The following is a 57,671-nucleotide window of genomic DNA, read 5'->3' as shown; positions in this document are numbered from 1 at the left end:
TCTGCTTTCTTCAATGAATGGACTAGCCACTCATTACCATCTTTATCATATGTGGATAATTCATAATGTACCCCTCGGAATAATTGTGTATCCACTTTTACCACAAGTTTGCCTTTATCAATTGTTGTCATTTCTAAATCTTCTGGTCGAATGACAATATCTATTTTTTCATTTGGCTTCATCCCTTGGTCAACACATTCAAAAACATTGCCAGCAAATTCAACCTTGAAATCCTCAATCATCACGCCAGGTACAATATTGGATTCACCAATAAAATCAGCAACAAAGCGGTTAATCGGTTCATCATAAATATCCACTGGTGTACCTGATTGCTGAATTTGGCCTTCACTTAAGACAAAAATTTCATCACTCATGGCAAGTGCTTCTTCCTGATCATGTGTAACAAAGACAAATGTTTTGCCAAGACGTTGCTGTAATTCACGTAGCTCATATTGCATTTCTGTACGTAGCTTTAAGTCTAAAGCTGAAAGTGGCTCATCCAGTAAAATTACTTCAGGGTCATTGACAATGGCACGTGCAATCGCGACACGTTGTCGTTGTCCACCAGACATTTCAGATATTTCGCGGTTACCATACCCTGCCAAATTGACAAACTTTAAGGCTTCAGCTACACGCTCTTTTATGTCCTTTTCAGGAAGCTTTTTAATACGTAGGCCAAATGCGACATTTTCAAACACATTTAAATGAGGGAACAGCGCATAATCCTGAAAAACAGTATTAACTTGACGTTCATTGGCAGGAACTGCATTAATCTTTTTATCATGGAAAAATACATTTCCTGTTGTAGGTTCCGTAAATCCTGCAATAATTCGTAAAATGGTTGTTTTACCACAACCTGATGGACCAAGGAGTGTATAAAATTTCCCTTTTTCAAGCTCCAAATTGATATTTTTTAAAACGACGGTGCCGTCACTATATGACTTTGAAACATTTTCAAAGCGGATAATTGAATTGGTTGTCATGGATGCGCCTCCTTAAGCTATAAATAAGAATCTGTTGCGACAAGTAAAATTTTTGTTTCATCATCATGTGCATTAAAAATCTGATGATGGTCTGTCGCGTCATAATAAAGTGCGTTACCTTCACTTGCGATATACTGTTCATTCCCTAAAACGAGACGAATACGCCCTTTAACCACATAAATAAATGTTTCAGAAAGTGAAGGCTCAAACTGTTTGAACTCGCCATCTGCCGCAAAGGTTAAGAAAATGGGTTCCATCTCTTTTTCATTCGAAGTAGGAATCAGCCATTGAATTTCATATTTTTTTTCTTCATCTGTATAGGTAGATTGATCTTCCTCTGTATAAACAACCTTTTGTTCAGGTGATTCATCATCAAAAAAGTCTTTGGGTCTTGACCCTAATACTTCTAATATTGAAAATAATGTTTCAATTGAAGGTGAGTTTAGATCCCGTTCTAATTGGGAAATATAACCTTTGCTTAAATCTGTACGTTCTCCAAGTTCCTCTTGGGTAAGACCTTTTTTTAAACGAAGCGCTTTAATTTTTGCTCCTATTTGCATCTTTTCCCTCCTAAGAGAAGTTTAGCAATGATAAACTTTTGAAATATGAAGTTTACTTTAACGAAACTTTTAGTTTACTAAAACCATTACAATTATACATAATAATAAAAAATTTGCAATCGTTTTTCGTGAAAAAAATAGCTATAAAAAGTTGTGAAAAGGGGTATAAATGAAAATGAGAAAAATTTTGAATAGTGTAGAATATTATTGTCAAAGATAGCTTGTAGATAGACAGTAGCAATAATTCCAGTTATGGATTTGACGAATTTTTGTCAATCCATTTCAATCATCCAAACGGGCGGAGTTTACTTGTTTGAAAAACTGCGGTTACTCTGCTATCGTAGAAGACGAGTTCGCTAGTGCGAATGGAATATATAAACTACATATTTATTCGGAGGGATTTATTATGGCAGAACGCATGGTAGGTAAACAAGCACCTGACTTTACAATGGAAGCAGTACTTTCAGACAAATCATTTGGTAAAGTATCATTAGAAGATATTAAAGCACAAGATAAATGGACAGTTCTTTTCTTCTATCCAATGGACTTTACATTTGTATGTCCAACTGAAATCACTGCAATGAGCGATCGTTATGACGAGTTCGAAGACTTAGATGCAGAAGTAATCGGTGTTTCTACTGACACAATCCATACACACTTAGCATGGATTAACACAGACCGTACGCAAAATGGTCTTGGTGAATTAAAATACCCATTAGCTGCTGATACAAACCATCAAGTATCTAAAGAATATGGTGTATTAATTGAAGAAGAAGGTATCGCATTACGTGGTTTATTCATCATCAACCCAGAAGGCGAATTAAAATACCAAACAGTATTTGATAACAACATCGGCCGTGATGTTGATGAAACACTACGTGTACTTCAAGCACTACAAACTGGTGGTCTTTGCCCAGCTAACTGGCGTCCAGGCCAAGCAACTCTATAATTTAAATAGAGGATTATGCGAAAAATTAAAAGTCCCCACGACAAGCTTGTGGGGACTTTTAACTGAATTTTTGTTTTGGGAAAGAGTTTTTTTACCCCGTTATCTAAATATTTGAAGACAAACGATCTTTTAGAGGAGGATTTTTATGAAACTTCGTGAACAAATGCCTGAATTAGTTGGCGCAACGACTTGGTTAAATGGTGAAGTAACTAAAGCAGAATTAGTAGGCAAAAAACCAACATTAATCCACTTCTGGTCAGTAAGCTGTCATTTATGTAAAGAAGCAATGCCAGATGTGAACAATTTCCGCGATCAATATAAAGATGAATTAAACGTTGTAGCAGTACATATGCCACGTTCTGAGGCAGATACTGATTTAGATACAATTAAAGCAGTAGCAGCAGAGCATGATATTGTACAACCAATCTTTGTAGACAGTGAAATGAAGCTAACAGATGCTTTTGAAAACCAATATGTTCCAGCATATTTTGTGTTCGATAAAGATGGACAGCTGCGTCATATGCAAGCTGGTGGTAGTGGTATGAAAATGCTAGAAAAGCGTGTAAATCGCGTTTTAGATGAGATGCGTAACGCTGAATAATAACGATATGTTGAAGACGGGGATTGAGATCCTCGTCTTTTTTGTTGTCCACCATTGACGAATTGGCTCTTGTTTTGACAATACATATCGCAGAGAATAGGCTACAATGGTGGTATAGTAGTTTTCGGAGGGATTTTTATGATGAAAAAAGAGTTTGCAGTCATAGGGCTTGGACGTTTTGGAGGTAGTATTGTTCGTGAATTAATGAGTCAGGGCGCACAGGTAATGGCAATTGATCATTCTTCAGAGCGTGTAGATGAGTTTGCTTCCATTGCGACACAAGCTGTTATTGCAGATTCAACCGATGAATCGGTGTTGAATTCATTAGGTATTCGTAATTTTGAGCACGTGATTGTAGCAATTGGGGAAGATATACAAGCAAGTATATTAACAACAATCATTTTGAAGGAAATTGGTGTTGAGCAAATTACAGTAAAAGCTCAAAACGATTACCATGAAAAGGTTTTACGTAAAATTGGCGCAGATTTTGTCGTCCATCCAGAGCGAGATATGGGTATTCGTATTGCTAATAATATGTTGTCGAATACTGTTCTAGATTATTTAGAGCTATCAGATGAACACTCCATTATGGAATTAAAGGCTAATGATGCGATTGCTGGCTATTCCATTATGGATTTAGATATTCGCGCTAAATATGGCATCAACATTGTAGGAATTAAACGTGGGGCTGATATTATCGTATCTCCACAGGCTAGTGACAAGATTTTATTAGGAGATATTATGCTTGTTATAGGCGCTGATGTTGATATAAATCGCTTTGTTAAAAAGGCCTTGAACGGGTAAGGGCAAATGACGAAACGCAGATGGAGACTTGTTATATTCGCTGGTATTTTATTAGTCGGTGCTTTTATTATGCAAAACAGAGAAAAAAGTGAAGATGAAGCAATTTCTCTTGTTCTAGATCATGCCACAGAAATTGACCACATTGAATTATTCCAAGGAGATCAATCACTATTTCGTGCTACAGGCGATGAAGCACAAGACTTTATTGAGAAATATCCTTTAAGTCATGTAAGGAAGCTTTCCAAAAAGGAAAGAACTATTTTTGAAGAAAAGCCTGTATATCATATCGTTTATAAAATGAAGGGTAAGCCTCTTTATGAGGTAGAAATATTAAAAGTGGCTATTAGTTCTGAACTTGATGAAGAGTTACAGCAAATGGTTTTTCGTGTGGATGATGCACAATATTTGGTTTATTGGGCAAAAGAGAAAAAGGTACTCGAACAATCGACCAACACGCAACGATTACTTGAACAATACGGGCAATAATGCAGGTAGTGATACAGCAATTCATGCTGGTCACTACTTTTTTATACTATTTTTAAGAAAAAATTGGAAAAAAGATTTGATTTCATCGTGAGAGTTAGATTAAACTTTGACATAAAGAAGGGGGCTAGTTGTTATGAAAATCATGTCAACTAATTGTGTAATCGAACAATTACAACCAGAGCATTTTACAGATATACAAAAACTCTACTCTAATAAACAAGTTCGAACTTATCTCGGTGGTGTTCCATCAAACAGCTATATAGAAGCATCTTTTAAAGGCATGCTAGAAGCGCCATTCCCTAATACATATTTATATATCACCTTAAAGGAGACAGGTGAATTTATAGGTCTTGTCTCGATCGATGAATACCATGATAAGGAGTTATATGAGCTTTCCTATCAATTTTTACCTCAGTTTTGGGGGAGGGGGTTAGCTTTTGAAGTGCTAACGCAGGTAATTCAGGATGGTTTAAATTATCTGAATATAGAATCTATTGTGGCGGAAACACAAACAGCGAACAAGGCATCATGTCGCTTGCTCGAAAAATTAGGAATGAAGAATGTACAGGTGTTAGAAAGATTTGGGCAGGAACAAGCTGTCTATGAATTAAGTAAAAATAATGAACCGATAAGACAAATCATTGCCCTATCAGGTGGTGGGTTTTCTCAGCAGAACCCTTCATTTATCGATGAGTACATTTTACGACAAACTCAGAAAAATGAACGAGTTAAAATTTGTTTTATTCCCACAGCAAGTAATGATGCACAAGGGTATATCGAGAAGTTTTATGCAGCATTCCATCATTGTGATGCAACCCATATCTTGCAAAAAGATATGCGTGATAGAAGCATTCGAGAAAAATTATTAGCGCAGCATATTATCTATGTGGGTGGTGGGAATACAGGCTATCTTCTTGAAAAGTGGCGAGAATATGGTTTTGATGAATTGTTAAAGGAAGCTTATCAAAAAGGGATTATATTAGCTGGCATCAGTGCTGGGGCAATGTGCTGGTTTGAAAAATGCTATAGTGAAAATACATATGATGATTTTGAGGAATGGAATGGCTTAGGGCTATTATCAGGTACCTATTGTCCCCATTATAATGATCAAGAGAGAAGGAGGGCATTTGATCGCTGGATAAAAAATCATCCCACATTACAAGAATACGCACTCATAGATACTGAGACACTCCATTTTAGGAATGAAAAGTTAGTAGCTAAAATTCAAAGCTATTAGAAGGGAGGAAGAAAGTATGAGAATTCCAGCAAAACTAACACTGGGTGATGAGATTCGTGTTATTGCTCCAAGTAGAAGTGCCCAAGTTTTAAAAGTAGAGATGGTTGAACAAACGAAGATCATATTGGAAAGATTAGGGTTTCGCGTATCATTTGGTGCCCACATTTTTGAATGTGATTTGCAGCACTCTTCATCCATCATGCACCGTGTTGTGGATATACATGAAGCTTTTCGAGATCCACAAGTGAAGGCGATACTCACGGTGATTGGGGGATACAACTGTAATGAAGTTTTACCTTATTTAGATTATCAAATGATTGCTGAAAATCCGAAGATACTTTGTGGGTTTAGTGATATCACGGCCTTATCTACAGCTATTACTACAAAATGCGATTTTATCACTTATTCAGGGCCACATTTTTCTAGCTTTCGTATGGTGCAAGCACAAGAATATCAGCTTTCCTATTTTCAAAAATGTTTAATGGAGAAGAATCCATTTTCTCTAGTTGCGTCTAGCATTTGGAGTGATGATGCATGGTATATTGATCAGGAAAATCGTCATTTTGAGGCAGCCAGCTGGAAGGTCTATTCGGAAGGCGCAGTGAGTGGACAGCTTTATGGTGGTAATTTATGTACGTTAAATTTATTGCAAGGAACAGCTTACATGCCTGATTTATCGAATTGTATTTTATTTTTAGAGGATGATGAGCTTGTGAATCCTGCCATTTTTGCACGTGATCTCACGTCATTATTGCAAGCAACGACTACAATTAAAGGATTGGCAATAGGTCGATTTCAACGAGCTTCTGCGATGACAGAAGAACAATTACATTTTATTTTAGACAAGCATCCACTATTAAAAGCTATCCCTGTATTATATGATGTGGATTTTGGTCATACTCAGCCGATTTTTACATTCCCTATCGGTGGCAATGTCCATATAAATACAAAAGAATTGAGGATTCAGGTGACTATATTTTAGAAGGAGAACGTGTCCAACATGATCATACGAGAAGCAACCCGACATGACAGTGAACGAATTATAACTGTTATGACAAATGCAGAGGCATCAAATTTTATGTTATTTGGACCAGGTGAGAGCAATTTTGCACCTAAGCCATTTGGGGAGTATATAGACAAGCTATATCATAGTCACCACTCAGCTTTGTTCGTAGCTGAAATGGATGAGCAGGTTGTGGCGTACTTAATTGTACAAGGCAATGAGCCGAAAAGAATTGCTCACCGTGCTTATCTTGTCATAGGCATACATAGTGACTATAGAGGAAGAAAAATTGGAACGGCTTTATTTCAACACGTAGAAAATTGGGCAATGGAGAATGGTGTACATCGTCTAGAATTAACCGTCATGGAAAATAATGAGGCTGGTGTTGCTTTATATAAGAAAATGGGCTTTGATATCGAGGGAACGAAGCGGGCTTCGTTGTATGTAGATGGACAATATATTAATGAATACTATATGTCAAAACTATTGATTGGGAAAGGAACTAACGTATGACTTCAAAAGTAAACATCGGCATTTATTCACCGTCCTCCCCAGCAACGGTGACGGCTTTGGAACGATATGAACGTGCTAAAGCATTTCTCGAGAATAAAAATTTTCGAATCGTGACAGGTTCTCTAACTGGTAAATCCGATTATTATCGTTCAGGTTCGCCAAAAGAAAGAGCAGAAGAATTGAATGAGTTATTACGCAATCCAAATGTGGATATGATTATGTCTACAATAGGAGGCACCAATGCCAATAGCATGCTACCTTATATTGATTATGAGGCTTTTCATCAACATCCCAAAATGGTCGTAGGTTATTCGGATGCAACGGCCGTTCTACTGGCACTTTATGCAAAGACAGGTATTTCAACTTTTTATGGTCCAGCCCTCGTACCTTCCTTTGGTGAGTTTGAACCATTAGTAAATGATACCTTCAAATTTTTTGAGCATTATTTCTTTAAACCCCAAGCATTACCTTACGAAATTCCAATCCCTTCTTATTGGTCGGATGAACCTGTTAATTGGCTTGAGAAGACAGTGGATAAAAAACTCCAAAAGAATGAATGGTTAGCGATTCAGGGTGGGGTTGCTGAAGGAAGGTTAATTGGTGGGAATGCCAATGCCATGTATGGATTTATTGGTACGCCGTATTTCCCTAAAATTGTGGAAGGTGATATTTTATTAGTGGAGGACTGTTTAAAAAATGCTGCTGTTGTTGAAAAGAATTTTGCAATGCTAAAATTGCATGGTGTCTTTGACAAAGTTAGTGGGATTATTTTGGGGAAACATGAATGCTACGATGATTTAGGAACGGGTCGACAGCCATATGATATTCTACTTGAACAATTGGATGGAATAAAGATTCCTATATTAGCAGAGGTGGATATTTGTCATACACATCCTATGCATCCAATTGCGATAGGCAAACGAGTAAGGATAGATGCCACAGCTAAAAAGATATACTGTATAGAAAGATGGTTGTAATGATAAAGCCTTGCAAATCTTAGCAAGGCTTTATTTTCTAGAGGTTTCTATAATCTTCATCAGTTATAGCGTACATTTTTACATTTTGGTATTGTCCCTTAACAAACATACTTTTCCGTAATAGCCCTTCAAACTGCATACCTGACTTCTCCATAACCTTTTGGGATCCAATATTTTCTTCAAAACATCGTGCTTGGATACGTACTAAATCTAATTCATTAAAACCGAAGTCAATGAGTTTTTTCGTTGCTTCTGTTGTAAACCCCTTATTCCAAAAATCCTCAGAAAGCACATAGCCAATTTCCGCGTATTTATGGGTATCATTAATCGTGACAAAATCAATCGTTCCAATAATTGTGCCTGCATATTCAATACCCCATAACATCAGATTGCCTTGCTGATAACCGTCAAATATTAATGCCATAAAAGCCTTTGTGTCCTCTAAGCTAGTGTGTGCTTGCCATGTCACATAACGCGCCACATTTTCACTGGAAGAGTAGTGAAACATTGCTTCTAAATCCTTATGTGTAATAGGTCTTAATAGTAACCTTTCCGTTTTCATAATTGGTATGTTACTCATGATTTACCCCCTTTAACAAATAGTATATAAAAAAATCGACCTATAATAATGAATTAGGTCGACTTTTTTATTTATTCATTTTTGTAGCACGATAATTAAAAATTTCACCTTCACATTATGGATAGCGCTTATCTGTTGCTGAGGAATCCTTAGTTTTGGTTTTATGTTGTTCATCTTTTACTTTTTCATTCAATTCTTCGACAGGTATTGGATCTACTGTTTTCATGTCCTCGTGTTTATCAAAAATGCTTTCTTTATCTGTATCCAATACATCAGGGTTATTCGTATTACGTGTTTTCGCCTGTTTTTTATCATTCATTCACTATCACCTCTTACTATTAACTTTCACTTTTTTACTAGAGTGTAAACATTTTATTTTGAGTGATAGTGTAAGCTAAATGTTTGTTGTTAGCGCCAAACCATAAGTACATAGCTTTTACTTGAATGATAAAGAGTGTAGTGAAACAGAGATGGCTATCATTCCTACCATTTTTCTTAGGAAGAAATAGTGGTCTTTCCTTGCAGTGCACGTTCTTCCATAGCTATATCAAACTCTTTTTCAGATTTTGACACGACAACACAAGCTACACCATTACCAATTAAATTAGTTACAGCACGAGCCTCAGACATAAAGCGATCTACACCGATTAACAGCGCTATTCCTTCCACTGGTATCATTGGGAAGGCAGCCAAAGTTGCTGCTAATGTAATAAAACCTGAGCCTGTTACACCTGCTGCACCTTTAGAAGTAATCATTAAAATTCCGAGCAGTGTAATGATTTGAATCCAAGTTAGCTCCATTCCATATGCTTGTGCGATAAACAATGCAGCCATGGACAGGTAGATGGAAGTTCCATCTAGATTGAAGGAGTACCCAGTAGGAATGACTAAACCTACAACCTGCTTCGAGCAACCATAGTTCTCAAGCTTTCGCATCATAGATGGCAGAGCTGATTCAGAAGAGGAAGTCCCAATTACTAAGAAAATCTCATCTTTGATATAAGCGATAAATTTAAAGATGTTGAATCCAAAGAACTTTGCAATGGCACCTAAAATAAAGACAACAAATAAAAACATTGTTATATATACGGCAGCCATTAATAAACCTAGATTACCTAAAGATTTTAAACCAAAATTCCCAATTGTATAGGCCATTGCACCAAAAGCTCCGATTGGTGATATTTTCATAACCATACTTACAATCTTGAAGAATATCTCTGCTACTTGCTCAAAGAATGTGATGACTGGTTTTGCGGGTGCGCCTATTGAAGCAGCTGCTAAGCCAAATAAAACAGCAGAGAATAGGACTGGTAATAACTGACCTGTTGCCAATGCACCAACTACATTTTCTGGAATAATACTAGAAATGAAGGCACCCAAGCCCTGCTCAGATTCAGCTGCAGCAGTTGTATATTTTGAAATATCAGCATCAGATGCACCTGATGTATCCAAGCCTGTACCAGGACTTACGATTAAAGCAACAGCAATTCCGATTGCTAATGCAATTGTGGAAACTATTTCGAAGTAAAGCAATGCCTTTCCTCCGATTTTCCCGACCTTTTTCATATCTCCCATACTGCCGATTCCAATAACGACTGTTAGGAAAATTATAGGGGCAATTAACATTTTAATTAATTTGATGAATAGGTCTGCTAAGATTTTCAAGCTGGCACCGAACTCGGGAAAAATGGCTCCAACAATGATCCCAAGAATGATAGCCACTATAACCTGAACAGTCAAATTTTTCAGTAACTTCATTTTTTGCTACCTCTTTTCTAAATTTTCTCTTTGATATCGCTTTCACTAAAAGTATCATAGCGAATATTTCTTTAAAAAAGAGATTTAGAAAATAAGAAACATATCGTTCATTAAGTACATTTACTTACAATTACATATAAATATAGTAATATCAATAACTATTCCTGTTATGGTACGCTATAGTTCATTAATGATTGTTATAATACAAAAACATAGAGTGATAATTAAGTTCTTTTTAAATTATCAATTTATAATATTGTTCATTAAATTCAATATTTTCTGCTACTTATATAGACTAAAGGTGTTGTCAAAAGATTTTTTTGCAGATAATCTTAAAACTAAATATGTGTGCCAGTGATTATGAGAATGCAAATTTGAAAGGAAGGAATTTTTTAATGATGAAAATGCCTGTGAACGGCAAAATACTGTTAGTGACATTTTTAATCATTGCACTCTCCTTTTTACTAGGTGGTATTTTCTTACTCGGTAACCTATTATCTGAACAGGAAAGAGATTTTGGACAGCGGGCAATGCTTGTGGCAAGAACTGTATCAAATGTACCAGAGCTTAGTGTACATTTGGAAAATGACAATATAAAAGAATCTGCAAAAAGTATTAATAAAATTGTAGATGGCATTAGAGTGATTCATAAGGCCGAGTATATTGTTGTAATGAATATGGAACGTATTAAACTATCACACCCAGTAAGTAAAGAAATAGGAAAACGCAGTGAGTCGCAGGATTTAAACGCCGCATTTAGTGAACATTATTATGTATCAAAGGCACGTGGAGAATCAGGTGTTATGATAAGGGCTTTCGTGCCAATTATTAATGATAAAAGGGAACAAGTGGGCATTGTAGTCGTTGGCTATTCCTTACCAGATTTTATGGAAATGTTACAAAGTTATGAGCGAGAAATTATGATAACTATTATTATATCGCTGATTTTCAGTATTTTCGGTGCCTATACACTTGGACGACATATAAAAAAACAAATGTTTGGGCTTGAACCTCATGAAATTGCAAAAATGTATGTGGAAAGAACAGAGACCTTTAATGCCATGCATGAGGGAATAATAGCGGTCGATAAGGAAATGAATATCACCATTTTTAATGAAAAAGCGGCCGAAATTTTAGGGGTTACTAGGAAAATAGAGGACTGTATTGGACAAAAGATTTATGACGTTTTGCCTGATACCCGTCTGCCTGAAATTGTTGAAACAGCAACACCTGTTTATGATCAAGAGCTTTACATTAATCATCATAGTATCTTAAGTAATCGTGTACCTATTATTGTGAATGGAGAGCTAGTTGGTGCAGTTGCTATGTTTAAGGATTTAACAGCTGTGAAAAAGCTTGCGGAGGAAGTAACAGGTGTAAAGGCCTTTGTTCAAGCATTACGTGTACAAACCCATGAGCATAAAAATAAGATTCATACGATTGCGGGACTACTGCAATTGGGGCATACAAAGCAAGCACTTGAATATGTTACTGTTACTACTGAAAATGAAGCCTCATTGACGAAGTTTTTAAATGAACGCTTTCATAATGAAAATATTTCAGGTTTGTTATTAAGTAAAGTAAGCTATGGAAAAGAATTGGGCATTGAGGTTGAAATTGATCGGAAAAGTCATTTTAAACGCTTTCCACCTCTATTAGATCATCATGATTTTGTTGTGTTGTTTGGCAATTTAATTGAAAATGCTTTTGAGGCTTTAAATGTCCTTTCGAAGGAAGAAAAATATGTTGCCATCTCTGTAGACGAGCATGATGGCGTCTTAGCGATTGCAGTTACCGATAATGGAATTGGCATGACCAAAGAGGTGCAGGAGCGTATGTTTGAAAATGGATTTTCGTCCAAGGCTAGTGAAAATCGAGGCATTGGCTTGCATTTAGTCTATGAAATTGTAAGAAAAGGCAATGGAGATATTGAAATAACAAGTGAATTTATGAAAGGAACAAGTTTCTTAATTTTATTTGAGTTAGGAGAAGTATAAATGGATGTAATAAATGTCTTATTGATTGAAGATGATCCAATGGTACGAGAAGTGAACAGACAATTTATTGAACAAATCAAAGGTTTTTCATTAGTTGGCTATGCTAGCAATGGAATTGAGGGAATTCAAAAAATTAAACAATTAACCCCAGAGCTTGTCTTTATGGACATTTTTATGCCAGAGCAGGATGGCATTATTACGTTAGGGAAAATCCGAGAAGAGCATATTCATGTTGATGTTATTGCTGTAACAGCTGCGAATGATATGCCCACAGTGCAGCGAATTTTACACTTAGGTGTCTATGATTATATTATGAAGCCTTTTACGTTTGAGCGGATTGAGCAGACTTTAAAAAATTATCAAAGCTATAGAAGGAAAATAAGTGGCATGCAAGATTTAACTCAGCATGATGTCGATCATTTAATGCAACAGCGTCTTCCTGAACAAATTATAGTAGAAACAACAGGAATGGATGCCATTCTTATGGAAGAACTCCCAAAAGGGTTTAATCGAGCTACCTTAGATAAGGTACTTGCATATATAAAAAAAAGTGGCGAGGCAGTATCAGCGGAGGAGGTATCAGCATATATAGGTACAGCACGTGTTACAGCTAGACGCTATCTAGACTTTTTAGAAAAGCAGAAACTATTAAAAGTAGATATACAATATGGAAACGTAGGACGTCCTATTCATCGTTATTATATTTAATGATTAGTTACCTAAAATTTTTAGCCGAAATAGTAAATTTTAGGAGGCGTTCTAAAAGCTTTATTTACGAGAATGCAAGAAGCTCCATATCCCGATACATAAGAGGCATTAGGTAAATTTGAATATCATGGAGTAGAAAGAAGCCTCCTTATTAAGGTATGCTTTAAAATGATTATTTTTATTGAATATGGACATTTTTATTTCTCTAATATATAAGGGAAATGAAAATGTCTTTTTGGGGTGATGGGATAGGAGTAGGAAGGTGAGGAAAATTGTTCAAATTGTTTGTTGATTAGTATGAATAGTAGTACTTTACTTTGACAATACATATAGCAAAGATATATTACAATATGGAAATAGTCAGTTACCTAAAAAATAAACTGATTTAGGTAATAGAAGTATTAAGTTAGCTCATGGGAAGTAGGTTAGGCATATGTTTAACGTCCGAAAAGAGACATTATTGAAATTTTTAAAGATTCTATTTCCAATATTACTTTTGGTGGTAGCTATTTATGAAATCCAACAGTCAGTGAGTGGAATAGATGTTCATTTACTAAAAGAAGAAGTGAACGAGCTTCAGCTATGGGAACTTTTATTGATTTTCCTAATCACCTTTTTCGCGATTACACCAATGATTTTTTATGATGTTATTTTAGCAAATATATTAGGTATCAACATCAATAAACGTAATTTGCTCAATCATTCATTTATCGTAAATACTTTTTCAAACCTTATTGGCTTTGGAGGGTTAGTTGGTATATTCTTACGTGATTATTTTTATTCCAAATATAAAGACGATAAGGAAGGTATGATAAGAAATATTGCTTCGGTCACCCTGTTCTATTTAACAGGGATTTCTTTGTTAACGTGGATTATGTATATATTCTTTTGGGATTTCCCGTTGCTAAAAGAAGAACGATGGTTATCGATTGCAGTTGTTCTTGTCAGCCTATATGTACCAGCTTTTTGGGCGATGTATATGATTCGATATAAAAAGGAAAGCTCTTTAAAACCAAAAATATCACTTCAATTGATGGTTACTTCAATAGCTGAGTGGCTTGCTGTATTTTTCGTAATCTGGGCTTTAACGCTTATTTTAAAGATTCCAATAGAATTATCCACATTAATTCCTATATTTTTAATTGCTTCTAGTGCAGGAATAGTCAGTATGATACCTGGCGGAGTTGGCTCCTTTGATCTCGTTTTTTTGTGGGGAACACAAAGTATAGGAATTGCTGATGAAAAAGTGTTGTTTCTATTAATTCTGTACCGTGTTGGCTATTTTGTTTTACCATTTTTTGTTTCCGCTCTCTTATTTATTAAAGAATATTGGATGCGGTGGAATCAATCATGGGATGACTTACCAAATATTATTTTTCAGAAACTAAGCCATATGCTATTAACAATATTGGTGTTTATTTCTGGCATTATTTTATTACTATCTGCAGCAATGCCAGGGGTGCTAAGTCGTCTAAAAATTGCTCAGGAATTTTTATCCTCACCAATCATGAATGTCTCACACCAAATGACGGTAGCGGCAGGCTTTATCCTCCTAGGGTTATGTAGGGGGATAAAATACAAAGTAAAAAGGGCATATCAGCTCGCTATAGTAGTGCTAAGTAGTTCGGCGATATTTTCTATTTTTAAAGGCCTTGATTATGAAGAAGCTATTTTTTTGGTAATAGTCACAGTGTTATTAATGGTTTCCAAAAAGCAGTTTTATCGAGAAAGTTATGTTTTGACATGGGGAATTGTCATACTTGACCTTGCTATAGTAACAGTTATTACAGCTATGTATGTGGTAATTGGTTATGTCAATTTACCTTCTGCCAAAATTCATTTTCCTAGTGCCTTACAGGAATTTATTATAACCGATTATCAAGACCTTTTTTATAGTGCTATTATCGGTATTCTTATCGCCATTGTTATTTTTTATATAGGTTATTTTATACGTACACCTAAGAAAATGGTAAAACTTTTATCCAATGAGCATGAGGAAGCCATTAAAAATCATTTGACGACCTATAAAGGAACAGAGTATTCACATCTGATTTTTTTGCATGATAAATTTGTACATTGGAATGAAAAAGGAACTGTTTTATTCTCTTATCAAATTTATGCAGATAAGATTATCGTTCTTGGAGATCCAGTTGGAAATGAATCCGATTTTTTATCTGCTATCCAAGAATTTTTGGAATTGGCAGATAGGCATGGTTATACACCTGTCTTTTATGAGATTAACAATAAAATTTTCTCTGCATTACACGAATATGGATATAGTTTCTTTAAGCTTGGTGAGGAAGCCTTTGTAGATTTAGAGAAATTTACATTCACAGGTAAAGAAATGAAGGGGAGTCGAGCGATAAAAAATAAGTTTGAAAGAGAAAATTATATAGTGGAAATACTGAGTCCTCCGTATTCTCAGGAAGTCATGAAGGAATTGAAAGAGGTATCAACAAAATGGTTGCAGGGAAGGGCGGAGAAAGGTTTTTCGCTTGGTTTTTTTGATGAACACTATTTAAGCACTTCCAATATTGCTGTTTTACGTGGCACGCAAGGAACGTTCGGCTTTGCTAGTATTATGCCTATGTATGATCAAGGAGAAAGGATTTCAGTAGATCTGATACGTTTTAAGCCAGGCTCACCATCTGGAACAATGGATTTCATTTTCTTATCACTATTTGAATGGGCAAAATCAGAAGGCTATCGTGTCTTTAATATGGGGATGTCGCCTTTATCCAATGTCGGACAGTCTAGGTATTCCTTTTTAAGTGAAAAAATAGCTGCACAAATCTTTCTACATGGACAGCATTTCTATCATTTTAAAGGATTAAAAAACTTCAAATTAAAATATGCAGATTTTTGGGTACCAAAGTACGTAGCGTATCGGAAAAAATCTTCATTACCGTTCACAATGGCACAGATCACGTTGTTAATCGGGCAAAAGAGGAAAAAGTAAGTCATGTAAACTTTATAATTTTTTAGCGCGGTATTGAAGCAAGTAAAGCACAAAAGAATTATTCTATAGAAATGGATAGAGACGAAAAAGCCCTGCATAAAGCAGGGCTTTTTAGCGTCTAAAATATAAAAGCTAAGTTTTAATTATTTTTATCAACAGCAATCATCTCTTATACGAAGTCTTCACTTTTTTCTAGCGTTTCAACATCCATAGGCTCAGCAGTAGGTTTACCAGCTTTTAATAAGACTTTACTGCCCAGAAGGAAAAATCCTTGGATGAAGAGTAATAATCCTGTACAGATGAGTAGCCACTCAATAGCAATAATATCAGCTATTGGCCCAAAAATTAGCATACCTAAAGGCATCATAGAGGTAGATATCATACTAAGAATGCCAAATACTCTTCCCATATAGTCACTTTCCACTTTTTCTTGTAATAACACCGTTGCAGGTGTATTAAAGATTGGCATGGCTATGCCAGTAATGGCCATGATTCCGAGATACAGCCAAAAAATAGGAATGACGCCGAGAGCCATTGTACAAAGACCAAATAATAAAGCCGATAATGTCATCGTATGCACTTTATTTTTAAAGCCACCCCATGTTGCGATTGCGATACCACCGATTAACATCCCAATGGCAAAGGCCATTTCGATGGCAGTCAAACGCCATACATCATTGCCAAAAGTTCGTGTAACTTGTAAAGGCGTTAAAAAGGCAGCAGGTGCAGCAAGCAGCATGAAAAAGGCAAAGAACAAGAATAATTGTTTCAAGAAAGCATGCTCTTTAATATAGATGAAGCCTTGTTTCATATCACTAAAATAGCCTGTTGTTTGTGGCTGATTAGCTTTTGCATGTGCCGGGATATGCAGAAATAATAAGAAGATAGCAATGGCAATAGCCGCTGTTGTCACATCAATAAAGAAAATGGATTCAATAGAAGCCATTGTTAATAATGCACCACTTGCCATAGGTGCAAGAATCATGATGAAAGCTTGAATACTGCTATTTGCACCATTGACCTTCATTAAATGCTCTTCAGGCACAAATTGTGGCAAAATTGCGCCTACTGCTGGTGTTTGAATACCTGCACCAACTGCACGTACGGCTGATATAACAAATAGTAGCCAGAGCTCATCATAGCCGATTAAAAATAAAATAGCTAAAATTAGGGTAGATAAGGCAATCATTCCATCTGCTAAAATAATAAGCCATTTACGGTTATAGCGATCTGCCCACACACCAGCAATAGGTGCTAAAAAGAAGGTTGGTAAAAAGCCGCAAATGATCGAGATGGTCATCATGCTGCCTGATTGTGTTGTAAGTGTGATGTACCATGTAATGGCATATTGCACAAGAGCAGAGCCAAAAAGTGAAATCGTTTGACTACTTAAAAAAAGTATTGTATTCCGTTTCCATTGTTCCAATTTCGTCATCCCTTTCTAACAGAAGTGCCTGTGTGGAAAGTAAAAGACAACACAAAAAAAGAGGGGAGTAGAAGTCCCCTCTTTTCCAGTATTCCTAAAACAGACTAGACCTAATTCCATTTCCCTTGCACAGCAGGCAAAGTGTACACATATTTAATTAGTAAGGTGAAATCGTAGTCTAATTGAAGCTGTCATTTGGAATACCCTCCGTTCTATATAAGTTGTGTTGATTGTAGCATAAAGTTCATCTATGCGTAAAGAATGAATTAAGCAAAAATTAGGTTGAATTTAAAAATATGGAAATTGTAAAATCAATCTAAAGGAAAAGTACTATTCATCTTATCGCCTTGACAGTAGTTTTTTAGGGTTAGTATTCATATTTTGAAACTAACGTGAACGTTTGTTAGACGTGAAACTTATTATCTACTTGCATTGATCGCGATAAAGTTGCTTCAGAGACGTGCATATAGCGAGTACTTGTCATATACTAAAATAGAAAAATAGCAAATGGAGGAAATATGAGAAAGAAAAATAGTAAATGGAAGATCTTAACTTTAGTCGCAATGATTTTTGTGTTATGCCTATCGACAATCCCTACAAAGCCTGCCATGGCAAGCACGACACAGCCAAAAAGGGAGATGAGGGCTGTCTGGATTTCAACCGTTCTTAATCTTGATATGAAAGCAGGTATGACGAAGGAGCAGTACACGGCTTGGACACGCCAAACTTTGGATCAACTAAAAGCCAATAAATTCAATACGGTTATTTATCAAGTAAGACCAACAAATGATACAATGTATGTCTCTGATCTAGCGCCATGGTCATCTTACATAACAGGCAAAAAGCAAGGCACGAATCCAGGCTACGATCCTCTTGCGATCATGATAGAGGAAAGTCATAAACGGGGTATGGAGCTGCATGCATGGATGAATCCTTATCGTGTAACAATGTCTGGACAAAAACTGACAGACCTTGCTGCTGATAATGTGGCTAGAACACATCCAAACTGGGTTATCAAATACGGTAAGCAATATTATTTAAATCCTGGTTTACCAGAAGTACAAGACTATTTAGTTGAAGTAGTAAGAGAGATAGTAGCCAATTATGATATTGACGCAGTGCATATGGATGATTATTTTTATCCATATAAAATTGCTAATGAAGTTTTTCCAGATCAAGCAACTTTTAAAAATTATGGTGCTTCCTTTAAAAAGGTGGAGGATTGGCGACGAGATAATGTCAACCGTCTTGTAGAAAATCTTTACACGGCCATTAAAGACACAAAGCCATATGTTCAATTTGGTATTTCACCATTTGGTGTATGGCGCAATAAATCGCTAGATAAAACAGGAAGCGATACAAGGGCTGGTGTTAATAATTACGATGATTTATATGCAGACGTCAGAACATGGATTCAAAATGGCACAATTGATTACATTACACCACAAATTTATTGGTCAAGAACATTATCTGTTGCGAAATATGGAACGCTGCTAGATTGGTGGAGCCATGAAGTGCAAACCTACGCAACAACACACCCTGTGCATCTATACATTGGGCTTGCTGATTACAAAGTTGGTAATGATAGTGATGCAGCATGGAAAAATAAAATGGAGCTACCAAGTCAAATACTAGCGAATCGTTCGGAAAAGGTAGCGGCTGAGGGGCAAATACATTTCTCCTTAAGAAGCTTTCAAAACAATAAACTAGGCTATGCAACGATTGTTAGTCAACAATTATATAATTACACAGCACTGACACCAGAAACAATTTGGGATGATGACACAGTGCCGAACGTGCCGACTTTTGTGCAAGTGACAAAGGAAGCGGCAGGTCGCAAGATAGAGATTATAGACGAAAATGAAAGACAACCACGCAAGTATGTCATTTATCGTTTTTCAGGAAACAAAGAAGGCTCTTATGATGACCCTCGAAATATAGTGGATGTTGTTTATAATATGGATGGCCTCACTAAATTTGTGGACAAGTCAGCTCTTGCTAAGCATAGCTATACATATGGCATTAAGGCCGTATCAAATACAGGTGTGGAAAGCAAGGAAGTTTTTGTAGTAATAGAAAATCAATAAAAAGCTTAGAAAACAAAACAACCACTCATGCAAAGATTGCATGAGTGGTTGTTTTGTTATTAATTTTCTTCAATATCTTTACGGTTTTTCTTTAACATTTTAGATAGCATTTCATAAACAATTGGTACAACAACGAGTGTTAATAGGGTAGAAGATAATAAACCGCCAATTACAGTAATAGCTAAGTCTTTTGAAATTAATCCACTACCGCCAGTACCAAGTGCCATTGGTATCATAGCACCAATTGTAGCGATGGCTGTCATCAGGATAGGACGTAAACGTGTTGCTCCTGCTTCAAGGATCGCCTCACGCATGGCAAGACCATCATGTTCCATATGAATGATACGGTCAACTAATACGATGGCATTTGTTACGACGATACCAATCAACATCAATAGACCCATCATGACAGATACAGAAATAGTTTGCCCTGTAACGAATAAACCAATGAATGCACCAATTACTGCGAATGGTAGTGAGAAAAGAATAGCGAATGGAGCTAAACCTTCTCCGAATGTTACCACTAGAATGAAGTAAACAATGGCAATGGCTGCTAACATCGCAATACCAAGCTTAGTGAATGTTTCTTGCATATCTGCAGCAACACCAGCAACACCAAGTGTTACACCTTTTTGTAAATCTAATTTATCAATTTTTTTATCAGCAACAGTAGTGGCTTTTGAAATATCGTCACCGATAATCGTACCAGATACTGTTGCGAAATATTCACCTTTTGAACGAGATAATGAGTTAAGTGTTGTACCTTCCTCAACATCTACTAGTTCTCCGATAGTCATTGTTGTACCCAATGCTGTTTTAATTTCAGTGGCTAAGACATCATCAAGTGAAGTCGCAGCTGCTTTAGCATCGCGTTGAACGATAACATCGATATCTTTACCATCGTTTTTCACGGTAGTTAATACTTCTTGTGATGTATTTGAATTTAATGCCATCACGATTTGGGCTGTTGTTAGCCCGTATTGAAGGACATTTTTTTGTTCAACTTTTAGCACATGCTCAACATATGGATCTTCATTATCAGATTTAATATCTTCTAAGCCATCCACTTCTTTTAGAGCGCCCTCTACTTGTTTCACAGCATCTCGCAGTTTATCTAAATCATCACTATACAGTGTATAGCTGACTTCGTTTGATGACATCGACATAGAAGTGAAGTTTTGAGACTTCCATTCTCCTGATTGCCCGATGTTAAATACATAGTCTTCAACCTCTTCACGAGCTTTAGGGAAGTCTTCCATATCCGGATCAAAGATAAGGTACATTAATGCACCGCCAGCACCTCCACCCATCATCATTGCTGATGGATCGACATTCTTCGCATCTGTAATGGAAACTTGTAAAATATCAACATCTTTACGTTTCATTAATTCTTTTTCTACTTTTTCAACATTAGCTGCCGTTTCGTCAGCCAGCTCTCCCGTTGCAGGCGTATACGTTAAGTACATTACTTTTTCTTCTTGTGAGCCCATAAAACTAAAACCAATAAGTGGTGTTAATGCAAGAGAACCAACAAGTAAAAGAATCGCAAGGACAGATGTAATAATTTTGTGATTTAATACTTTTTCTAAGACACCTTTGTACCATGTAGCAAGTTTACCAACTTCTTTATGTTGGCTTTCAGTCTTCTCACCGTATAACTTTTTACGGAATAAGAAGTGAGATAAAGCAGGTACAATTGTGATTGCAACTAATAATGATGCACCTAATGCAAATGTCATTGTAAGGGCAAATGGCATGAATAATTCGCCTACCATACCACCTACGAAAATAAGAGGAGCGAATACAGCGACCGTTACCAATGTTGAAGAAAGAATTGGTTTGAACATTTCAATTGTTGCTTCACGAATTAGGGCACGACCTGTAAGTTTTTCTTGTTTTAAGTGAATTCGTCGGTAAATATTTTCTACAACTACGATTGAGTCATCGATAACACGACCGATTGCGACGGTAATCGCGCCGAGGGTCATGATGTTTAATGTGATATCCATCCAGTTTAATAGGAGTAATGCCATGAAGATAGAAACTGGGATAGAAATAATTGAGATAATCGTTGATTTGAAATCACGTAAGAATAGTAAAATGATTAATACGGCAATTGCGCCACCAAAGACTGCTTTTTCGATCATTGTAAATACAGAATCTTCAATTGGGGCACCTTGGTCAAGAGAGATCTCTACGTTTAAGCCGTCTAATCGTTTTTCCTCATCCTTCATAAGGTCTTTTACGGCATTAACAACTGTCACCGTATTAGCATCTTGGCCTTTTACGATTTGAATAGCAATGGCATCTTGACCATTTGTACGTGAAACAGATTGCACTTTACCTTCTACTTCAATTTTTGCAATATCACCTAGACGAACGAAAGGTGAAGGATTTGTAGCTGAAGGTGTAACTGGAATTAATAAGTCTTTTAGTTCATCCACTGATTTTACCTTACCGTCTACTGAAACTGCTTGTTCCCCGACAGTAAATTGATATAAACCAAGTGACAGTGACATATCACTTGCCTGAATCATTTGTTTAACAGTATCCTCTGTTAAACCAAGTGCTGCCATTTTTTCTTCATCATATTTAAACGATACTTGTTCAATATGCTGACCTGTGATGGTAGCGGATGCCACACCATCAATTTTTTCGATTTTAGGCAGTAAAACATCTTCAACTGTTGAAGTTAAATCAACAATATCTTCCTTAGAGCTACTTACAGATAAAGCGACTACAGGCATCATGTTCATGCTGATTGCCATAATAGTAGGCTCTTGAGCACCTTCAGGTAGTTTAAGATTATCTAAAGCTGCTTCTAATTGTCGTTTTTTCTCATCCATATCAATTCCATAGTCGTATTCCACTTGAACTTGTGCTACGTTGGAAGAGGATGTTGAGTAAACAGCCTTCACATCTTCTAAACTTTCTATGGATTTTTCGAACGGAATGGACAGATCATTCATGACTTGTTCAGGCGTTGCGCCAGGATATACACCCATGACAATTAAATACGGAATCGAAATATCGGGTATCGATTCCATTTTCATCCTTGTACCCGAATAAATACCAGAGACAGTGATGATAATTGTTAATAACCACACTGCCAATTTGTTCTTTAATACGAAATTAACTAAACCTTTCACCTTCACACCTACCCTTTATTGACTATCTAAATTCAATTATTTATACTAATGACTAATCGGTCATTTGTCAACGAAATGCATTAGGAGAGAGTTAAAAATATGTTAAAAAAGCAATTAATTATGGAGAAAGCGTTAGAACTATTTTCTGAACAGGGTTTTGAAGCTACGTCAGTACAACAAATTACAGAACGCTGTGGGATTTCTAAAGGTGCATTTTATTTATCCTTCAAAACCAAAGATGAGCTTGTTATATCTATGGTTGATTACTATTTACAGCAGTTTATCACAGATGTTGACCAAGTAGTCAGAGGAGCGTATAACAAAGAAACTGTTTTGGTTGAATTTTATAAAAGTATTTTTCAAGCATTCAAAGACCATTCTGCATCCGCACGTGTATTCTTTAATGAAAAGGTCTTTTTAACAAAAAAAGAGCTCTTTCATAAAATAACAGCGTATGAAGCAGAAATGTCGAAATCAATTCTCTATATGCTGGAGCAGCTTTATCAGGATCAATTACAAGAAACGAAATATGATGTAATGTATTGCATAAAAGGATTTATGAAGAGCTATGCTGAGCTTTTTATTTTTTCAGATATGCCACTTGATTTAGAGCAATTAGCTAAATCTTTAGCAGAAAAAACAGATATTATTGCCCATCATACAACCATTCCATTTATTACAGCAGATCTTGTGCCGTTTATTGCAAAGCCGTGTGAGCAAGACGTGTCAAAAGATGCTTTACTACAATTATTGGAGCAAAATATAAATCATACTGAGGATTCTATAGAAAAAGAATCCATTGAGTTGTTAAAGCAAGAAATAGAAAATCCTACTTATGGCAAAGCAATCATTAAAGGGCTAATTGAAAATCTACGTTTAGACCCAGCGTATCATTGGATTGCATATGTAACTGCAAAATACTTTAATATTTGAACCCTAGAATAGAATTGTTCACATTTGGCGGTGAACAATTCTATTATTTTATGGTTTTATCTATGAATGGGGGCATAGATTGCAAGGCCTCTAAAGCACTTGCGAAGGGTTCTTGAATCCATAATAAGCGCTCAAGAAAATCTTGGACTTCGATAGGTAATTTTAATTCCTGCTGCCAAGCTTTCTCTTTTTTCTTACTTGGCTTGTAGTCTGAGTATAGTAAAAATAATAAAAAATGGCCGACAAAATAAAGGTCACTAATATGATTTTCAGCACGTTTTGGATTTTCGATCGTAGAGATATCGATTTGCTTTTGATAAGTGGTAGCTAGACCAAAGTCAATAATATGCAATTGTTGACCCACTAACAATATATTCGGAATACGTAAATCGCGATGTACAATACCATAATTGTGTAACTGTACAATTTGTTCTAATAGCTGCTTTGTAATAGCAAGGGATTGAGCGATTGTAAATTTGGCACCATTCTGAAAAATAAGCTGCTCAAAAGTTTGCCCATTGACATAATCCATGATAAAAAATGGGCTGTTTGAAATTGTTCCTACTGAATGGATGGTAGGAACATAGGGTAGTGAAAGTTGCTGGAGTATGTGAATTTCTTGTTGAAATTTGTGAATGGTTTTCTGGTGATGACGATGTTTGGGTCGCAAGCATTTTAAAACAAATAGACTTGCTGAAGAGCAATCTTCAATTAAATACGTACGACCATATGAGCCATAGCCAAGAAATTTTTTAAAAGAAAAATTGGGATGTTCGGCTATGTAAAGTTCAACAGCCTGGTCAAAACTTTTTTCGGAAAGTCGTTTCCACCACATTAGCTACTAAAAAAACTCATAGAGCTGAAAAAACTGCGTGAGCTTTTACGAGAGCTGCGCTTATAATGCTTGTGACCATAATAATTATGTCGTTTTGAATATCTACTACGGCTACTTGAGGAAGAATAATGGCGTTTGGATTTACTATTGAATAAGGAATGAAGAATTTTATCTAGCATAAAAACGCTCCTTTTTGATGTTGTTATTACTATATACGCAAAAATAAAAAGGAGGTTTCAAAAATAAAAAAGAAACTATGTAAATTTTACATAGTTTCTTTTTACGAGGTTAAACCTCCATAATAATCGGTAAGATCATTGGTCGACGTTTTGTTTTTTCGAATAGATAAGGTCCCAAAACGTCTGTAATTTCATTTTTCAATTCTGTCCATTGAGGAGTTTTGCTTTGAATTGTTTCATTCAGATGACGGTTTAGCATTTTTTGTGCCTCATTGATCATCGTACCTGATTCACGCATATAGACAAATCCACGTGAGATAATGTCAGGACCAGAAACAATTTTTTGGTTTTCCATATCAACACTTACAACTACAATTACAAGACCTTCTTCAGAAAGAATACGACGATCGCGTAACACGATATTACCGATATCGCCAATACCATTGCCATCAATGTAAACATCTCCTGAAGGAATACGGCCAGCTACATGTGCTTCATTGGCACTTAGTGCTAGAACATCACCATTTTCCATAACAAATGTATTGTCTAGTGGGACATCGCAATCTTCAGCTAGATGTGTATGCATTTTTAACATACGGAATTCACCATGGATAGGCATAAAGAACTTAGGCTTCATTAAGCGAAGCATCAGTTTTTGTTCTTCTTGAGATCCGTGACCGGATGTATGAATATTGTTTAATGCGCCATGAATGACTTCTGCACCTGCACGGAACAATAAATTAATGATTTTATTAACACTCACGGTATTGCCTGGTACAGGCGAAGAAGAAAAGATAACTGTATCGCCAGGCTGTATTTGAATCTGACGGTGTGTCCCATTGGCAATACGTGATAAGGCAGCCATTGGTTCACCTTGAGAGCCTGTACATAAAATCATAACTTCGTTTGCAGGAAGTCGATTAATGCTTTGAGCATCAATAAATGTATCCTTTGGAGCAGTAATGTAACCTAGCTCACGACCAATCGTAATAGCATTGTCCATTGAGCGACCAAAGACAGCAATCTTTCTTCCATATTTCACGGCTGCGTCTGTGGCTTGCTGTAAACGGTGAATATTTGATGCAAAGGTAGCAAAAATAATACGGCTATCCACCTTACGGAAAATCTCATCAATACTTTTTCCAACTGTGCGCTCTGACATTGTGAAATTAGGCTTTTCAGCGTTAGTACTATCAGATAGTAAGCAAAGCACGCCATCACGTCCAATTTCAGCCATCTTTGTTAGGTTGGCTGGTTCACCCACTGGTGTAAAGTCAAATTTAAAGTCACCTGTGTGAACAATATTACCAGGTGGTGTTTTAACAACAATTCCATAAGCATCAGGAATACTATGTGTTGTTCTAAAGAAGCTAACAGATGTTTTTCTGAATTTAATAACATCCTCTTCCTTAATTTCAATGAGTTTTGTTGTACGTAGCAAGCCATGTTCTTCTAATTTATTACGTAATAAGCCAAGTGCGAGCTTACCGCCATAGACAGGAATATTTACTTGACGTAAAAGGTATGGAATACCCCCAATATGATCCTCATGTCCATGGGTAATAAACAGTCCTTTGATTTTATCGACATTACGTACTAAGTACGTGTAATCAGGAATAACATAGTCAATGCCGAGTAAGTCGTCTTCTGGAAATTTAATACCGGCGTCAATTAAGATAATTTCATCTTGAAATTGAACGCCATAAGTGTTTTTGCCGATTTCGCCCAGTCCGCCGAGCGCGAAAACAGCTGCTTGGTCATTTTTAACAAACTTCATGTTTGTTAAATTTCCTCCAAGACGAAGTTCGGGCTTGCTTGTTCGTACTCTAAGTAGTTACCCTCAAGCAGTTGAATGAACTCGATGTTGTAGTTTCGGTCTTTTAGCTTTTCACGTACTTCACGTTCTGAAGTAGCTTCTAGGTATAGACTTTTAGTATTTTCGCGAACTGGAATCTCATTTGCATTTTCTTGATAATAAACTTTGTAAATCATAGTTTGCTCTCCTTTAATTGCGTACAATTTTCTTGCACCTTTGACTACTACCACACACGTGCTACAAGAAAACAACGAATTTCTTTTATTGAAGAAATGTACGTTTGTAATACTTGTATCTCAATACTTCAGATGTGCACTATGTTATAAAATTGTATAGGAAGTAGTGAGACAGTGGTTGCGTATAGCCAAATAAATGCATTTCCTTTATATTATCACGCACTTCCTCTAAAATAAAGAAAAGCCCTTCAAATAATGAAGGGCAAATGTTAGGCAATTGATTTTTTTCCGAGTACGCCACGAAGTTGCTTCAACAATTTCCGTTTGAGTTTCTTAAGCATGGCACATCACTCCTTAGGATCATTATAATTAAAATTATTATCTATGTAAAGTAATTTAGCTTGAAAGGATAATATTTATGGAAAGGGTTAATAGAATGAACAAAATTTTATTTTTTGATGTCGATGGTACTCTTTATAACAGTGAAAAAAAGTTACCTTCATCTGCAAAAGAGGCACTTTTGACAGCACGACGTAATGGTTATGAATTGGCGATTGCTACTGGTCGAGCACCATTTATGATCGAGTCATTACTAGAAGAATTAGAGATTGATACCTATGTTACCTTCAATGGTCAATATGTTGTCTATAAAGGTGAGGTTATCTATACAAATGGGATTGCGAAAGATGAACTAACTAAAATTATTGCCTTTGGTGAGGCGCGTAACGAACCTGTAGTGTTTTTAGATGATAAACGGATGATTGCCTCAGTTGGCGATCATCGTATGGTAGCTGAAAGCTTAGATACTCTTAAATATCCGTATCCAGAATTAGACTCATCTTATTATATGCAGAACAATGTATATCAAACACTTATTTTTATGGAAGAAAAAGATGAACCTTTATATAATGAAACCTTCCCAAATGTTCAATTTGTACGTTGGCATCGTTATTCTTGCGATATTTTGCCAAAAGGAGGTTCGAAGGCTGCTGGTATTGAAAAGGTGCTTGAAAAAATGGGCATCACTTTACAAGATGCCTTTGCTTTTGGCGATGGCATAAATGATATCGAAATGCTACAGGCAGTTGGGACAAGTGTTGCTATGGGGAATGGCCATGATCGAGTGAAGGCAGTCGCTCATCATATTGCAGACCATGTAGACGAGGATGGGCTCTCGAAAATAATGCGTAAGCTATCTATTATATAAAAATGAAAAACAACTAGTTGGAAATTTCCAACTAGTTGTTTTTTGATTAATGGTCTATGCCGTATTGACGGTTTTTATTTGAACACCTTTTTCTGAAAAATGTTGAATCGTCTTTTTGGATAGTGCGTCATCTGTGATAATGACATCCACGTCATTCACTGGACAAACTTGAATCGCTACATCTTTATTAAATTTTGAGGAATCTGTAGCTACGTAGACTTTTTGAGAGATGGAAATAATTTGCTTTCTAGTGATTGCTTCATCCAAGCTAAAATCGGATATGCCTTTTTCAATTGAAACCCCACTAGCGCAAATAAAAGCTTTATTGATATTAAGATGCTCGAAGCGAAATAAAAATTCATTCGAGGTCACTGATTTTTCAGAATGACGTACTTTACCCCCAAGCAATATAACCTCAATGTTAGAGCCTATTAAATCAAATGCTACAGGTAGAGAATTTGTCACCACTGTTAGTTTTTCCTTGTCCAATAAAAAGGGTGTCATTTGATAGGTAGTTGTTCCACTATCAATGAAAATACATTCCCCATCTTGAACGAGCGAAGCACATGCTTTGGCAATGGCAATTTTCTCTGTTAACTGTTCGTGAAGTCGCTGATCAATTAGTCCTTCTACTGGCTCAATATATTTAACGCCCCCATAAAATTTTTCAATTTTTTTGTCTTGCATCAACTGTTGTACATCGCGACGGATCGTTTCCATCGAAACGTTAAACTCTTTTGTGAGTGTTACTAATTTTACTACCTTATGTTGACGTATAAACTGCAAAATTAGTTGTTGCCTTTCTATCATGTACATTTCATCACCTCTACTAGATATTTACTCAAAATGATCATAACTTTGTCAATAGTTGGTCAGAATTTACTCAACATTTACACAAATAAGCATTTTCCTTTACAAATGGTCTCTATACTGAAGCTAAGAACTGAGTGAGGTGACCAATTTGTTAGAGCTAAAAAATATCTCAAAAAGCTATAAAAATAAAAAAGTTTTAGTAGATATCAACGTAACCATTGAATCAGGTGAGATTATTTCTTTGCTAGGGCCGAGTGGCTGCGGTAAAACTACTTTGCTTAATATCATTTTAGGACTTGTAGATCCAACTGCTGGTCAGCTTGTCTACAATGGACAAGATATTTCCAAGCAATCAATGCAAGAAAGAGGATTTAATATAGTGTTTCAGGATTTTGCGTTATTTCCTCATTTAAATGCATACGACAATATCATTTATGGATTAAAAAATAAAAACGTGAAAATGTCCAAAGAGGAGATACAAGAATACATTGATTTTTTAGAGCTAACTCCCCATTTGCAAAAGAATATTCATGAATTGTCTGGTGGGCAAAAACAACGCGTTTCCATTGCAAGAACACTCGTGATGCAACCTAAAATTCTATTATTAGACGAACCACTAAGTGCACTAGATGGCGTTATAAAGGAATCTATAAAGGAACGTATTAAATCCATCGCCAGTGAATTTAATTTGACGACGATTATCGTGACACATGATCCAGAAGAAGCCCTTACCTTGTCTGATAAAGTCATCATTATTAATGAAGGTACAGTTGCTCAATTTGGCACACCTCATGAAATTGTAACAGCGCCAAAAAATCAATTTGTAGAGGACTTTATCTTAAGGCAGCTTCATATTAAGCGACATAACATCTATCAATTGTTTGGAGAAACCTATGCTTAAAACGAATAAAGTAATGAAATTAATTTTTCTACCGATTCTACTATTTTTTCTATTCTTTTTAATTGTGCCATTGCTTTATATGCTTTGGCAGTCATTCAAAATAGGTAATGTCGTGACCACTCAAAATTATATAGAAGCTTTACGGAATATGGAAATTCGTGAAGCTTTTACGAATAGTTTTAAAGTTTCTTTTGTTGCATCAGTGATTACAACCATTTTAGCCTTTTGGTTGGCCTATGCTGTTCATTTTACTACGATGCATCGCCATACAAAAAAACTAGTTCAAATTGGAATTACGTTGCCGATGCTACTGCCAACCATCACCTATGGCTTTGTATTGATATATACATTTGGTAATCAAGGAATTCTAACAAAATTAGTAGGGCAGCCTCTTTTTACAATCTATGGGTATAACGGCTTGGTGATCGGTTACGTCTTATACACATTACCAGTTGCTTTTATATTAATGCAAAATTCCATGCAATATATCGATAAACGTTTTTTACTTGTTTCAATATTAATGCATGATCAGCCCATGCGTCGTTTTTATCATACCGTATATCGTCCTATGCTTGGGACAATTGGCGGGGCATTTATTTTAACATTTGTTTTAAGCTTCACAGACTTTGGAATCCCTGCATCGGTTGGTGGAAATTACAGGGTGATAGCTACTGAGCTCTACCAAGCCATGTTAGGTTCCATTGTACATTTTGAACGTGGAGCAGTCATTTCTGTGTTAATGCTAGTACCTGCTGTATTAGGTGTTGTCATGCTAACGATTTTAGAGCGCTTCAATTTTCAATATAAACAGGTTGGGCAAAGTGAACTTGTAAAGCATCGTTTACGAGATGCGCTATTTACAATTTATTCAATTCTCTGTGTAACAGCTGTATGTATTATTTTTTCAACCATGTTTATTGTGCCTTTTACCAAAGGCTATCCGTACGATTTCAGCTTTACATTAGAGCACGTTCAAAATGTACTTGCAGAAAAAGATTTAACGAAGGTTTATATCAATTCTCTCATTGTAGCGGTTCTAACAGCCATATTCGGTGTGGGCATAACATTTATGTCGGCGCTTCTTAATACAAGGACACCATTAAAGGGAAGAAAAAGCTTAGATGTAACTTCTATGATGACAAATACAGTTCCAGGAATGGTGCTTGGATTATCCTACTTATTTTTCTTTAATGGAAGTTCTTTAAAGGGTACTTTTCTTATCATTATCGCATGTAATATAGTCCATTTTTTTACGACACCTTATTTAATGGCGAAAAATTCGTTGCAAAAAATGGATCCTACGTGGGAAGTGACAGCTGAGTTGTTAAAGGATTCGTGGTTAAAAACCGTGATACGAATTATTTTACCGAATATTAGGCCAACAATTTATCAAATGTTTAGCTACTATTTTTTAAATGCGATGGTTACGGTCAGCGGTGTTATTTTTCTTGTCAGCACAAAGACAATGCTTGTATCGACAAGGATAAAAGAGCTACAGCATTTCGCAAAGTACACCGATATTTTTGTTTTATCGATATTCATTTTATGTACAAACCTCATTGTGAAATTAGGTTGTGATTATATAGCAGCACATAAAGAAAAAACGGAGGAGATTATAAAATGAAGAAGTCAACAGGCATGATGTTAGGGACAGTAAGTGCAGCAGCAGTCGTTTTAGCTGCATGTGGAGGGGTAGCAGCAGATTCCAAAGAGCAAGTCATCATTTATTCAAATGCTGATGATGAAGCTATTGAAGTGATGGAAACTACATTGGATGACAAGGGCTATAAAGGTAAGTATTTAATCCAGTCGTATGGTACTTCTGAGTTAGGTGGCAAAATGATGGCGGAAGGGACAGATATTGAAGCAGATGTTGTGTCAATGGCTTCTTATTTTATAGAAAGTGCACAAACCTCAAAATCCATGTTTGTGGATATTTCTTCAGACTTAAAGCCTCTTGATGGGAGTGTTACGTATGCATTACCGATTTTAGGCAATGTAGGCTCTATCTTTATTAATACAGAGATATTACAACAAAAGGGGCTATCTATCCCGAAATCCATTAAAGATTTGACAGACCCTGCTTATAAGGATTTAGTGTCATTCCCAAACATTATGGACTCCTCAACAGGGTGGCTTCTCGTACAAGCTATTATAAAGGAATATGGTGAAAAGGAAGGGAAAAAAGTTTTAGCAGAGCTAATTAAAAATGCAGGACCACATATTGAGAGTTCAGGCTCTGGCCCTATTAAAAAGGTGAAAACAGGAGAGGTTGCTGCTGGCTTTGGTTTACGTATCCAAGCTATTGATGCCAAAAACGAAGGGTTGCCGATTGATTATATTGACCCGACAGAAGGAAACTTCACTTTAACAGAATCTGTAGCTGTTGTAGATAAAGAAGGTGAGGAAGTATTAGCGAAAGAAATTGCAAAGGTAATTGCCACAGAGGCTCGTGATGGTCTTCTAGAGCAATATCCTGTAGCCCTATATGAAGGAGAACAAGTAAAGGACGAGCACGTTCCTGCCTATTTGAAAAAATGGGATACAACCTTAACCGTGGATTTACTAGAAAAACACCAAGCCTTCTTTAAAGAAGCACAGAGATAAGGAGTTATAGCAGATGAGTAACTATAAATTATTGACGCCAGGTCCATTGACAACAACTGAAGCGGTGAAACGAGAAATGTTAAAAGATCGTTGTACATGGGATGACGATTATAAAAATGTGACACAAGTGATTCGAAAGCAACTCTTAAAATTAGCAAAAGTTGATGAAGCTGATTACACTACAGTACTAATGCAAGGAAGTGGAAGCTTTGTAGTGGAGTCTGTACTAACAACTGTAATTGGTGAAAATGATAAGATGCTGATACTAACAAATGGTGCTTATGGTGAAAGAATTGTTGAAATGGCCAAAGCCTTAAAGTTACAGCATGTTGTTTATAGTGTTCCTTATGATGAACAGCCATCCTTGTTAGAAGTTCAAGCCTTCCTTGAAAGAGATAGAAGTATTACTCATGTAGCTATCGTACATTGTGAGACGACTACTGGTATTTTAAATCCTATTAAAGAAATTGGAGAAGTTGTTCATTCGTTCAACAAAACGTTTATTGTGGATGCCATGAGTAGCTTTGGAGGCGTACCAATGGATTTATCAAGCTTGCACATTGATTTTTGTATTAGTAGTGCCAATAAATGTATTCAGGGTGTCCCAGGCTTTGGTTTTGTTATCGCGAATACAATAGCGCTCGAAAAATGCAAGGGACAAGCTCGAAGCGTTGCATTAGATTTGTATAGTCAGTGGGAAGTAATGAAGCAAGATGGGAAATGGCGTTTCACATCGCCTACTCATGTAGTGGCAGCTTTTGCGAAGGCACTTGAAGAGTTAAATGAAGAAGGCGGAATTCATGCCCGCTACAAACGCTATGCGTATAATAATCAACTACTTCGCTCTCGCTTGTCAGTGCTGGGATTTAAAGCGTATATTTCGGAGGAGCTTCAATCACCAATTATTACAACATTTTTATTCCCGTATAGAGAGTTTTCTTTTGAGCATTTTTATCGGGAAATAAAAAAGGCAGGTTTCGTTATCTATCCAGGTAAGCTGACGGATATCGATACATTCCGTATTGGCAATATTGGTGATATTCATGAGGAAGATATGCTTGCATTGTGTGAAATCATTGAAAATTATATGGTGGTGAAAAACAATGAAAATTGAGACGGTTATTTTGGACTGGGCAGGCACAGCAGTTGACTTTGGTTGTTTTGCCCCTGTTAATGTTTTTTTAACAATTTTTGAAGAAGCTGGTGTGACAGTTACACTGGAAGAGGCTCGTAAACCAATGGGGATGCTGAAAATTGATCATATCCGCACCATGCTAGAAATGCCAAGAATTAAAGCAGAATGGCATCGTGTACATGGACAATCCTTTACTGAAAAGGATGTACATGTATTGTATAATCATTTTGAAACAAAATTAATGGAGTCTTTGGCGACCTATACAGATCCTATCCAGCACGTGAAAACAACAGTACAGCAATTAAGAGATGCAGGTATTCGAATAGGCTCTACAACTGGCTATACAGATGCAATGATGGAAGTAGTGACAAAACATGCAGCTGACAAGGGCTATCAACCTGATTTTCTTGTAACACCAACACAGGTTGGTGATAAAGGGCGACCATATCCATATATGATTTTTAGAAATATGGAGGCATTAGGTTCGCAAGCGACGAAGCAAGTTCTGAAGGTTGGCGATACAACATCAGATATAAAGGAAGCCTTGAATGCAGGTGTTTGGGCTGTTGGCGTTATTATTGGAAGCTCAGAAATGGGACTATCCGAAGAAGAATTCAATGCCCTATCTTCAGAAGAACAGCATCAAATCATAGCGAAAACAAAATGTGTTTTTGAAGAATCTGGCGCTCATTATACAATTGAAACAATGGCGGAGTTGCCAGCATTAATTGAAACGATCAATGCTCGGTTAAATGTGGATAGACAATTAGAATATAAATAAAAATTAACCTCGGCAGAAGTAATAAACTGCCGAGGTTGTTTTTAGTCGCGCTCATATGGGATTGAATCTGGTATTTCCGCAAATGGATTCTTTTCATTAATACGGTCATAAAACATAATGCCATTTAGATGATCTAATTCATGCTGAAAGGCGATAGCTGGCAAGCCCTTAAGGCGCATTTTTTTCTCTTCACCATCAATTGTTTTAAATTTTACTGTGATGCGTGCATGGCGAGGTACATACCCAGGAATATTACGGTCAACAGAAAGACATCCTTCTCCTGCTGATAGGTATGTGTTTTCAACAGAATGGCTAACGATCTTTGGATTTATGGCTACAAAGCTTAATTGTTCACCAGCCTCATCTTTTAAATGAAGGGCAAACATGCGCTGTAAGCTATTTACCTGATTGGCAGCCAAACCTATGCCACTACGCAAATTATATTTTTCTGCCATTTCAGGATCTTGGCTGTTGATTAAATATTGAAGCATATCCTCAGCAAGCTTTTTTGTTTCTTCAGTTAAAGGGAATTTAACTTCCTCTGCTTTTGTGCGTAAAGTCGGATGACCTTCGCGGATAATATCATCCATTAAAATCATAATAGTAATCTTCCTTTCAACTTTGTAGTGCTTACTAATAAGTATACATCACGTTTTCGTACAATCACATGAAAAAAGTCCTTATTTGAATATACTCAAAAAATTTTTCTAATGCTATTAGATTTTCGAGAATGGGGTATTCTACTAGGGGAAAACCTGTTGGAAAACGTAAGAGTTGTATGGTATGAGTAAGGTGTTGTAATACAGAATTTGAATATTAGTAATACAGTATAGGACAGCGGTGTTTGATTGTTATTCTAGAAAAAATCTTTGTATATAGCAGTAATAGATGATTGACCGACAGTATTTTATTCAGTATACTGAGTGTCAAGAATAAGTTGTACTAGTTAAAAAGGTGATTTATTTTAATACAGCTGAAAGGGAGATGTGACAAATGAGCAAGAAAAACAATAATATTTTTGATGCTAAACAAACGCTAACTGAAATCGAAGATAAGTTTGAAATGTTTCAAATTTTGAATGAAGAAGGCGAAATTATAAATAAAGAGGCAGATCCTAAATTATCAGATGAGGAACTAGTTGAGTTAATGACACGTATGGTTTACACACGTATTTTAGATCAACGTTCAATCTCATTAAATCGTCAAGGACGTTTAGGCTTCTATGCACCAACTGCGGGTCAAGAAGCTTCACAACTTGCTTCTCACTTTGCATTAGAACAAGAAGATTGGATTTTACCAGGTTACCGTGATGTGCCACAAATTGTATGGCATGGCTTACCTCTTGAAAAAGCATTTTTATTCTCACGTGGGCACTTCATGGGGAATCAGGTTCCTGAAGGTGTAAACGTTTTAGCTCCACAAATTATTATCGGTGCACAATATATTCAAGCTGCTGGGGTAGCACTTGGTATTAAAAAACGCGGGAAAAAAGCTGTTGCAGTAACTTATACAGGTGACGGTGGTTCTTCTCAGGGAGACTTCTATGAAGGCATTAACTTTGCAGGTGCATTTAAATCTCCAGCAATCTTCATTGTACAAAATAACCAATATGCAATCTCAACACCTCGTGAATTGCAAACAGCTGCTAAAACAATTGCACAAAAAGGTGTAGCAGCAGGCTTACCAAGTATTTTAGTAGATGGAATGGATGCGCTTGCAGTTTATGTAGCAACTCGCGATGCTCGTGAGCGCGCGGTTAATGGTGAAGGTCCAACATTAATTGAAACAATGTGTTACCGCTATGGTCCTCATACAATGGCTGGGGATGACCCAACTCGTTACCGTACTTCTGATACAGATAATGAATGGGCTCAAAAAGATCCTCTAGTTCGCTTCCGTAAATACCTAGAAGCAAAAGGGATATGGGATGAGAAAAAAGAAGAAGCAGTAATTGAGCGAGCGAAAGAAGAAATTAAAGAAGCAATCAAAAAAGCAGATGCTGCTCCAAAACAAAAAGTAACAGAGTTAATGGAAAATATGTATAAAGGCGAAATGCCTTCTAATCTAAACGAACAGTATGAAATCTATAAAGAGAAGGAGTCGAAATAACCTATGGCACAAATGACGATGATTCAAGCAATTACAGATGCACTTCGCACAGAATTAAAGAATGATGAAAACGTTCTTGTATTCGGGGAAGATGTAGGTGTCAACGGTGGGGTATTCCGCGCGACAGAAGGCCTACAAAAAGAATTTGGGGTTGACCGCGTATTTGATACACCATTAGCAGAATCAGGTATTGGTGGCTTAGCAGTTGGCCTTTCTCTTCAAGGATTCCGTCCAGTTCCTGAAATTCAATTCTTCGGTTTCGTTTATGAAGTTATGGATTCAATCAGTGGCCAGCTAGCACGTATGAGCTACCGTAGTGGTGGCGTGTACAATGCTCCAGTAACAATCCGTTCACCGTTTGGTGGTGGTGTGCACACACCTGAAATGCACTCAGATAGCTTAGAAAGCTTAATGACAGCACAACCAGGATTAACTGTTGTTGTACCATCAACACCATATGATGCAAAAGGTTTACTTATTTCTTCTATTCGTAATGACAACCCAGTTATTTTCTTAGAGCATTTAAAACTATACCGTTCATTCCGTGAAGAAGTACCTGAGGAAGCATACGAAATCCCACTAGGAAAAGCAGATGTAAAACGTGAAGGTACTGATTTAACAATTGTTGCTTACGGTTTAATGGTTCATGAAAGCTTAAAGGCTGCAGAAGAACTTGAAAAAGAAGGACATTCTGTAGAAGTAATTGACTTACGTACAATTCAACCAATCGATGTGGAAACAATTATCGCATCAGTTGAAAAAACAGGTCGTGCAATCGTTGTCCAAGAAGCTCAAAAACAAGCAGGTATCGCTGCGAACGTAGTAGCAGAAATTACAGAGCGAGCAATTTTAAGCTTAGAGGCTCCTGTTCTTCGTGTGGCTGCACCAGATACTGTGTACCCATTCCCACAAGCTGAAGGTGTTTGGTTACCAAACTACAAAGATGTAATGGAAACAGCGAAAAAAGTTTTAACATTCTAATAAAGCTTCTAAACTTGAACAACAGTAAATAGAAAGGATGGGTACACATGGCATTTGAATTCAGATTACCGGATATTGGCGAGGGTATTCACGAAGGCGAGATTGTGAAATGGTTCGTTAAAGCTGGAGATACAGTAAAAGAAGACGATATTCTTTGTGAAGTACAAAATGATAAAGCAGTAGTAGAAATCCCTTCACCAGTTGAAGGAACAGTAGAGGAAGTTTTAGTAGGAGAAGGGACAGTTGCCGTAGTTGGCGATGTTTTAATCCGATTAGACGCACCTGGCTATGAAGACTTAAAGCTAAAAGGTGACGATCATGCCGAAGCGAAAACAGAGGCACAAGTTCAAGCAACTGCTGAATCTGGTCAGAACGTAGAAAAAGCTCCTGCTAAAGAGGAAAAGGCACCAGAAAAAGCCCCTGAAAAAGCGCCAGAAAAAGTGGAGACAGTAGTTGATGAAACAAAACGTGTGATCGCGATGCCTTCTGTACGTAAATTTGCACGTGATAACGATGTAAATATTCGTGAAGTAAAGGGTACAGGCAAAAACGGTCGAATCCTTAAAGAAGATATTGAAAACTTCTTAGAAGGTGGCGGCACTGTAGAGGCTGAAACTGCAAATATCGAAACATCAGAAGAAACAGTTCAACAAGAAACGTCTACACCAGCAGCTCCAGTAGTTCTTGAGGGGGATTTCCCAGAAACTCGTGAAAAAATGTCAGGTATTCGAAAAGCGATTGCTAAAGCAATGGTACACTCGAAACAAACGGCTCCTCATGTTACACTAATGGATGAAGTCGATGTAACAGCTCTTGTAGCACATCGTAAAAAATTCAAAGATATCGCTGCCGAAAAAGGTGTTAAATTAACATACTTACCATATGTAGTGAAAGCACTTATTTCAACTTTACGCGAGTTCCCAGAATTTAATCGCTCTTTAGATGATGCAACACAAGAAATTATCCAAAAGCATTACTATAACATTGGTATTGCAGCAGATACTGAAAGAGGCTTACTAGTACCAGTTATTAAGCATGCAGATCGTAAATCTGTATTTGCAGTGTCTAATGAAATTAATGAATTAGCGACAAAAGCCCGTGAAGGAAAGCTAGCACCACATGAAATGAAAGGTGCATCCATGTCCATTACGAATATTGGTTCTGCAGGAGGACAATGGTTTACACCAGTTATTAACCATCCTGAAGTAGCAATTCTAGGTATTGGTCGAATTTCAGAAAAACCTGTAATAAAAAATGGTGAAATTGTAGCCGCACCTGTGTTAGCATTATCATTGAGCTTTGATCATCGTATGATCGATGGAGCCACTGCGCAAAATGCTTTAAATCACTTAAAGCGTTTGTTAAGTGAGCCAGAATTATTATTAATGGAGGCGTAACAAAAATGGTAGTAGGAGATTTCCCAATCGAAACAGATACTCTTGTCATTGGTTCAGGTCCTGGAGGATATGTAGCAGCAATTCGTGCAGCTCAAACTGGCCAAAAAGTAACAATCGTTGAAAAAAATGTACTTGGTGGAGTGTGCTTAAACGTAGGTTGTATCCCATCAAAAGCATTAATTTCAGTAGGTCACCGTTTTGAGCAAGCTAAACATTCAGATGACATGGGAATCATCGCTTCTGATGTGAAATTAGACTTCTCAAAAGCACAAGCATTTAAAGACAGCGTTGTTAAGAAATTAACTGGCGGTGTTGAAGGCTTACTTAAAGGTAACAAAGTTGAAATTGTACAAGGTGAAGCTTATTTCGTTGACGCTCATTCAGTGCGTATCATCAATGGTGAATCTGCTCAAACTTACACATTTAACAATGTCATTATTGCAACAGGTTCTCGTCCAGTTGAAATTCCAACATTCAAATTCACTGATCGCGTATTAAATTCTACTGGTGCACTTTCTTTACAAGAAGTACCTGGTAAATTAGTTGTTATCGGTGGCGGTTATATTGGTACTGAGCTAGGATCAGCTTATGCAAACCTTGGCTCTCAAGTAACAATTATCGAAGGCGGAAAAGATATTTTAGCTGGCTTCGAAAAACAAATGACACAAATCGTGAAAAAAGGCCTTAAAAAGAAAGGCGTTGAAATTGAAGTTAACGCATCTGCAAAAGGCGTAGAAGAAACTGAAAACGGCGTAGTAGTAACTTATGAAGTTGGCGGAGAAGAGAAAAAAGTTGAAGCTGATTACGTGTTAGTTACTGTAGGACGTCGTCCAAATACAGATGAAATGGGACTTGCTGAAATCGGAGTTGAATTCGGTGAACGTGGTCTAATCAATGTTGACAAACAATGTCGTACAAATATTCCAAACATCTATGCAATCGGTGATATCGTAGCTGGTCCACAACTTGCACATAAAGCATCTTACGAAGGTAAAGTTGCTGCTGAAGCAATTGCGGGTGAAAAATCAGTAGTTGATTATCTTGCTGTTCCAGCGGTATGTTTCACAGATCCAGAAATGGCGACAGTTGGTTACAACGAAGAACAAGCAAAAGCTGAAGGCATCGAATATACTGCAGCGAAATTCCCATTCGCAGCAAATGGTCGTGCTCTTGCATTAAACCAATCAGAAGGTTTCGTGAAACTTGTTGCTCGTAAAGAGGATGGCTTATTAATTGGTGCTCAAATCGTAGGTGCTGGTGCATCTGATATGATCGCTGAAATGGGCTTAGCGATTGAAGGCGGCATGACTGCTGAGGATATCGCATTAACAATTCACGCTCACCCAACATTAGGTGAAATTACAATGGAAACTGCTGAAGTATTACTTGGCAACCCAATCCACATTGTAGCTAAAAAATAATTTGAATAAAAGAGTGTAGATAAAGCGGGGTCATTCGCTTATCTACACTCTTTTTTAGCCAATATTTTATTTTATATGAACAATTAAATTTTTATATAATCCTTTTCCCCTAACAGGCTTTAATGACAATGATAAGTAGCTTCTCACAGAAAATATTCCGTCATTATAGCTTTCAAATCGTATTTCTATCATTTACAAGCTCCTTTGATTATTCTGAATAGTCGATAAATGCTATAATGATAGCATTGTAGAAAGTAAGGGAGGATTTATTAATGGAGCTTAATTTAACGGGGAAAGTAGCAATTATAACAGGGTCAAGTAAAGGAATTGGCTATTATACAGCCATGCAGCTTGTTAAAGAGGGTGCACAGGTTGTACTTTGCGCTCGTGGTGAAAAACAACTGCAAGTGGCTGCTGGATGCATAAAAAATGAAACAGGCGTAGATGTTTTAATTGTTCCAACTGATATTACAAAAGAAAAAGATTGTAAGTATCTAATCGAGCGTACCGTCGAACATTATGGACGTGTTGATATTCTTATTAATAATGCAGGTACAGCTTCAGCGAATCCCTTCGAATCGGTGAGTAGTGAGCTGTGGCAGGCAGATTTAGATTTAAAGGTATTTGGAGCTATTCATTGTTCAAAATATGCTGCTCCATATATGCGAAAGGCTGGGGGCGGTGCCATCGTTAATGTGACTGCCGTGATGGCTAAAACGCCACCTGCAAGCTCACTTCCAACTACTGTAAGCCGTGCTGCGGGGCTTGCCTTGACAAAAGCGATGAGCAAGGATTTAGGGAAGGACAATATTCGTGTAAATTCTGTATGTATAGGACTTATTCGTAGTGATCAAATCGAAAAGAAATGGAAAAAGGAAGAACCTAATTTATCGTGGGAAGAATATTCTCGTAAAGTGGGGCAAGCAATTCCGCTTGGTCGTGTAGGTGATACGCAAGAAGCAGCAAATGTTATCACTTTCCTAGTATCTGATGCAGCGAGCTATGTTACAGGAACAGCTGTTAATATTGATGGTGGCTCTGGTCACGCATTATAGACTAGTAAAAATCCACTATACTAATAGAAGTATAGTGGATTTTTAAGAATATTTATCCTTCTTCATTAATAACCACATTTTTACCACGTATTTTCATAATCAGTGGTATAAGTAACCAGGAAATGGCAATCACTAAAAATAGTAATGATAAAGGCTTTGTTATAAAAATAGAAAAGTCTCCATTCGAAATGGTTAATGCACGGCGCATATTATTTTCAATCATCGGCCCTAGTACTAAAGCAAGTACTAATGGAGCTACTGGATAATCATATTTAGCAAATAGATAACCAAGTACCCCACAAGCTACTAATAAAAATAAATCAAACGTGGCAAATTGTACAGCATAAACGCCAAAAATTGAAATGGCAATAATAATAGGCAATAAATATTTTTTAGGTGTTTCGATGATTTTGGCAAAAATGCGGACTAAAGGCATATTCAATGCTAGTAACATTAAATTTCCAATGAACATACTGGCAATTAATCCCCAAGCAACTTGAGGATGCTCATCAAATAATAATGGACCTGGCTGAATATTATACATAATAAGTGCACCCATTAAAATTGCAGTAGTACCTGAGCCAGGAATTCCTAAAGTTAGTAATGGGATCATTGCACCGCCTGATGCAGCATTGTTCGCTGATTCTGGCCCAGCTACACCCGCAATATGACCTTTTCCGAATTGCTCGGGTGTTTTACTGAATTTTTTCTCGGTAATATAAGAAAAGAATGAGGCAAGTGTTGCGCCTGCGCCGGGTAATACGCCGATGAAAAAGCCTAATAAGGAGCCGCGAGCAATAGGAACAGCACTATCCTTTAAATCTTGCTTTGTTGGGAATACACGATTAATTTTGGCTAATTGACCATCCTCTTCTTCTTTTTCAAGAATGGTTTTAAATACTTCGCCTAATGCAAATAAACCAACAGCGATGGTTAAAAATTCAATGCCAGAGAACAACATTGGCTGACCAAATGTAAAACGTTCGATACCTGATACGGCATCAATACCAACTGTCCCAAGCATAAGCCCTAAAACAGTCATAATTAAAGCTTTGGTAATAGAACGTCCTGCTAGGCCACTAACTGCTGCAAGTCCTAATAACATCAAAGAAAAGTATTCTGCGGGTCCAAATTTAAGTGCTAATTTTGACAATGGATTAGCCAATAATATCAGACCTAGTAGTGCTACAACACCCGCACAAAATGAGCCAATGGCCGCGATCGAAAGAGCACTTCCTGCACGGCCTTGTTTAGCCATTTGATAGCCATCCAATGTTGTCACAACTGATGACGATTCACCAGGCGTGTTTAATAGAATGGAGGTTGTTGATCCACCATACATGGCCCCGTAGTATACTCCTGCAAGTAAAATAATTGAGCTTGTAGCGGCAGCCTCAGTAGGTAGTCCAGCTGTAATGGTTGCTGTAACGGGTATTAATAATGCAACTCCACTCATTGGACCTATACCTGGAAGTACACCAACTGCTGTACCAATTATGACACCCACAAGAGCGAATAAAAGGTTTTGCCATTGAAGGGCAACTGCAAATCCATCAGCTAAAAATTGCAATGTCGACATATATTCACTCCTGTACTAGAAAATTGGGAAACTAGGCAATGATCCACCTAGTAAACTTGTAAATAAATAATAGATGCCTAGTGAAAATCCAGCTGCAATAATAATTGAATAAATAAGTTTAGTACGTTCCATTGTTTGGAAACTGATACACAAAAATAAAAATGTTGTTATCATATAGCCAATTTTTTCAAGGAAAAATACATACGCAAGAGCGCTACCTAAAATAATTAAGAACTTTTTGAGTTCTGTTGAAGATATTTTAGAAGAAGTAGTTGGTCCTCCTGTGACTCGCTCTCTCACAGCTTTTTTCCATGATTCATAAAATAATTGAAGACTTAATAAACCTAAAATAATACCTAAACCTAATGGAAAAATTTTGGGCCCAACTGTAGATCCATAAGCACTATCAGAAATCTGAGTTGCTTGAAAAATAAACAAAATGCTAAGTGTTAAGAGGATAATGCTAAATGTTTTATCAAATGTATAGCTCAACCGTTTTACACCTCCATTGAAAATAGAATAAAGTCACACAAGTAGTTCTATATTTAATGGAAATACTTGTGTCTTTTTTAAAAAACGACTCGTTATTTTTGCATACCAAGAGCTGTTAGTAGTTCAATGATTATTTTATTTTGATTGTCTAGATAAGCTGTAAAATCTTGTGCATTACGATATTCTGCTTGCCAACCATTACGGGTCACCTCAGCTTGCCATTCTTTTGATTCAGACATTGCATGTAATTTTTCAGACCAATAGGCAATCGCATCTTTACTCATATTTTTTGGACCAAAGATACCACGCCAAATTGTAAATTCCTCATCAATACCAGCCTCTTTAAATGTAGGAACTTCTGCTAGCTCACCTTCTAAGCGTTCAGAGGAACTGACAGCTAATACACGAACATCTCCGGATTTAACATAAGTAGCAATTGTGGAGGCATCTGTTGCAATAACATCAGCATTGCCACCTAATAATGCTGTAACCGCCTCACCACCACCATCATAAGAAACATATTTAATTGTTTTTAAGTCAATTCCCACTTTATAAGCCGGAATAATTCCTACTAGGTGATCCATCGAGCCCGGTGCAGAACCACCTGCTAATGTGACATCTTTTGGTGAAGTTTTCATAGCATTTAATACATCTTCAAGCGTTTGGAAAGGAGAATCCTTTTTAACAACGATCGCGCCATAGTCCCGTGTTAATTGAGCTAAAGGTGTAGTATCCTTATAGCCAAATTTACTATTTCCTTCAGCCTTTTCATGATTTATAAGGATTGGTGGTGATTTAACCATTAACATATAATCATTATTGGCGTCCTTTGTAGCAAATGTTGCCATGAAGGCAGCACCACCACCACCTGGCTTGTTCTCAACTTGAATGGCCTTATCAATTAACCCTGTGTCACTCATTGTTTTTGCCACTGCACGAGCTGTTAAATCCCAGCCACCACCAGCACCTGATGGAGCAACAATGGTAATATTACTTTTCGGATAATCATTGGCATTCTTTCCCTCTGTTTTTTCTCCAGTTGATGCTGAACAGCCAACTAAACTAGTAAATAATAAGCCTGCTGCCATTATTTTAGAAATGTTCCTCCACATAAAAATCCCCCTTAAAAATAAAATGGTAGCGCTATCAATTTAGCGCTACCCATACTATAACTTACTTCTTAATTTTAGGAATATTGTGATAATAATGTGAATTAACAGCATTTTGTTCATAAAGTTTATGTGGAAATAAAGTATCGTCGCTCAGGACGCCCAACTGTGCCATAAGTCAGTTCGGTATAGACCTGCTTTTGTGTAACTAAAAATTCTAAATAACGACGAGCGGTGGAACGGCTGACACCGATATTCTTTCCCAATAGCTCAGCTGTACTACCATTCTCCATTATGCTTAAATGGTTGATAACATGATTCATTGTTGTTGGATCTATCCCTTTTGGTAATAATAACGGTGTTTCTATAGGGGTGGATGAACCTGCTTTTGGCCAAAGATATTGAATTTTTTCTTGTGTAAATTTCTCATTATTTTTCAGCAATAGATACTTGTAACGGAATTTTTCTATACTCTCTTTTAGCTGTTCGAATGTAAATGGCTTTAAAATGTAATCAGTAACATTTTTCCGATAAGCTTTCTGTACTATATGTGCCTCTGTAGCTGCGGTAATCAAAATAATACTACTTGTTGGGCTCACTTCTTGGATTTTATCAATTAAATCTACTCCCAGTATATCTGGCAAAAAGACATCGAGTAATATAAGGTGTGGTGAAAATGATTCAAGCCAATCTAAAGCTTCTTCTCCCGTGCTTGCCCGTGCAATTACTGTAAAGCCTTCAATTTTTTCTAAAAAACGACAATGTACATCTGCTACACGTACATCATCTTCAATTACTAGCACTTCAATATTGTTCATGGATCATAGTCCCCCTTTTGCTAATAGATACGATAAATAGGGCACCTCCTAAATCTCCTTCTTCAAGAGCAAGAGTACCGTTTAAATCATGGATACTGGAAATGACTTTCCTTAATCCATAGCCTCGATGTTTACTATCTTTCGTAGAAATATTTTCTGAAAATAGTACGTCTAGTTTTTCTTGTGCTAAACCTTGTCCAGAGTCCTCGACCTCAAAGATGATTTCCTCTCCATTATCAAATATAAAAAGCCTAATAATTGGTTGTCGCTCTTTGTTTTTTTCAACCTCTTCAAAAGCATTGGTTAATAAATTTCCCATAATAGAAATAATTAAGCTTTTTTCTATGCTTTCAGGAAATGTTTCTAAATAACTATCCTCATCAAAAACCAACTTGATCTTTAATTCACGTGCACGATTAAAAAATCCGATAATTAAACCATTTAAAAAAGGGTCTTTTACACGCTTTGTTATAAATTGGGTTAGAGAAGAATGTCCTTCTACCTCTTTATGAATAATAGACAGTGCTTCATCAGATGCATGTAATTGAATAAGGCCGGATATTGTGTAAAGGACATTATTAAACTCATGTGTTTGGGCACGTAAAGCCTCTGTATATTGTTTTACTTGTGATAATTCGATAGCCATTTGCTCTATTTCTGATTGTAATCGGAAACTTGCAACTGCGCCGACAACTTGACCATTCACCTTCATAGGTACACGGTTAACAATAATTTCATGACCGTTAACAATCATCAATTTATCAAGTTGTTTTTCACCCTTCATTAATACGTTAAGCAGATGTGTGTTTGGTATATGCTGTTCGATATTATCGCCAATGATAGAAGCTGAATCCGTTAAATGTAAGATTTTTGCGGCAGCATTATTTAGGGTTGTAATTTCACCTTTCTGATTTACCGTAATAATAGCTTCACGAACTGATTCAATTAAAGTATTTTTTTCTGTTAATAGACTGGCAATTTCACTTGGCTCCAGATTAAAAATTTGCTTTTTAATGTTTCGGGATAAAAAAATAGAGCCGATAATACCGATGCCTAGGGCAATAACCATTGTATAAAAAATATTATCAAGATATAAAAAATATAAGCGATCTAATTCACTAGTTAAGTAACCAATTGAAACAACACCAATAATCGATCCATTTGAGTCTAAGATAGGTGCTTTACCACGAATGGATTGTCCCATTGAACCATTTGCAATGGAAATATAAGACTCACCGTTGATTAATGCTCGGTCATTATCATCTCCGACCATCGATTTACCAATACGGTCAGCGATAGGATGGGTGTAGCGTATGCCATTTTTATCTCCGATTACAACATAAGTAGCTTTTGCAGCAAGCATAATCTCTTTGCTAATTTTTTGCAGACTTTCGGAAGGATTATTTGTATCAAACGCTTTAAGTACATCCCCCCTGCTAGCCGTTGTTTCAGCCAAATATAGTGCCCGGTTCCCAATTTGTGTTTGCAATGCATCAGATATGGTCATATAAAAGAGGATGCCTGCTAAAATGACAATAATAAAAATTAAAAAACTGCTGTAATAGGTAAAGCGTGCTTGGAGTGTTAATGTTTTAAAGATAATAGTGAATCCCCCTTTGTGTTTGTTTTGGAAATTTTAGTTATTGATAACACGAGTAATCTTTTGTAATTTTCGATTATATAAAAAAATTTTGAAATTTGCTAGATGATCATTAAAAAAGTAATTTGAAGTGGATAGGCACAATATAAAAATTGATAAGTCATAATCATAAAAAGTAAAATCATGAAGTTCTTGTAGAATAGGACTTTGAATACTGTTTCATAGAATTGCTTGGATATTTCTGTATTTGATTATTATTTTTCTAAAATTATAATAGACAGAAAATTCCTACAGATGTAGAATGAACGATATAGGGGGTGAAAACTGGCGAAATGTTGAACGGGAATTTTGCTGCGTTGTTGTTACGAGTTGTTCGGATTATTGTGCAAATTGGTATACTTACTATTTTCTATTACATGGGGGTTGGCATTGTTTCTTATTTGCACATACCTCTTCCGGGAAGCGTCATAGGATTACTTTTATTAGCACTTTCACTCAATTTTAAAATTATTAAGGTTGAATATATACAAGATGGAGCAGGTTTTTTAATTGGCATTTTAACGTTGTTTTTCATTCCAGCAACGGTAGGTGTTATAGATTATCCAGAGCTCATGTCAATCACTGGTCTGCTCATTATTTTAGCAGTTATTGCTAGTACATTAATCTCTATTTATGTAACAGGACTGCTGACACAACTCATCGAGAAAAGAGAATTGGCCAAAAAAGAAAGCTCGAAGACTCCTGTGGAAGAAGGAAAGGGGGAATTAACTGTTGATTGAAGTAACAGTTGTCCTTAGCACCATTATTATGTTTATTTTATTTACAAAGCTCTATCAACGATTTCCCCATCCTATCATGATTCCTTTGGTCACGACTACGATTGTCAGTGCAGTGGTTTTACTTGTGTTTGATATTCCATATTCAACTTATATGCAAGGTGGGGAATGGCTTCAGAAAATGCTTGGACCTGCTGTTGTGGCACTTGCATATCCTCTCTATAATCAACGGGCAATTATTATGAAATATAAGTATTCTATTTTATCAGGACTTCTAATCGGCATGATAACAGGCTTAGTGACAATTTTTGTGTTACTAAAATGGATTGGTGTAGAACCTAGCTGGATGCTGACAGCCTTACCTAAATCGTTAACAACGCCTGTTGGGATGCAGGTGAGCGAAACGATTGGAGGCATTCCACCTTTAACTGCTGTTTTCGTTATGATTGCAGGGTTTGTAGGGGCCATTATCGGACCGCTAGTCATTAAGTATGGCAAAATCGACTCTGCTGTGAGTAGGGGAGTGGCAGTAGGAAGTGCCTCACATGGGGTAGGTCTTGTGAAATTAAGAGAATATGGGGAACAGGAATTATCAGTTGGTTCATTATCAATGGGCTTAACGGCTGTTATCGGAGCCTTCTTCTGCCCTTTATTTGTATATTTATTTTTATAATAGAATCGTGGAAAAAGGAGCTGTCTCAAAAACGAATGGAACCAAATTCTTTGTTGTAAAAAAATAGTTATTTCTAGAAGCAATTATTCATTGTGAAAATGAATTTAAAAACACTTCAGATAGTATTCTATTATAGCTATTTTGTAAATGAAGAGAATGTTTTCTAGCTGTGTTCAACAAAAAGAATATACTCACATTTTAAATATAAAAGCCAGCTCTTCTTATTGAAGAGCTAGCTTATATTTTTTAGAAAATTGGCTTACGTTCTTTGATAACACGGATTGTTTTTAATGTTGTATCCTCTGGTCCTTGAACGGGTAAACCTGCTTCAATATTCATTTGAATATAATGAATATTTTCTTGAGTAATTATTTCCCCGGGAATAAAAATAGGAATCCCAGGAGGATACACCATAATAAATTCTGCACAAATACAGTTATCTGCTTCTGCAAGGGGAACGACTTCTGTATCTGCATAAAAAGCATCACGCGGAGACATGGCAAGAGCTGGAATTTCCGGCACATTTACTAAAGCCTCTGTTATAGCCGCTTCAGAATCAAATGCTTTTGACATACGAGTTAAAGCATTTATTAAAAGATTAATTTCCTTTTTTGTATCTCCTAAAGTCACTAAACATAAGATATTATAAAGGTCAGACAATTCTACTTCAATATTGGCATTATAACGCAACCATTCCTCAGCTCGATGACCAGAAATACCTAAATCTTTCACACTAATCAGAAGTTTTAATGGATCCATATCATAAGTTGCAGAAGAGTGTAACTTTTCCTTGCCAGCACACTTTAAATGTGGTATCTGATTGATGCGTTTACGAGCATCCTTTGCTAAACGTAATGCATCGTCAATTAAATCGTATCCATGAATGGCTAGCTGACGTCGAGCTGTGTCAAGTGAAGCAAGTAATGGATAGGATGTCGATGTAGTCGTTAACATAGAAAATACAGCTTGTACACGTTTTGCAGAAACAAGACCCTCACGTACGTTTAAAATAGATGTTTGTGTCATAGAGCCACCAAGCTTATGAACGCTTGTTGCTGCCATGTCAGCACCTGCTTCCATAGCTGAATATGGAAGGTCATCATGGAATTTTATGTGTACACCATGTGCTTCATCTACTACTACAGGAATATTACGGTCATGAGCAATCTCCACAATACGCTTTAAATCAGCTGTAAAGCCAAAATATGTTGGATTAATAACAAGTACTGCCTTTGTATCTGGGTAAGCATTTAATGCTTTTTCAACAGCTTCAGGGGATATGCCATGAGAAATCCCATATTCGCTGTCAACTTCAGGATGAATAAAAATTGGAATGGCACCAGCGAATACAATCGCCGACATAATAGATTTATGAACATTCCGTGGCACTAGAATTTTATCACCTGGACCGACGACGGTCAGAATCATCGTCATGATGGCGCCACTAGTACCTTGAACGGAAAAGAATGTATGATCAGCACCAAAGGCTTCAGCTGCTAAGTTTTGCGCTTCTTTTATAGCACCCTTTGGTGAATGTAAATCGTCTAGTGGAGCAATATTAATTAAATCAATTGATAAAACGTTGTCGCCGACGAATTCACGGAACGCAGGATCCATCCCTTGCCCTTTCTTATGGCCTGGAATATGGAACTGAATGGGATGTCTGTTCCGATGTTTTAGTAATACGTCGAACAATGGAGTCTCTAATTGTGACAACGCAGGTACCACCTCACTTTATAATATCTAAGAAAACAAATGAATTATAGCACCTAACGACACGAAAAAATAGGCTTTTCCTAAAAAATAAAAGGATTTTTTTCTGGGTACCGAGAAAATAGTATTGAACGAAAGGGGAGGTACTATGAATTGGAATACACGTGTGACGGATCTTTTACAGGTTAAATACCCAATTATTCAAGGGGGATTAGCCTATTTAGCATATGCTGATTTAGCCGCAGCTGTGTCGAATGCTGGTGGTTTAGGGCAAATAACGGCTATGAGTTTACGAGATCCTGAATTATTACGAGCAGAGATCCACAAGGTACGAAAATTAACAGATAAACCATTTGGCGTAAATTTTGCGATTGGCATGCATGGTACAGGCTATGAGGATATGGTGCGCGTTGCAATCGAAGAAGAAGTTCCAGTTGTTACAATGACGGGGGGAAATCCAGCGCCTATATTTAATTTGCTGGGAGGCACAGCGATAAAAAAATTAGTACTTGTAGCTGCTCGTAGACAAGCTCAAAAGGCTGAACAGCTCGGAGCAGATGCTGTAATGGTTGTGGGTCAAGAGGGTGGCGGTCATCTGGGGCGTGATGATGTCGGTACAATGGTTCTTGTTCCCCAAGTGGTTGACAGTGTAAGTATTCCTGTCATTGCTTCTGGCGGAATTGGCGATGGGCGCGGCTGGATGGCTGCTCAAGCATTGGGAGCTGAAGGCATTGAAATGGGCACTCGTTTTATAGCAACACGAGAGTGTGTTGATGCTTCACAGGCTTATAAAGAGGCACTAGTTGCAAGTACTGAGGCAGATACAACCATTATTAAGCGCTCAATTGGTGCACCAGCTCGTGCATTACGCAATGACTTTACTACAAAGATTTTGGAAATTGAGGAAAAAACACCAACATATGAGGCGTTGAAAGAATATATAAGTGGTTCAGCAAATAAACGCTTTATTTACGATGGTGATAAGAATCAGGGCTTTGGCTGGGCTGGACAAGTGACTGGAATGATTCACGATATCCCAACCGTTGATGAGCTTATTAAGCGAATGGTTGCAGAAGCTGAAAGTATACGGTTAAAATGGGGGCAATAACGTAAAGGTGGTTTTGTCGAATGGAATACTCTTATCCGTTTTCAACTGATTGGTCCACAGAGGAGATTGTGGATGTTATTCAATTCTTTGAGGGAATTGAGAAAGCTTATGAAAAGGGCATCAAGCGTGAAGTGATGCTCGCTAAATATCGACGCTTTAAAGAGATTGTTCCTTCTCAAGCGGAGGAAAAATCAATTTTTCGCGAATTTGAAGAGGCGAGCGGCTACATTAGCTATCCAGTCGTAAAACAAACAAAGGAAGCCGAAGATGGAATGATTATAAAAGTTACCCCAAGAAATGGCCGTTAAAAAAAGTGGATGTGAGATCAACTCACATCCACTCTTTATTTTTTTGTGTTAAAAAACGACATAATGCATAAACTACATCAATAAAAAACTTTATAAGGTTAGCCTATTTTCCAACAATAATGTTGTAAAGAGGAAGTAAGCTGTTAAATGTGTCCTCTATTAATTGATGTAATTCGCTTGCTGTTAATTTGGTTGCTTGTTCTTTTGCAATATGACGGCCAATTAAGAATTCACCCTTTTTGACATCTCGTAGGCGAATAAGAAGTTCTTCAAGCTTGCCTTCTTTTGCCAATTCGAGAGAAACTGCCTCAGGGGACATATGATCTCCTGACACGATAAAATCATCTGGAAGCTGTTCCAATAAAGATTTATGAGCTAGTAAACGCTCAGCCATAACATTTTTTTGAGGCGCTTCATAAATAATAGCTAAGACGATGAATAAATGTGTGTGCCATAGACCAATCTGAAAGTGAGGCAATGATTTATAACCTCTTTTATAAGGTGCGAAGGCAACCCAGCTATCTTTTGGAGGGTTAACAGTTCTTCGAGCATGTTTAGCCACATGCGGGAAGAATTCTTCACCTAATTGACTAGAGAAATAAGCAGAAAAATCTTCACCTAGCTGATTGAATTTTGGACGTACATGTAAATGTAAAGCATCCATTCTCTGTTCTAAACCGTCTATTGTAAAAACCTTAAAGTCTTTGTTTGTCCACTTTATTTTTGGCAATTTTATTTTACTCCTTTCGTTTTATAAGGTTTATTTTACGCTGAATTTGGGAAAAAATCTTATAACAAGAACTTTATCAAATGAGCAAAGTTTTTGTGGAAAAATTTAAAAAAGGAAGTGTTGTTTATGAAACCGTTCGTAAAAATTATACGTAAAGTTGACATTGAAAAGCAATATGAGCACATTTTACAATTAGAATTAGATTATGAATTAGCTTCGCTTTTTGCAGCAATGAATGAAAAAAATGATATGGAAATTGAAAAAAGTAAAAAACGTCTGGCAGAAATTCAGATGGAACTTGAAAGTTTGCACGCCTATGCGTAATCAAAATCTAATACCCATTTAAAAAATCACTTGCTGAATATTCCGACAGCAGGTGATTTTTATTGTGACAAAGGGTAAAATAGAAATTATATCATAAGGTAGTACTAGGTTTTATATAGCAAAAGTTGTGAAGTAGTGGGAAAAGGTATCATAAACATACGGGAGCGATTAATATAGAAGGCCTTTTCTTATATTCGAAGGGTGGGTTATGAGTGGATTTACAACAAATTGATAAATTTGCAAAAGATATTATTTTTGAAGCTGGGCGACGTATTCGGGAGGCTTTTTCGTATAATCTAGTAATTGAGACAAAATCAGGTGCAAATGACCTCGTTACCAATATTGATCGAGAGACGGAGTTATTCTTTATTGAGCAAATTAAAGCTTTTGATCCAACCCACAAAATTCTAGGGGAAGAAGGAATGGGCGAACAGGTTAAATCACTAGATGGTGTAGTTTGGATTATTGATCCAATTGATGGAACGATGAATTTTGTTAAACAGCATCGTCATTTTATGATTTCTATCGGTATTTTTGTCAATGGCTTAGGAAAGTTAGGTTACATATTTGATGTCATGCGGGAGGATTTATTTAGTGCCATCGAGGGGCAAGGGGCATGGTATAATGATTCACCATTGCGTAAACTACAGTCTGTTACAATGGAGGAGTCAGTCATTGGCATAAATGCACATTGGGTCGCACCTAACCGACATATTCACCATGAAAAAGTGATTGATATGGTTCGTAAAGTTCGAGGTACACGGTCCTATGGCTCCGCAGCAATGGAAATTGCATTTGTTGTAAGTGGCAAATTAGATGCCTATGTCTCTATGCGTTTAGCACCATGGGATATTGCAGGAGGGACCATCATTGCTCAGGAAGTTGGAGCAGTTGCTACAAATCTACATGGTGAAGGCTTTGATTTCCTTCATCAGGATACATTCATTATTGCTAATCCCGCTATTCATAAAGAATTATTAGAAAAATATATAGTGCCATATGAATAAAAAGGAGCCGTCTATTTATTAGACAGCTCCTTTTTATGTTCTTTAAAGTAAACCTTGCGCACGTAGTTTACGCTTCATTTTAAAGGCTGTCATGAAAATGACACAAGTAGCCACAATACCAGCTATTACACCAAATACATTACTAGCTGCAACAGAGTAGCCAATAGAGCACATTGCTAATACAGCTGCCAATGCATAGATGGCCATTACGATTTTTGCACGCTTCATAGCCTAGCCTCCAATATTAAAAATTTGTCGATCAAATATATTTTTTTAGAATGATGGAAATTCTAATAAGGACATTTCTATCCTTCTTGTGCTATAATATCACAGTTAAACATTCGAAAAAAGAATATGGAGTGGAATAATGACAAACTTACGTCAAGATCTTCGCAATATCGCAATTATCGCCCACGTTGACCATGGTAAAACTACTTTAGTCGACCAACTATTAAAACAATCAGGTACATTCCGTTCAAACGAACATGTTGAAGAACGTGCAATGGACTCTAATGATATTGAACGCGAACGTGGTATTACAATTTTAGCAAAAAATACTGCAGTAAACTATAACGGAACTCGTATTAACATCCTTGATACGCCTGGACACGCCGACTTCGGTGGTGAGGTAGAACGTATTTTAAAAATGGTAGATGGCGTTTTACTAGTTGTCGATGCGTATGAAGGTTGTATGCCGCAAACACGCTTTGTACTGAAAAAAGCGTTGGAACAAAAGTTAACACCGATTGTAGTTGTAAACAAAGTTGATAAAGACTCAGCTCGCCCATTAGAAGTAGTAGATGAAGTATTAGAATTATTTATCGAGCTAGGCGCTGATGATGATCAATTAGATTTCCCTGTTGTGTATGCATCAGGTGTAAACGGTACAGCTTCTCTTGATGCTGATCCAACAAAACAAGAAGAAAATATGCAATGTCTATTTGAAAAGGTAATTGAAGCAATTCCTGCACCAGTAGACAACTCAGCAGATCCATTACAATTCCAAGTGGCATTACTTGACTACAATGATTATGTTGGTCGTATTGGGATTGGACGCGTATTCCGCGGAACAATTGAAGTAGGACAACAAGTTGCTTTAATGAAGTTAGATGGGACTGTGAAACAATTCCGTGTTACGAAACTATTTGGTTTCTTTGGTTTAAAACGTGAAGAAATCCAATCAGCAAAAGCTGGTGACTTAATTGCTGTTTCAGGGATGGAAGACATCAATGTTGGGGAAACAGTATGTCCGGTGGAACATCAAGAAGCTTTAACACCATTACGTATTGACGAACCAACATTACAAATGACTTTCTTAGTGAATAATTCACCGTTTGCAGGTCGTGAAGGGAAATGGGTAACTGCTCGTAAAGTAGAAGAGCGTTTACGTTCACAACTTCAAACGGACGTATCTCTTCGTGTAGAAGATACAGATTCACCAGATGCATGGACAGTTTCTGGTCGTGGTGAGCTACATTTATCAATTCTTATTGAAAATATGCGCCGTGAAGGCTTTGAACTACAAGTATCAAAACCTCAAGTTATCATTCGTGAAATTGATGGTGTAAAATGTGAACCATTTGAACGTGTACAAATTGATGTTCCAGAAGAAAATGTAGGTTCGGTTATTGAATCGATTGGTACGCGTAAAGGTGAAATGTTGGATATGGTGAACAATGGCAATGGCCAAGTACGTTTAACATTCCTTGTTCCTGCACGTGGTTTAATTGGATATACAACAGAATTCATGTCTATGACGAAAGGTTTTGGTATCATTAACCATACATTCGATTGTTACCAACCATATATTCCAGGCCGTATTGGTGGACGTCACCAAGGTGTTCTTGTATCAATGGAAACTGGTAAATCGACAACTTATGGTATGATGCAAGTAGAGGACCGTGGTACACTATTTGTTGAGCCAGGTACTGAAATTTATGAAGGTATGATTGTTGGTGAAAATACACGTGATAATGATATCACTGTAAACATAACAAAAATGAAGCAAAAAACGAATGTTCGTTCTGCGACAAAAGATGCAACAAACGTTATTAAAAAGCCACGTCTATTAACACTAGAAGAAGCATTAGAGTTCTTAAATGATGATGAGTATTTAGAAATCACTCCAGAATCTATTCGCCTTCGTAAACAAATTCTAGATAAAAATGAACGTGAAAGAATAGCGAAAAAACTAAAAAACGCTGAACAATAATTTTTTGCTTCCACGAAAGGAAGAGGAGTCTTGGATCTGAAGTCCGCTTTATTGGGTGAACTAAATGTTATTCAAGTTGCTGCACAGACAGGTACAGATGAAACAACACGAGTTTATGGGAGAATGGCTGGTATCACTAGATTTTTATATGAAAATTTACCAAGCTATGAAATAGCAGGTTATGTTGTATTTCTTCTTGTATTTGTACTTTCTGCCATTGTCTATAAGCTAGGCTTTGCCAAGAAATTAAAGTTATCTCAAAATATTATTATTTATGCGTTCCTATTTTTAGGTTGTATCATGCTTACATTCTTCGCTCTATTCTTGCCAATGATTGAAGGTCTGATTGTAGCGGCCTTAATTCTAATTGTCTATAAAACAAGACTATGGCGTGAAAAAAGAGAAGAACAACAAGCTACCAATCAATAACAATTACGTACTTTATAATAAGAACTTTTTATTTGTTATAAACAGTCTTAGCGGTTTTAATGCTAAGGCTGTTTTTTTGTATGTTTCCCCTGTAGTCAAGCTGAAGAAAACACCCACACTCTACACAAATTAAAAAATGATAGGCACCGAAATCTTCTTATGTGAATAAGTTAATGTCGATAGGCTTATTTTCAACACATCAAGGAGGAAAGGGAATGCGTTGGCTTACAAAAGGTTTATTATTAGGTGTCATTGCTTTGTTACTCCTTTCTTTGACGGCATGTAATAAAGCAGAGCTAGAAAAAGTCAAAGTAGGAGAAGTAACTCGTTCAATTTTCTATGCGCCTCAATATGTAGCACTTGAGAAAGGTTTCTTCGAGGAGGAGGGTCTTTCGGTTGAGCTACAAACGATTGCAGGTGGCGATAAAACGATGACGGCGTTACTGTCAGATGGAATTGATATAGCTTTAGTTGGGTCGGAGACGTCTATTTATGTCACATTACAAGGTGCAAATGATCCTATTCAAAATTTTGCACAGTTAACACAAACGGATGGTACCTTTTTAGTGGCAAGAGATAAGATAGATAATTTTTCGTGGGATCAATTGAAGGGCTCAACGTTTTTGGGGCAACGTAAAGGTGGAATGCCACAAATGGCAGGTGAATTCGTGCTGAAAAAACATGGCATCGACCCTGTAAATGATTTATCGCTCATTCAAAATATTGATTTTGCCAACATTGCTACTGCTTTTGCATCCGGTACTGGTGACTATGTTCAATTATTTGAACCTACTGCGAGTGTCTTTGAGAAAGAAGGAAAAGGTTATATTGTAGCTTCGTTTGGAACGGAGTCTGGTAATCTTCCTTACACGTCCTTTATGGCCAAAAGTAGTTATTTAAAGGATGAAGCTTCAACTGTTCAAGCTTTTACAAATGCATTGAAACGAGCACAGGATTTTGTGCAAAATGAGAGTGCTGCTGAAGTAGCAAAGATTATTCAACCGTATTTTGAAAATGTAGATATAGAGATAATTGAAACGGTAATTGAGCGATATAAAGCACAAGGCTCTTATGCTACTGACCCAATCCTTGATGAAGGAGAGTGGGATAACTTGCAAACAATTATGGAGGAAGCAGGTGAACTTCCTCAACGAGTGGAGTATGAAAAACTTGTGAACACTACTTTTGCCAAAAAGGCTGCTGAGTAATATGGAATTTTTACAGCTGGAGAATATTCACCATAGTTATTTTTCAAGTACACAGGCAAAGGAAGTATTACGTGATATCAGTTTAGCCATTCATGAAGGAGAGTTTGTTTCGTTTATTGGGCCGAGTGGCTGCGGTAAAACCACATTATTATCAATTATTGCAGGCTTATTCCCTGCCACTGAAGGCAATGTTTATATAGATGGTGAAAAGCTATCAGCAAGTAATCAATCAAGCATTGGCTATATGCTTCAGCAGGATTATTTATTTCCTTGGAAGACCATTGAAGAAAACGTCACAATTGGCTTGAAAATAATGGAGAAAAGTCATAAAACACATAAAGTAACGGCCAATGCGTTATTACAGGAAGTAGGATTACCGCATGTGGGGAATAATTATCCTCGAGAATTATCAGGGGGTATGAGGCAACGTGTCGCCCTTGCCCGTACCTTAGCTGTAAACCC

General features: G+C 36.8%; 54 protein-coding genes (2 of these 54 running past the window's edge). 34 read left to right on the top strand and 20 right to left on the bottom strand.

What is annotated here, in order from left to right; translation table 11 throughout:
- Positions 1-983, bottom strand: the 5' portion of a protein-coding gene (locus tag JIN86_RS16455) for an ABC transporter ATP-binding protein (protein WP_004224673.1). The gene continues 124 nt to the left of window position 1, outside the view; the window shows 983 of its 1,107 coding nt (coding positions 1-983); its start codon is at positions 981-983; its stop codon lies off the left edge, out of view.
- Positions 984-1,000: 17 nt separating this feature from the next.
- Entirely contained in the window at positions 1,001-1,543 is a 543-nt protein-coding gene (locus JIN86_RS16450; RefSeq protein WP_004224674.1) for a helix-turn-helix domain-containing protein, read from the bottom strand.
- Between the two features lie 406 nt (positions 1,544-1,949).
- On the opposite strand from JIN86_RS16450, the gene JIN86_RS16445 reads away from it, so the two are divergent.
- The 8 genes from JIN86_RS16445 to JIN86_RS16410 all read left to right on the top strand — a co-directional run bounded on the left by JIN86_RS16445 (position 1,950) and on the right by JIN86_RS16410 (position 8,113).
- Positions 1,950-2,492 (top strand): peroxiredoxin, encoded by a 543-nt coding sequence (locus JIN86_RS16445; RefSeq protein ID WP_004224676.1) that lies wholly within the window; start codon positions 1,950-1,952, stop codon positions 2,490-2,492.
- A 145-nt stretch (positions 2,493-2,637) separates the two neighbouring features.
- Positions 2,638-3,093: a TlpA family protein disulfide reductase gene (locus tag JIN86_RS16440; protein WP_004224678.1), complete on the top strand. Its 456-nt coding sequence runs from the start codon at positions 2,638-2,640 to the stop codon at positions 3,091-3,093.
- Between the two features lie 141 nt (positions 3,094-3,234).
- A complete protein-coding gene (locus JIN86_RS16435; RefSeq protein WP_004224679.1) occupies positions 3,235-3,897 on the top strand; it encodes a potassium channel family protein in 663 nt (220 codons plus the stop codon).
- Between the two features lie 6 nt (positions 3,898-3,903).
- Positions 3,904-4,383: a hypothetical protein gene (locus JIN86_RS16430; protein WP_202342400.1), complete on the top strand. Its 480-nt coding sequence runs from the start codon at positions 3,904-3,906 to the stop codon at positions 4,381-4,383.
- Between the two features lie 133 nt (positions 4,384-4,516).
- Positions 4,517-5,620: a GNAT family N-acetyltransferase gene (locus JIN86_RS16425; protein WP_004224684.1), complete on the top strand. Its 1,104-nt coding sequence runs from the start codon at positions 4,517-4,519 to the stop codon at positions 5,618-5,620.
- 16 nt (positions 5,621-5,636) lie between these two features.
- The gene (locus JIN86_RS16420) at positions 5,637-6,602 is read left to right on the top strand and encodes a S66 family peptidase (RefSeq protein WP_202342399.1); all 966 of its coding nucleotides are present in this window, start codon (positions 5,637-5,639) and stop codon (positions 6,600-6,602) included.
- Positions 6,603-6,620: 18 nt separating this feature from the next.
- On the top strand, positions 6,621-7,136 hold the full coding sequence (locus JIN86_RS16415; protein WP_202342398.1) for a GNAT family N-acetyltransferase: 516 nt from the start codon (positions 6,621-6,623) through the stop codon (positions 7,134-7,136).
- Positions 7,133-8,113 carry a S66 family peptidase gene (locus tag JIN86_RS16410; protein ID WP_004224689.1) on the top strand — a complete coding sequence of 327 codons (981 nt, stop codon included), beginning with the start codon at positions 7,133-7,135 and terminating at the stop codon, positions 8,111-8,113. Before JIN86_RS16415 ends, JIN86_RS16410 begins: the two co-directional genes overlap by 4 nt.
- A gap of 37 nt (positions 8,114-8,150) precedes the next feature.
- Here the strand turns inward: JIN86_RS16410 and JIN86_RS16405 are convergent, their stop codons facing one another.
- The 3 genes from JIN86_RS16405 to JIN86_RS16395 form a co-directional block, all read right to left on the bottom strand.
- Positions 8,151-8,693: a GNAT family N-acetyltransferase gene (locus tag JIN86_RS16405; protein ID WP_004224690.1), complete on the bottom strand. Its 543-nt coding sequence runs from the start codon at positions 8,691-8,693 to the stop codon at positions 8,151-8,153.
- Between the two features lie 115 nt (positions 8,694-8,808).
- Positions 8,809-9,012 carry a hypothetical protein gene (locus JIN86_RS16400; RefSeq protein WP_004224696.1) on the bottom strand — a complete coding sequence of 68 codons (204 nt, stop codon included), beginning with the start codon at positions 9,010-9,012 and terminating at the stop codon, positions 8,809-8,811.
- Positions 9,013-9,188: 176 nt separating this feature from the next.
- Entirely contained in the window at positions 9,189-10,451 is a 1,263-nt protein-coding gene (locus JIN86_RS16395) for a dicarboxylate/amino acid:cation symporter (RefSeq protein WP_009371221.1), read from the bottom strand.
- Positions 10,452-10,846: 395 nt separating this feature from the next.
- On the opposite strand from JIN86_RS16395, the gene JIN86_RS16390 reads away from it, so the two are divergent.
- From JIN86_RS16390 to mprF, 3 genes are all read left to right on the top strand, one after another.
- Positions 10,847-12,448, top strand: coding sequence for an ATP-binding protein (locus tag JIN86_RS16390; protein WP_202342397.1), 1,602 nt, complete (start codon positions 10,847-10,849; stop codon positions 12,446-12,448).
- The gene (locus tag JIN86_RS16385; protein WP_202342396.1) at positions 12,449-13,156 is read left to right on the top strand and encodes a response regulator; all 708 of its coding nucleotides are present in this window, start codon (positions 12,449-12,451) and stop codon (positions 13,154-13,156) included.
- Between the two features lie 433 nt (positions 13,157-13,589).
- Complete coding sequence (gene mprF / locus JIN86_RS16380) at positions 13,590-16,115, top strand: bifunctional lysylphosphatidylglycerol flippase/synthetase MprF (RefSeq protein WP_202342395.1); 2,526 nt, start codon at positions 13,590-13,592, stop codon at positions 16,113-16,115.
- A gap of 169 nt (positions 16,116-16,284) precedes the next feature.
- Here the strand turns inward: mprF and JIN86_RS16375 are convergent, their stop codons facing one another.
- Entirely contained in the window at positions 16,285-17,550 is a 1,266-nt protein-coding gene (locus JIN86_RS16375; RefSeq protein WP_202342394.1) for an MFS transporter, read from the bottom strand.
- Between the two features lie 509 nt (positions 17,551-18,059).
- Here JIN86_RS16375 and JIN86_RS16370 point away from each other — a divergent pair.
- Entirely contained in the window at positions 18,060-19,628 is a 1,569-nt protein-coding gene (locus JIN86_RS16370) for a glycoside hydrolase family 10-like protein (RefSeq protein WP_202342393.1), read from the top strand.
- Positions 19,629-19,687: 59 nt separating this feature from the next.
- Here the strand turns inward: JIN86_RS16370 and JIN86_RS16365 are convergent, their stop codons facing one another.
- On the bottom strand, positions 19,688-22,777 hold the full coding sequence (locus tag JIN86_RS16365) for an efflux RND transporter permease subunit (protein WP_202342392.1): 3,090 nt from the start codon (positions 22,775-22,777) through the stop codon (positions 19,688-19,690).
- A 99-nt stretch (positions 22,778-22,876) separates the two neighbouring features.
- On the opposite strand from JIN86_RS16365, the gene JIN86_RS16360 reads away from it, so the two are divergent.
- Positions 22,877-23,710: a TetR/AcrR family transcriptional regulator gene (locus tag JIN86_RS16360; protein ID WP_202342391.1), complete on the top strand. Its 834-nt coding sequence runs from the start codon at positions 22,877-22,879 to the stop codon at positions 23,708-23,710.
- Positions 23,711-23,753: 43 nt separating this feature from the next.
- Here JIN86_RS16360 and JIN86_RS16355 read toward each other — a convergent pair whose 3' ends face one another.
- The 3 genes from JIN86_RS16355 to JIN86_RS16345 form a co-directional block, all read right to left on the bottom strand.
- Entirely contained in the window at positions 23,754-24,545 is a 792-nt protein-coding gene (locus JIN86_RS16355) for a protein kinase domain-containing protein (RefSeq protein ID WP_202342390.1), read from the bottom strand.
- 288 nt (positions 24,546-24,833) lie between these two features.
- Positions 24,834-26,501 (bottom strand): ribonuclease J1, encoded by a 1,668-nt coding sequence (gene rnjA / locus JIN86_RS16350; RefSeq protein WP_004224711.1) that lies wholly within the window; start codon positions 26,499-26,501, stop codon positions 24,834-24,836.
- 5 nt (positions 26,502-26,506) lie between these two features.
- Complete coding sequence (locus tag JIN86_RS16345; protein WP_004224712.1) at positions 26,507-26,716, bottom strand: DNA-dependent RNA polymerase subunit epsilon; 210 nt, start codon at positions 26,714-26,716, stop codon at positions 26,507-26,509.
- Positions 26,717-27,152: 436 nt separating this feature from the next.
- Here JIN86_RS16345 and JIN86_RS16340 point away from each other — a divergent pair, with 436 nt between their 5' ends.
- Entirely contained in the window at positions 27,153-27,923 is a 771-nt protein-coding gene (locus tag JIN86_RS16340; protein ID WP_004224713.1) for a Cof-type HAD-IIB family hydrolase, read from the top strand.
- A 54-nt stretch (positions 27,924-27,977) separates the two neighbouring features.
- Here the strand turns inward: JIN86_RS16340 and JIN86_RS16335 are convergent, their stop codons facing one another.
- On the bottom strand, positions 27,978-28,733 hold the full coding sequence (locus tag JIN86_RS16335) for a DeoR/GlpR family DNA-binding transcription regulator (protein WP_004224714.1): 756 nt from the start codon (positions 28,731-28,733) through the stop codon (positions 27,978-27,980).
- A gap of 151 nt (positions 28,734-28,884) precedes the next feature.
- Between JIN86_RS16335 and JIN86_RS16330 the strand changes: the two genes are divergently transcribed.
- From JIN86_RS16330 to phnX, 5 genes are read left to right on the top strand one after another with little or no spacing between them, the layout of a single operon-like run.
- The gene (locus tag JIN86_RS16330) at positions 28,885-29,637 is read left to right on the top strand and encodes an ABC transporter ATP-binding protein (RefSeq protein ID WP_004224716.1); all 753 of its coding nucleotides are present in this window, start codon (positions 28,885-28,887) and stop codon (positions 29,635-29,637) included.
- Complete coding sequence (locus tag JIN86_RS16325) at positions 29,630-31,261, top strand: ABC transporter permease subunit (protein WP_004224718.1); 1,632 nt, start codon at positions 29,630-29,632, stop codon at positions 31,259-31,261. Before JIN86_RS16330 ends, JIN86_RS16325 begins: the two co-directional genes overlap by 8 nt.
- Complete coding sequence (locus tag JIN86_RS16320) at positions 31,258-32,244, top strand: extracellular solute-binding protein (RefSeq protein WP_004224719.1); 987 nt, start codon at positions 31,258-31,260, stop codon at positions 32,242-32,244. Before JIN86_RS16325 ends, JIN86_RS16320 begins: the two co-directional genes overlap by 4 nt.
- A 13-nt stretch (positions 32,245-32,257) precedes the next feature.
- Positions 32,258-33,358, top strand: a complete 1,101-nt coding sequence (phnW, locus tag JIN86_RS16315) for a 2-aminoethylphosphonate--pyruvate transaminase (protein ID WP_202342389.1) — start codon at positions 32,258-32,260, stop codon at positions 33,356-33,358.
- The gene (gene phnX / locus JIN86_RS16310) at positions 33,348-34,160 is read left to right on the top strand and encodes a phosphonoacetaldehyde hydrolase (protein WP_202342388.1); all 813 of its coding nucleotides are present in this window, start codon (positions 33,348-33,350) and stop codon (positions 34,158-34,160) included. The genes phnW and phnX overlap by 11 nt, the downstream gene beginning before the upstream one ends.
- Positions 34,161-34,201: 41 nt before the next feature.
- Here phnX and def read toward each other — a convergent pair whose 3' ends face one another.
- The gene (gene def, locus JIN86_RS16305) at positions 34,202-34,759 is read right to left on the bottom strand and encodes a peptide deformylase (protein ID WP_004224729.1); all 558 of its coding nucleotides are present in this window, start codon (positions 34,757-34,759) and stop codon (positions 34,202-34,204) included.
- Between the two features lie 394 nt (positions 34,760-35,153).
- Here def and pdhA point away from each other — a divergent pair, with 394 nt between their 5' ends.
- The 5 genes from pdhA to JIN86_RS16280 all read left to right on the top strand — a co-directional run bounded on the left by pdhA (position 35,154) and on the right by JIN86_RS16280 (position 41,123).
- On the top strand, positions 35,154-36,269 hold the full coding sequence (gene pdhA / locus JIN86_RS16300) for a pyruvate dehydrogenase (acetyl-transferring) E1 component subunit alpha (protein ID WP_202342387.1): 1,116 nt from the start codon (positions 35,154-35,156) through the stop codon (positions 36,267-36,269).
- A gap of 3 nt (positions 36,270-36,272) precedes the next feature.
- Positions 36,273-37,250 carry an alpha-ketoacid dehydrogenase subunit beta gene (locus tag JIN86_RS16295; protein WP_004224734.1) on the top strand — a complete coding sequence of 326 codons (978 nt, stop codon included), beginning with the start codon at positions 36,273-36,275 and terminating at the stop codon, positions 37,248-37,250.
- Positions 37,251-37,297: 47 nt separating this feature from the next.
- Positions 37,298-38,647 carry a dihydrolipoamide acetyltransferase family protein gene (locus JIN86_RS16290; protein WP_004224736.1) on the top strand — a complete coding sequence of 450 codons (1,350 nt, stop codon included), beginning with the start codon at positions 37,298-37,300 and terminating at the stop codon, positions 38,645-38,647.
- A gap of 5 nt (positions 38,648-38,652) precedes the next feature.
- The gene (lpdA, locus tag JIN86_RS16285; RefSeq protein ID WP_004224738.1) at positions 38,653-40,068 is read left to right on the top strand and encodes a dihydrolipoyl dehydrogenase; all 1,416 of its coding nucleotides are present in this window, start codon (positions 38,653-38,655) and stop codon (positions 40,066-40,068) included.
- 272 nt (positions 40,069-40,340) lie between these two features.
- Positions 40,341-41,123 carry an SDR family NAD(P)-dependent oxidoreductase gene (locus JIN86_RS16280; protein WP_004224740.1) on the top strand — a complete coding sequence of 261 codons (783 nt, stop codon included), beginning with the start codon at positions 40,341-40,343 and terminating at the stop codon, positions 41,121-41,123.
- A 52-nt stretch (positions 41,124-41,175) separates the two neighbouring features.
- Here the strand turns inward: JIN86_RS16280 and JIN86_RS16275 are convergent, their stop codons facing one another.
- The 5 genes from JIN86_RS16275 to JIN86_RS16255 all read right to left on the bottom strand — a co-directional run bounded on the left by JIN86_RS16275 (position 41,176) and on the right by JIN86_RS16255 (position 46,628).
- Positions 41,176-42,702, bottom strand: a complete 1,527-nt coding sequence (locus tag JIN86_RS16275; RefSeq protein ID WP_202342386.1) for a tripartite tricarboxylate transporter permease — start codon at positions 42,700-42,702, stop codon at positions 41,176-41,178.
- 15 nt (positions 42,703-42,717) lie between these two features.
- Positions 42,718-43,194 (bottom strand): tripartite tricarboxylate transporter TctB family protein, encoded by a 477-nt coding sequence (locus tag JIN86_RS16270; RefSeq protein ID WP_004224745.1) that lies wholly within the window; start codon positions 43,192-43,194, stop codon positions 42,718-42,720.
- Positions 43,195-43,286: 92 nt separating this feature from the next.
- On the bottom strand, positions 43,287-44,306 hold the full coding sequence (locus tag JIN86_RS16265; protein ID WP_004224746.1) for a Bug family tripartite tricarboxylate transporter substrate binding protein: 1,020 nt from the start codon (positions 44,304-44,306) through the stop codon (positions 43,287-43,289).
- Between the two features lie 125 nt (positions 44,307-44,431).
- Positions 44,432-45,121, bottom strand: coding sequence for a response regulator (locus JIN86_RS16260; RefSeq protein WP_004224748.1), 690 nt, complete (start codon positions 45,119-45,121; stop codon positions 44,432-44,434).
- Positions 45,108-46,628, bottom strand: coding sequence for an ATP-binding protein (locus tag JIN86_RS16255; protein ID WP_202342385.1), 1,521 nt, complete (start codon positions 46,626-46,628; stop codon positions 45,108-45,110). The genes JIN86_RS16260 and JIN86_RS16255 overlap by 14 nt, the downstream gene beginning before the upstream one ends.
- 425 nt (positions 46,629-47,053) lie before the next feature.
- On the opposite strand from JIN86_RS16255, the gene JIN86_RS16250 reads away from it, so the two are divergent.
- Entirely contained in the window at positions 47,054-47,500 is a 447-nt protein-coding gene (locus JIN86_RS16250; protein WP_004224751.1) for a CidA/LrgA family protein, read from the top strand.
- On the top strand, positions 47,493-48,170 hold the full coding sequence (locus JIN86_RS16245) for an LrgB family protein (RefSeq protein ID WP_004224753.1): 678 nt from the start codon (positions 47,493-47,495) through the stop codon (positions 48,168-48,170). Before JIN86_RS16250 ends, JIN86_RS16245 begins: the two co-directional genes overlap by 8 nt.
- 246 nt (positions 48,171-48,416) lie before the next feature.
- On the opposite strand, the gene JIN86_RS16240 is transcribed toward JIN86_RS16245, so the two are convergent.
- A complete protein-coding gene (locus JIN86_RS16240; protein WP_004224764.1) occupies positions 48,417-49,886 on the bottom strand; it encodes an aminotransferase class I/II-fold pyridoxal phosphate-dependent enzyme in 1,470 nt (489 codons plus the stop codon).
- A 145-nt stretch (positions 49,887-50,031) separates the two neighbouring features.
- Here JIN86_RS16240 and JIN86_RS16235 point away from each other — a divergent pair, with 145 nt between their 5' ends.
- Positions 50,032-50,991, top strand: a complete 960-nt coding sequence (locus JIN86_RS16235; protein WP_004224765.1) for an NAD(P)H-dependent flavin oxidoreductase — start codon at positions 50,032-50,034, stop codon at positions 50,989-50,991.
- 20 nt (positions 50,992-51,011) lie between these two features.
- A complete protein-coding gene (locus JIN86_RS16230; RefSeq protein ID WP_004224766.1) occupies positions 51,012-51,299 on the top strand; it encodes a UPF0223 family protein in 288 nt (95 codons plus the stop codon).
- Between the two features lie 103 nt (positions 51,300-51,402).
- Here JIN86_RS16230 and JIN86_RS16225 read toward each other — a convergent pair whose 3' ends face one another.
- Entirely contained in the window at positions 51,403-52,029 is a 627-nt protein-coding gene (locus JIN86_RS16225; RefSeq protein ID WP_202342384.1) for a YktB family protein, read from the bottom strand.
- Positions 52,030-52,155: 126 nt separating this feature from the next.
- Between JIN86_RS16225 and JIN86_RS16220 the strand changes: the two genes are divergently transcribed.
- Positions 52,156-52,353, top strand: a complete 198-nt coding sequence (locus JIN86_RS16220) for a hypothetical protein (protein ID WP_004224768.1) — start codon at positions 52,156-52,158, stop codon at positions 52,351-52,353.
- A gap of 212 nt (positions 52,354-52,565) precedes the next feature.
- Positions 52,566-53,360 carry an inositol monophosphatase family protein gene (locus JIN86_RS16215; protein ID WP_202342383.1) on the top strand — a complete coding sequence of 265 codons (795 nt, stop codon included), beginning with the start codon at positions 52,566-52,568 and terminating at the stop codon, positions 53,358-53,360.
- A gap of 42 nt (positions 53,361-53,402) precedes the next feature.
- On the opposite strand, the gene JIN86_RS16210 is transcribed toward JIN86_RS16215, so the two are convergent.
- The gene (locus tag JIN86_RS16210) at positions 53,403-53,588 is read right to left on the bottom strand and encodes a DUF5325 family protein (RefSeq protein ID WP_202342382.1); all 186 of its coding nucleotides are present in this window, start codon (positions 53,586-53,588) and stop codon (positions 53,403-53,405) included.
- Between the two features lie 139 nt (positions 53,589-53,727).
- On the opposite strand from JIN86_RS16210, the gene typA reads away from it, so the two are divergent.
- The 4 genes from typA to JIN86_RS16190 form a co-directional block, all read left to right on the top strand.
- Positions 53,728-55,572, top strand: coding sequence for a translational GTPase TypA (gene typA / locus JIN86_RS16205; protein ID WP_004224771.1), 1,845 nt, complete (start codon positions 53,728-53,730; stop codon positions 55,570-55,572).
- A gap of 30 nt (positions 55,573-55,602) precedes the next feature.
- A complete protein-coding gene (locus JIN86_RS16200) occupies positions 55,603-56,001 on the top strand; it encodes a YlaH-like family protein (protein WP_004224772.1) in 399 nt (132 codons plus the stop codon).
- Between the two features lie 215 nt (positions 56,002-56,216).
- Entirely contained in the window at positions 56,217-57,209 is a 993-nt protein-coding gene (locus tag JIN86_RS16195; RefSeq protein ID WP_202342381.1) for an ABC transporter substrate-binding protein, read from the top strand.
- Between the two features lies 1 nt (position 57,210).
- Positions 57,211-57,671, top strand: partial view of an ABC transporter ATP-binding protein gene (locus JIN86_RS16190; RefSeq protein WP_004224774.1) — the 5' portion only. It continues 307 nt past the right edge of the window; the window shows 461 of its 768 coding nt (coding positions 1-461); it begins with the start codon at positions 57,211-57,213; its stop codon lies beyond the right edge, outside the window.

The sequence above is a fragment of the Lysinibacillus sp. HST-98 genome (assembly GCF_016757845.1).
Taxonomy (GTDB): domain Bacteria; phylum Bacillota; class Bacilli; order Bacillales_A; family Planococcaceae; genus Lysinibacillus; species Lysinibacillus capsici.
Note: the sequence above shows the minus strand (reverse complement) of the source record. Positions and strands in the feature narration are given on the sequence as shown.

What these genes read in the sequence shown, in the direction of transcription:
- JIN86_RS16345 (WP_004224712.1), bottom strand. Translation starts at nt 26,716, where the DNA reads ATGATTTACAAAGTTTATTATCAAGAAAATGCAAATGAGATTCCAGTT.
- JIN86_RS16230 (WP_004224766.1), top strand. Translation starts at nt 51,012, where the DNA reads ATGGAATACTCTTATCCGTTTTCAACTGATTGGTCCACAGAGGAGATT.
- def (WP_004224729.1), bottom strand. Translation starts at nt 34,759, where the DNA reads ATGATTTTAATGGATGATATTATCCGCGAAGGTCATCCGACTTTACGC.
- JIN86_RS16355 (WP_202342390.1), bottom strand. Translation starts at nt 24,545, where the DNA reads ATGTGGTGGAAACGACTTTCCGAAAAAAGTTTTGACCAGGCTGTTGAA.
- JIN86_RS16395 (WP_009371221.1), bottom strand. Translation starts at nt 10,451, where the DNA reads ATGAAGTTACTGAAAAATTTGACTGTTCAGGTTATAGTGGCTATCATT.
- pdhA (WP_202342387.1), top strand. Translation starts at nt 35,154, where the DNA reads ATGAGCAAGAAAAACAATAATATTTTTGATGCTAAACAAACGCTAACT.
- JIN86_RS16375 (WP_202342394.1), bottom strand. Translation starts at nt 17,550, where the DNA reads ATGACGAAATTGGAACAATGGAAACGGAATACAATACTTTTTTTAAGT.
- JIN86_RS16440 (WP_004224678.1), top strand. Translation starts at nt 2,638, where the DNA reads ATGAAACTTCGTGAACAAATGCCTGAATTAGTTGGCGCAACGACTTGG.
- JIN86_RS16445 (WP_004224676.1), top strand. Translation starts at nt 1,950, where the DNA reads ATGGCAGAACGCATGGTAGGTAAACAAGCACCTGACTTTACAATGGAA.
- JIN86_RS16195 (WP_202342381.1), top strand. Translation starts at nt 56,217, where the DNA reads ATGCGTTGGCTTACAAAAGGTTTATTATTAGGTGTCATTGCTTTGTTA.
- JIN86_RS16335 (WP_004224714.1), bottom strand. Translation starts at nt 28,733, where the DNA reads ATGATAGAAAGGCAACAACTAATTTTGCAGTTTATACGTCAACATAAG.
- JIN86_RS16210 (WP_202342382.1), bottom strand. Translation starts at nt 53,588, where the DNA reads ATGAAGCGTGCAAAAATCGTAATGGCCATCTATGCATTGGCAGCTGTA.
- JIN86_RS16430 (WP_202342400.1), top strand. Translation starts at nt 3,904, where the DNA reads ATGACGAAACGCAGATGGAGACTTGTTATATTCGCTGGTATTTTATTA.
- mprF (WP_202342395.1), top strand. Translation starts at nt 13,590, where the DNA reads ATGTTTAACGTCCGAAAAGAGACATTATTGAAATTTTTAAAGATTCTA.
- JIN86_RS16220 (WP_004224768.1), top strand. Translation starts at nt 52,156, where the DNA reads ATGAAACCGTTCGTAAAAATTATACGTAAAGTTGACATTGAAAAGCAA.
- JIN86_RS16420 (WP_202342399.1), top strand. Translation starts at nt 5,637, where the DNA reads ATGAGAATTCCAGCAAAACTAACACTGGGTGATGAGATTCGTGTTATT.
- lpdA (WP_004224738.1), top strand. Translation starts at nt 38,653, where the DNA reads ATGGTAGTAGGAGATTTCCCAATCGAAACAGATACTCTTGTCATTGGT.
- JIN86_RS16295 (WP_004224734.1), top strand. Translation starts at nt 36,273, where the DNA reads ATGGCACAAATGACGATGATTCAAGCAATTACAGATGCACTTCGCACA.
- phnW (WP_202342389.1), top strand. Translation starts at nt 32,258, where the DNA reads ATGAGTAACTATAAATTATTGACGCCAGGTCCATTGACAACAACTGAA.
- typA (WP_004224771.1), top strand. Translation starts at nt 53,728, where the DNA reads ATGACAAACTTACGTCAAGATCTTCGCAATATCGCAATTATCGCCCAC.
- JIN86_RS16235 (WP_004224765.1), top strand. Translation starts at nt 50,032, where the DNA reads ATGAATTGGAATACACGTGTGACGGATCTTTTACAGGTTAAATACCCA.
- JIN86_RS16255 (WP_202342385.1), bottom strand. Translation starts at nt 46,628, where the DNA reads ATGACCATATCTGATGCATTGCAAACACAAATTGGGAACCGGGCACTA.
- JIN86_RS16360 (WP_202342391.1), top strand. Translation starts at nt 22,877, where the DNA reads ATGTTAAAAAAGCAATTAATTATGGAGAAAGCGTTAGAACTATTTTCT.
- JIN86_RS16415 (WP_202342398.1), top strand. Translation starts at nt 6,621, where the DNA reads ATGATCATACGAGAAGCAACCCGACATGACAGTGAACGAATTATAACT.
- JIN86_RS16275 (WP_202342386.1), bottom strand. Translation starts at nt 42,702, where the DNA reads ATGTCGACATTGCAATTTTTAGCTGATGGATTTGCAGTTGCCCTTCAA.
- JIN86_RS16405 (WP_004224690.1), bottom strand. Translation starts at nt 8,693, where the DNA reads ATGAGTAACATACCAATTATGAAAACGGAAAGGTTACTATTAAGACCT.
- JIN86_RS16435 (WP_004224679.1), top strand. Translation starts at nt 3,235, where the DNA reads ATGAAAAAAGAGTTTGCAGTCATAGGGCTTGGACGTTTTGGAGGTAGT.
- JIN86_RS16260 (WP_004224748.1), bottom strand. Translation starts at nt 45,121, where the DNA reads ATGAACAATATTGAAGTGCTAGTAATTGAAGATGATGTACGTGTAGCA.
- JIN86_RS16265 (WP_004224746.1), bottom strand. Translation starts at nt 44,306, where the DNA reads ATGTGGAGGAACATTTCTAAAATAATGGCAGCAGGCTTATTATTTACT.
- JIN86_RS16320 (WP_004224719.1), top strand. Translation starts at nt 31,258, where the DNA reads ATGAAGAAGTCAACAGGCATGATGTTAGGGACAGTAAGTGCAGCAGCA.
- JIN86_RS16290 (WP_004224736.1), top strand. Translation starts at nt 37,298, where the DNA reads ATGGCATTTGAATTCAGATTACCGGATATTGGCGAGGGTATTCACGAA.
- JIN86_RS16250 (WP_004224751.1), top strand. Translation starts at nt 47,054, where the DNA reads ATGTTGAACGGGAATTTTGCTGCGTTGTTGTTACGAGTTGTTCGGATT.
- JIN86_RS16370 (WP_202342393.1), top strand. Translation starts at nt 18,060, where the DNA reads ATGAGAAAGAAAAATAGTAAATGGAAGATCTTAACTTTAGTCGCAATG.
- JIN86_RS16450 (WP_004224674.1), bottom strand. Translation starts at nt 1,543, where the DNA reads ATGCAAATAGGAGCAAAAATTAAAGCGCTTCGTTTAAAAAAAGGTCTT.
- JIN86_RS16425 (WP_004224684.1), top strand. Translation starts at nt 4,517, where the DNA reads ATGAAAATCATGTCAACTAATTGTGTAATCGAACAATTACAACCAGAG.
- JIN86_RS16385 (WP_202342396.1), top strand. Translation starts at nt 12,449, where the DNA reads ATGGATGTAATAAATGTCTTATTGATTGAAGATGATCCAATGGTACGA.
- JIN86_RS16400 (WP_004224696.1), bottom strand. Translation starts at nt 9,012, where the DNA reads ATGAATGATAAAAAACAGGCGAAAACACGTAATACGAATAACCCTGAT.
- rnjA (WP_004224711.1), bottom strand. Translation starts at nt 26,501, where the DNA reads ATGAAGTTTGTTAAAAATGACCAAGCAGCTGTTTTCGCGCTCGGCGGA.
- JIN86_RS16390 (WP_202342397.1), top strand. Translation starts at nt 10,847, where the DNA reads ATGATGAAAATGCCTGTGAACGGCAAAATACTGTTAGTGACATTTTTA.
- JIN86_RS16280 (WP_004224740.1), top strand. Translation starts at nt 40,341, where the DNA reads ATGGAGCTTAATTTAACGGGGAAAGTAGCAATTATAACAGGGTCAAGT.
- JIN86_RS16340 (WP_004224713.1), top strand. Translation starts at nt 27,153, where the DNA reads ATGAACAAAATTTTATTTTTTGATGTCGATGGTACTCTTTATAACAGT.
- JIN86_RS16325 (WP_004224718.1), top strand. Translation starts at nt 29,630, where the DNA reads ATGCTTAAAACGAATAAAGTAATGAAATTAATTTTTCTACCGATTCTA.
- JIN86_RS16410 (WP_004224689.1), top strand. Translation starts at nt 7,133, where the DNA reads ATGACTTCAAAAGTAAACATCGGCATTTATTCACCGTCCTCCCCAGCA.
- phnX (WP_202342388.1), top strand. Translation starts at nt 33,348, where the DNA reads ATGAAAATTGAGACGGTTATTTTGGACTGGGCAGGCACAGCAGTTGAC.